Source organism: Micromonospora sp. DT178, from assembly GCF_049841695.1.
Classification (GTDB): Bacteria; Actinomycetota; Actinomycetes; order Mycobacteriales; family Micromonosporaceae; genus Micromonospora.
Window position 1 is genome coordinate 233,000 of sequence record NZ_JBNCKV010000003.1, and the last position, 55,950, is coordinate 288,949.

Below are 55,950 nucleotides of genomic sequence, written 5' to 3' on the forward strand. Positions count from 1 at the left end.
GGCGGCCTCGGCCGGGTCGAGCGCCGGCGGCGCCGGGCGGGCGGCCAGCGCCCGCAGGTCGACCCAGCGCCAGGCGGCGAGCACCACCGCGCCGCCCGCCCCGGCCATCCAGGCCGCGTCGGGCAGCCCCAGCCCGGCGTACGGGGTCAGCACGGCAGCGGCGCCGCCCAGGCCGCCGGCCGTGACGCTCCACCGGCGCGCGGACCGCCGCAACCGGCTCAGGCGCCGGAAGTACCGCGTGCGCTCGTCTGCCACCTCTGCCTCCTCGACCCGCCGCTCAGCCGGCGGCGGTGGTGTCTCCGGTGCCGCGCTCCGGGCCCATGCTGGCCCGGATCTCGTTCAGCCGGGCGGCGGCCGCCGGGTCGGCGGCCGGCGCGGCGGGCTGGGCCTGCTCCGCGGCCGGTCGTTCCTGCTTGCCGCCGAGCTGCTCGCCGGCCATGCTCGACCGGATCTGTTCCAGCCGGGAAGAGCCGGCCGAGTCGAGGGTCGACTTCTGGATCTCCAGCATGCGGCCCTCGACGGAGTTGCCGGCCAGCTCGGCGCGGCCCATCGCCGTGGCGTACCGCTGCTCGATGCGGTCGCGCACCTCGTCGAGCGAGGGCGTGTTGGCGGGGGCGGTCAGGGAGGACATCGACTCCAGCGAGCGGGCCACGCTCTCCTGCATCTTGGCCTGCTCAAGCTGGCTGAGCAGCTTGGTGCGCTCGGCGAGCTTCTGCTGGAGGATCATCGAGTTGTTCTCGACCGCCCGGCGGGCCTGGGCGGCGGCGGCAAGCGCCTGGTCGTGCAGGGTCTTCAGGTCCTCCGTGGCCTGCTCGGCCGAGACCAGCTGGGTGGCCAGCATCTGCGCGGACTGCTCGTAGCGGCCGGCCTCGGCCTCGTCGCCCCGGGCGCGGGCCTGGTCGGCGAGGACCAGGGCCTGGCGGGCGTTGGCCTGCAACCGCTCGACCTCGGTCATCTGGCGGGACAGCTTCATCTCCAGCTGCCGCTGGTTGCCGATCACGGCGGCGGCCTGCTGGACCAGCGCCTGGTGCTGACGCTGGGCCTCCTCGATGGCCTGCTGGATCTGCACCTTCGGATCGGCGTGCTCGTCGATCCTGGCGCCGAAGAGCGCCATCAGGTACTTCCACCCCTTGACGAACGGGTTAGCCATCTTTGCGTTGCCCCCTTGAGTAGCGTCGCTCCGCCTCGACCGCGCCGGGTGCTCCCGGCCGGCTCCCGCACGGCAGTGGCTCCATCGTCCCAGCCGGACGCCACCGGGGCATCCGTACCGGCGAGCGAAGCGAGCGCCGACGCCGTCCGCGATCAAGGGTACGCGGCGCCGTCGAGGCCGACCACGTGGCGCGAGAGGGGGTGGATCAGGCGGCGCAGACCACGTCGCGCTCGCTGCCGCGGACCCGGGAGCTGCGCAGGGTGGCCTTGAGCGGGGAGTCCTGGCGGACCTGGACGGCGACCGTGCCGTCGGAGCTGACCTGGTGGACGCCCCGACCCGTGCTCCTGCGCACGGCGACGGGCGCGGCCGGCTCGTCCTGCACCGGCACCAGCACGCCGGGCATCTGCTCGGCGAGGGCGACGGTGTCGCTGACCTCACGCAGCAGCTCGGACAGGCGCGCACCGAGGGCGTCGCAGATCGCGGCCAGCAGCTCGCTGGAGGGCTCCTTCTGGCCGCGCTCGATCTCGGAAAGGTAGCCGAGGCTGACGTTGGCGGCGGAGGAGACCTCGCGCAGGGTGCGGTGCTGCCCCTGCCGGCGCGCCCGCAGTGCGTCACCGATCACGCGGCGTAGCAGGACCATTCGCACCTCCCCCTGAGGGACACCACTCGTCCACGCGGCCCGTCCGGCACGTCGAGCCGGACCGGTCGTCGGAGCCTTCCCGCAACCGTACCCGTTGCGGGCCCCCACGACATCCCACCCCGCCCCTCGGATCGCGGGGAGAGCGTCAACGGCGCCCCGCGCCCGCCGCGTCGGCCCGCCCGTCGTCGGCCCCGGCCGCCGGGGTGTCGGCCTCCTCCGCCCCGGCCGCGGCCGTCTCGTGGATCCGCGCGGCGAGCAGCCGCAGCGCCTCGACGACCGCGGCGGAGCGGATGTGGTCGCGACCGCCGTCCAGGTCGAGCTGCCGGATGTGGGTGCCGGACGGCCCGGCCACGGCGACGTAGACGAGCCCGACGGGCTTGCCGTCCTGCGGTTCCGGGCCGGCCACCCCGGTGGTGGCGAGGCCCCAGTCGGCCCCGCAGCGGTGCCGCCCACCCTCCGCGAGGGCCGCCGCCACGTCCGGGTCGACCGGCCCCCGGTCGGCCAGCAGGTCCTCCGGCACGCCGGCGAGCTGCGACTTGAGCTCGGTGGCGTAGACCACCAGGCCGCCCCGGTAGATCCCGCTCACCCCCGCGATCTCCACGATCGAGGCGGCCAGCAGGCCGCCCGTCAGCGACTCGACGGTGGCGAGGGTCTCGTGCCGTTCCGAGAGGCTGTGCACCACGCCGGCCGCCGGACTCCCGACCGGCCGCGCTCCGTCAACGTCACTGTCCATGTCCCGGATCCTTTCCCCGCCCCGCCGGCCCTACTCATCCTTACCGACCGGCCCGGCGGACGGGCGCCGGGTCAGCTGGGCGGGGCGGCGGTCAGGCGGCGGGGCGGCGGAGCCGGAGGGCCTGGGCGACGTAGTCGAAGCCGGTGATCACCGTGACGCCGACCGCGGCGGCCATGATCCACGGGCCGACGGCGGCCAGCGCGTCCGGCATCGGCCACAGGTACCAGGTGATGGCCAGGATCTGGAGCGCAGTCTTGATCTTGCCGCCCCGGCTGGCCGCGATCACGCCGTGCCGGATCACCCAGAAGCGCAGCGCGGTGATGCCCAGCTCGCGGACGAGGATCACGGCGGTCACCCACCACGGCAGCTGGTCGTACCAGGAGAGCAGCAGCAGCGCCGCCCCGGTGAGGGCTTTGTCGGCGATCGGGTCGGCCACCTTGCCCACCGAGGTGACCAGGGCGAACCGGCGGGCGATCCAGCCGTCCACCAGGTCTGTCGCCGAGGCGACGGCGAAGATCAGACAGGCGACCATCCGCCAGCCGGCGTGGCTCATCGCCGAGGCGACCACGGACGCCGCGAAGACCGGCACCAGGACCAGCCGCAGCGCGGTGAGCGCGTTGGCCGCGTTCAGCACGGGCACGCCGGCCACCACCGGCGCGGGCGTCGAGTCCGTCGCCCCGGTCACCGCCGCACCCCGCCGCGGCCTCCGTGGCGCACCTGACACCCCACCACGTGGCTCCCCCGCTCCGTCCGGGCCCGCCGTCACCGTGTTGCGCCGGGCGCAGCCGAGATCATCTCATCCGGGACCGCGACCAGGTCCACCCCTTCGGTGCCGGTGACCGTCGCCCGCACCAGGTCGCCCGGGCGCAGCGCGGCCAGGTCCACCCCGCCGCCGGACGGGGCGACGAGGGTGGTCGAGCCGTCGACCTCGGGGGCCTGGTGGGCCGCCCGGCCCTCGACCACGCCGTCGTCGACCGAGTCGACGAGCACCTCGACCGTGGAGCCCAGGCGTTCCTCGGCGCGCTGCGAGCACAGCTCGTCGGCGAGCGCGCTGAGCTTGTCGTAGCGACGCTTGACCGTGGCGGCGGAGACCTTGCCGGGCAGCCCGGCGGCCTCGGTGCCGTCCTCGTCGCTGTAGTCGAACACCCCGATCGCGTCGAGCCGGGCCTCGGTCAGGAACCGGACCAGCTCCTGGTAGTCGCCGCGGGTCTCGCCGGGGAAGCCGACGATGAAGTTGCTCCGCGCGCCCGCGGCCGGGGCCAACGCGCGGGCGCCCGCCAGCAGCTCCAGGAACCGCTCGGTGGAGCCGAAGCGGCGCATCCGGCGCAGCACCGGCTCGCTGGAGTGCTGGAACGACAGGTCGAAGTAGGGCGCCACGCCGGGCGTGGTGGCGATCGCCTCGACCAGGCCGGGCCGGGTCTCGGCCGGCTGGAGGTAGCTCGCCCGCACCCGGACGATGCCGTCGATCGCGGCGAGCTGCGGCAGCAGCTTCTCCAGCGCCCGGGGGTCGCCCAGGTCCTTGCCGTAGGAGGTGGAGTTCTCGCTGACCAGCACCAGCTCGCGTACGCCGGTCTTGGCCAGCCACTCCGCCTCGGCGAGCAGCTCGTCGGGCGTACGGGAGACGAAGGCGCCGCGGAAGGCGGGGATGGCGCAGAACGCGCAGCGCCGGTCGCAGCCGCTGGCCAGCTTGAGCGAGGCGACCGGGCCGGTGTCGAGCCGGTGGCGCAGCACCTGGCGCAGGTGGGCCGGGGTGTGCTCGTCGGTCTCGGTGACGCCCCGCACCGGGGTGCCGTGGCCGGGCAGCGACACCCCGCTGTCCCGCCGGGAGACGGGGGTGAGGGGCAGCAGCTCGCGCCGGTCGCGCGGGGTGTGCGCGCCGATCCGCTCGCCGGCCACCACCGCGTCCAGCCGAGCGGCGATGTCCGGGTAGTCGTCGAAGCTCAGCACCGCCTGCGCCTCGGGGAGGCTGTCGGCCAGCTCGCGGCCGTACCGCTCGGCCATGCAGCCGGCGGCGACCACCTTGGCGCCGGTGTCGGCGGCGGCCAGCAGGGTCTGGATGGAGTCCTGCTTCGCCTTCTCCACGAAGCCGCACGTGTTGACGACCACCACGTCGGCGCCCTCGCCGTCGGTGGTGACCTGCCAGCCGTCGGCGTGCAGCCGGGCGGCCAGCTCCTCCGAGTCGACCTCGTTGCGGGCACAGCCCAGGGTCAGCAGGGCGACACGGCGGCCGTCGGTCGGGGAAGGGGAGGTGGCAGACACCATCCGAGGGTACCGGGCGGGTGGGCGGCGGCCGTCAACGGCGGGCCGCCCGCACCGGCCGGCGCACACTCCCCGCCGCCCGACCGGCTCAGACCGCCGCCGCGCCGACCCCGACCAGCCGGTCGAGCAGGAGGACCTCCGTGCCGGCCAGGCCGGTCGAGCAGAAGACCGAAACCTGGTCCGCGCCGGTCCGGCCCGCGACGGCGCCGGCCAGCACCGCGCCCAGGTCGCGCAACCGCCCGGCGTACGCGGGCAGCGTCGCCAGCATCGGCGGGTCGTACGCGGCCGCCTGCGCCAGCGAGTCGGTGACCAGCAGGTCGGCGGCGTCCAGCAGGTCGGTGCCGAACTCGTGCCGGTCGACCTGCTTGAAGCCGACCGTGTTGACGTGGGTGCCGGGGGCCAGGTCGGCGGCGTCGAGCACGGGGCCGACGGCGGTGGTGGCGAGCACCACGACGTCGCGGTCGCGGACGGCGGCCCGCGCCGAGTCCACCGCCCGCGCCGGCACGCCCAGCTCGGCGCGGACGCGGGCGGCGAACGCCTCCCGCCGGGCGGCGGAGCGGCTGTGCACGGTGACCTCGCGCAGCGGGCGGACGGCGGCGGCGGCCCAGACCTGGGTCCACGCCTGCCCGCCGGAGCCGATCACGCCCAGGGTGGCGGCGTCCGGCCGGGCCAGGGCGTCCACGGCGACCCCGCCGAGCCCGCCGGTACGCCGGGAGCCCAGCTCCTCCCCGACCGCCACCGCCCGGACCGCCCCGGTACGCCCGTCGTGCAGCACGACCACCTGCTCGCTCTCCGGGTGCCCGAACGTGTCGTACGAGCGGTAGCCGTACCACTCGCCGGTGAGGTGGCCGGCGGTGAGCACCATCCGTCCCCCGCCCAGCGGCGCGGCGGCCCGGGGCGGGGCCACCAGGCGGCCCGCGTACGCGGCGAGCAGGGCGTCCCGCATCGCGGCGACCGTGGTGGGGGCGTCCAGCGCGGCGGCGACCTCGGGATCGGAGAAGAGCAGCGGCATACCCCCGATACTGCAAGTTGAAGCGAGGTTCACGTCAACCCGTGGTGGCCCGGCTCACCCCGGGCACCGCCCGTCCGGTGCTACCGTCGGTCGTGGCGGCCCGAGGTCGCCCCGGACGAGTGGTGGGCGTACCCGGTCAGGCCAAGACGCCCCGCGTGTGTGTACCGAGCCCACTCTTCCCGGCCCGATGGTCCGGGCGCCTACGCAGAGGTGATCTTCCATGGCCTGGATCGTTCTGGTGATCTCCGGACTTCTCGAGACCGCGTGGGCGATCGCCCTCGACCGCAGCGCCGGCTTCACCCGGCTCGTCCCGTCGCTGGTCTTCGTGGTGACCCTGGTGCTCAGCATGGCCGGCCTGGCGTACGCGCTGCGCGAGATCCCGGTCGGCACCGGCTACGTCGTCTGGGTCGGCATCGGGGCGGTCGGCACCGCCCTGGTCGGGATGCTCGCGCTGAACGAGCCGGCCAGTCTGCCCCGGATCGCCTGCCTGCTGCTGGTGGTCGCCGGCGTCGTCGGCCTGAAGGTCTTCCACTGACCGGCGTCCTCCGGCGCGAGGCGTGACGGAAGACCACAGTGGGTAGAGCTGTGCCTGGCACCGGAAAGGCTCTCACCCACGGAGGCAGACATGGCCAACATGCACTCGACCGCCCGCCCGCGCACCAACGCCGCCCGCATCTGCACGATCCTGGGCTTCGTGTTCGCGGTCCTCGCGCTCCTGCTCAACCCGCTCGTCTTCGGCGTGATCGGGCTGGTCCTGGGCATCGTCGGCGCCGTGCTCGGCGACAAGCCGCTCGGCTGGTACGCCGCCGCCGCCAACGTGGCCGCCATCGTCATCAGCCTGCTGATCATCAACGCGCTCGTCAACAACTGACCCCCGCTCCCCCGGGCGAAGACCGGGCCCGCCGGCGTGCCGGCGGGCCCGTCGCCTGTGCGCCTGCCGGGCGGTTGCCCGGCTCAGCCCCCGCCGGTGACGACCGGGAACGCCCTCCGCGCCGTCAGCGGCCGGCCGGTCCTAGTCCTCGCCGCCGCGCAGGCCGACCAGGACCTCCTCCAGCTCGTCCGGCTTGACCAGCACGTCACGGGCCTTGGACCCCTCCGACGGGCCGACCACGCCCCGGGTCTCCATGAGGTCCATCAGCCGCCCCGCCTTGGCGAAGCCGACCCGCAGCTTGCGCTGGAGCATCGAGGTCGAGCCGAACTGCGAGGTGACCACCAGCTCGACCGCCTGCACCAGCAGGTCGAGGTCGTCGCCGATCTCCTCGTCGATCTTCTTCTTGCCGGCGTCCGGCGCGACGAGCACGTCCGGGCGGAACTCCGGCTCGCGCTGGTCCTTGCAGAACTTCACCACGTCGGCGATCTCGCGCTCGGTCACCCAGGCGCCCTGGATCCGGATCGGCTTCGAGGCGCCCATCGGCAGGAACAGGCCGTCGCCGCGACCCAGCAGCTTCTCCGCGCCCGGCTGGTCGAGGATGACCCGCGAGTCGGCCAGCGAGGAGGTGGCGAACGCCAGGCGCGACGGCACGTTGGCCTTGATCAGGCCGGTGACCACGTCGACCGACGGGCGCTGGGTGGCCAGCACCAGGTGGATGCCGGCCGCGCGGGCGAGCTGGGTGATCCGGACGACCGAGTCCTCCACGTCGCGCGGCGCGACCATCATCAGGTCGGCCAGCTCGTCCACGATCACCAGCAGGTACGGGTACGGGCGCATCTCCCGCTCGCTGCCCGGCGGCGCCTTGATCTCGCCGTTGCGCACCTTGCGGTTGAAGTCGTCGATGTGCCGGACCCCGTTGGCGGCGAGGTCGTCGTAGCGCATGTCCATCTCGCGGACGACCCACTCCAGCGAGTCGGCCGCCTTCTTGGCGTTGGTCACGATCGGGGTGACCAGGTGCGGGATGCCCTCGTAGCCCGTCATCTCGACCCGCTTCGGGTCGATCAGCAGCAGCCGCACCTCGTCCGGGGTGGCCCGGGTGAGGATGGACACCAGCAGCGAGTTCAGGCACGACGACTTGCCCGCGCCGGTCGCGCCGGCGATCAGGATGTGCGGCATCTTGGCGAGGTTGGCCACCACGTAGCCGCCCTCGATGTCCTTGCCGAGCGCCACCACCATCGGATGGTGGTCGCTGGAGGCGGCCCGCGACCGCAGCACGTCGCCGAGCGCCACGTTCTCCGGGTCGGTGTTCGGGATCTCCACCCCGACCGCGCTCTTGCCCGGGATCGGGCTGAGGATCCGCACGTCCGGCGACTTCACGGCGTACGCGATGTTGCGGGAGAGCTGGGTGATGCGCTCGACCTTGACGCCCGGGCCCAGCTCCACCTCGTAGCGGGTGACGGTCGGGCCGCGGGTGAACCCGGTGACGGCGGCGTCCACGCCGAACTGCTCGAAGACGCCGGTGAGCGCGACGATCACCTCGTCGTTGGCCTTGCTCCGGGACTTCGGGGCCGCGCCGCTGCCGAGGATGTTCGCCGGCGGCAGCGTGTAGTCGCCCGCCAGCCCGGTCAGCGCGAGCTGCTCGGCCCGCGTCGGCGCGGGCGAGTGCTCCGGCGGCTCCGCCGGCTTGCGGCTGGCCGGCACCCTGCCCGGGGGCTTGCGGGGCAGCACCAGGGTGTCCTGGAGGTCCACCCCGTCGAGGTCGTCGTCGAACTCCCCCGGCTCGGGCGGCGGCGGGGCCGCCCGCTTCGCCGGGCGCTTGCGGGGCGCCGGCCTGGCGGGCGCCTCGTCCGTCTCCTCCACGACCGGCGGGGCGATCCGGGTGCCGAACAGCAGGCCGAGCCGCTCCGGGACCTTGTTGATCGGGGTCGCGGTGACCACCAGCAGGCCGAAGACCAGCAGCAGGATCAGCAGCGGCACGGCCACCCAGGCGGTGACCGCCCGCTCCATCAGGCTGCCGACGCCGGCGCCGACCAGACCGCCGGCGAAGTCGCGCTGGCCCGCGTCGGCCGGGTCCTGTCCGATGTGCAGCATCGCGGCGGTGGCGACCAGCATGGACGTCCAGCCGACCAGCCCCCGGCCGCGGTGCTCGGGATCGACGGGCTCGCGCATCAGCCGCCAGGCGCCGATCATCAGCAGCACCGGCACCACGACCGAGATCGCCCCGAGGAAGAGCCGGAAGGTGTCGGCCAGCCGGGCGCCGACCGGGCCGGCGCCGGAGAACCAGAGGGCCACCGCGCTGAGCAGGGCGAGGCCGAAGACCAGCAGGCCCGCGCCGTCACGGCGCTGCTCCGGGTCGAGCCCCCGGGCGGAGCCGGCCTGCCGGAACGCCCAGCCGACGCCGTGCGCCATCCCCATCCACAGTGCGCGGACCGCCTGCCCGACCATCGGACCCGGGCCCGGCCGGGCCGCCGGCCGCCGCCGGGGCGCCGCCCGGCCGGCCTTCTTCGCCGGCTGCCGGGCACGACTGTTCGTGGTGCCACGCGGCGACGCGCCGCGCCGCCGGCTCGCCTGAGAGGTACGGCCCGCCATAGCATCAACCTAATGGCGTGACCCGGCAGATCGCCGCCTTTCCGGGTCGTGTCCGCGTGTCGCAGCGCGGGCCCCGCCGCGTCACGTGATATCTGCCTCAGAAGGGTTGCCCCCATGGCGTCGCCGGGAACCGAGGACGGCCGGGACGGCCCGCTGGCCGGGCACCCGGGGGCGCTGGAGCCGCTGACCGGCGACCTGATCGCCGCCGTGCTGGCCAGCCGGGGATACCACGTCCAGGCCGACCCCGACGGCGACCTGGTCGGCCGCTGGGACGACAGCCTGATCTGGTTCCTGCGCCCCGGATCCAACGGCGAGCTGCTCCAGGTCCGCACCCTGACCGCGCCGGCGTTCCCCATCGAGTACGTGCCGGCGCTGCACGCCTTCTGCAACGCGTGGAACCACGACCGGCTCTGGCCGAAGGCGTTCGTGCACGTCGAGGACGACGGGCGGGCCCGGATCTGCGGCGAGGTCATCACCGACCTGGAACGCGGCGTCACCGCGCACCAGCTCGACCGGCTGCTCGACTGCGGCATCGCCACCGGCTGCCAGCTCGCCACCGAGGTGGCCCGGCTGCCCGGCGGGGTGGTGGCGTGACGGGCCGCAGCGGGGACCTGGCCGGTCGAGGCCTCGACCCGTTCGGGCTGCCCGGCTGGTGGAGCGGGCTGCGGCGCGGGGGCCGGCAGCCCGACCCCGCGCTGGCCGGAGCGCTCGCCGACGCCCGCGACACCCCCGACGGCGAGGCCCGCAGCACCGAGCTGGAACGGATCGTCGCGCATGCCGACGCCACGGGCGACGACCGGACGGCGCTGGCGGCCCGGTTCGCGCTGATCGAGGCGTACCTCCTGCACGGGCAGCGGTGGCGGCTGGTCGAGCCGGTGCGCCGCTGCCTCGCCACCGCCCAACGCCGCCCCGACCTGCTCGCGGAAGACCAGGCCGAGCTGCTGCGGCGCTACCGGCGGTACGCGGTCGAGGCCCTGCTCGGCTCGCCCCGGGTCGGGCTGGACCAGGCCCGTTCCATGCTGGACGACCTCGCCGCGCGCGCCGCCGACGATCCGGCGGTGGTCGCCGAGCTGCGCTGCCGCATCGCCGACCACCTCGGCGACGAGCCCACCGCCCGGCGGTGGTACGAGCGCTGGGCGACGGCCGATCCGGGACCGGTCGGTGGCTGCCCGGACTGTGCGTCGGCCCGGCGGGCGGAACTGCTCGCCGGCTGGGGCGACCACCGGGCCGCGCTGGCCGCCCTGGATGACTCCCCGCCCGGCGGCGTCGACTGCACCGAGCAGCCGGAGCGGACGCTGGTCGCCGGGCTGCTGTCCTGGCTGCGGGCCGGGGAGCCGGAGCGGGCGGCCGAGGCGCACGTCCGGGCGTACCGGCGGCACCGGCGGGAGCAGACCGCCTTCGGGTTCCTCGCCACGCACCTGCGGTGGTGTGCGCTGGCCGGGCACCCCGCTCGGGGCCTCGACGTCCTCGCCGAGCAGCTGCCCCGGCTGGACCGGCCGCACGACGACCTGTCCGCGATGGAGTTCGCCGCCGCCGGGGCGCTGGTCTGCGCCCTCGCCGTGGAGGCGGGGCTCGGCGGGCGGACGGTGCACCGCCCGGCGTACGGGGTGCGCCCGGCCGCCGAGCTCGACGTGGCCACGCTCGGCGCCACCCTGCTCGGGGTGGCCACCGCGCTGGCCGGCAGCTTCGACGCCCGCAACGGCACCGGCCACCAGTCCGGCCGGATCGCGTCCTGGCTGGCCGGACGGCCGACCGCCGCGCCGGTGCCCCTGCCGCCCGACGACGACCCGGACGACGACGCCGACGACCCGCCCCACGAGGACCCGCCGGACGGGGAGCCGCGCCCGCTTAGCCTGGCGATGATCACCGCCGAGCTGGACCGGCGCGGGGACCCGTACGCCGTCGACGACCGTGGCGCCGTCACGGGCCGGTGGGGCGAGGCGCTGATCCAGTTCCGGCGCGCCGGTGAGCGGGGCGAGATCCTCCAGGCCCGGTCCGTGGCGAACCGCCGGCTGCCGGCCGACCGGCTCGCGGAGGCGTACGCCTTCTGCAACGCCTGGAACCACGACCGGCTGCTGCCGAAGGCGTACGTGCACGAGCGGGAGGGCGAGCTGCTGCTGGCCGGGCACGTCGCCACCGACCTGGCGCACGGGGTGGCCCCGGCCCAGCTCACGGTGCTGCTCGACGCGGCCGTGGAGACCGGCGTCGCGTACGCCCAGGCCGTGGCCGCCCTGCCCTGACCGGGCCGGGCGGCGACCCACCGGTGAGGTCCGAAACCCGCCGGACCTCACCGGCCGGCTCGCGGGCCCGCCCGGACGCGGCGACGCCCGCCGGCACACGGGGTGCGGGCGGGCGTCGCGGCGGAGCGGGTCAGACCTCGACGACGGTGGGAACGATCATGGGCCGACGCCGGTACGCGTCGTTCACCCACCGTCCCACGGTGCGCCGGACGATCTGCTGGAGCTGGTGCGGGTCGGTGATGCCGTCGGAGGCCGCCCGGTTCAGCGCCTCGGTGACCAGCGGGATCACCGGGCTGAACGCCTCCGGGTCCTCCGAGAAGCCCTTTGCCGACAGGGTCGGGCCGCCCACCACCTTGCCGGTGACCGAGTCGACCACCACGGTGGTGGCGATGAACCCGCCGTCGCCGAGGATCCGACGCTCGGTGAGCAGCGACTCGCTGACGTCGCCGACGGCGAGGCCGTCGACGTAGACGTAGCGGCTCTTCACGTGCCCGACCAGGCTGGCCCGGCCCTCGACGAGGTCGACGACGTCGCCGTCCTCGCAGAGCACCACCCGGTCGGGGGCGACGCCGGACTCGATGCCGAGCCGGGCGTGCGCGCGCAGGTGCCGCCACTCGCCGTGCACCGGCATCAGGTTGCTGGGCCGGACCACGTTGAGCAGGTAGAGCAGCTCGCCGGCGGGCGCGTGACCGGAGACGTGCACCTTGGCCACGTCCTTGTGCACCACCACGGCGCCGGCGCGGGCCAGCCGGTTGATCACCCGGTAGACCGAGGTCTCGTTGCCGGGCACCAGCGACGAGGCGAGCACCACCGTGTCGCCGGGGGCGATGGTGATGTGCCGGTGGTCGCCGCTGGCCATCCGGCCCAGGGCGCTCATCGGTTCGCCCTGCGAGCCGGTGGACATCAGCACGATCTGCTCGGGCGGCATGTTCGTCGCCTCTTCGATCCCGACGACCAGCCCGGCCGGAATGTTGAGCAGCCCCAGGTCGCGGGCGATGCCCATGTTGCGGACCATGGAGCGGCCGATGAGGGCGACCTTGCGGCCGTGCTCGGCGGCGGAGTCGAACACCTGCTGCACCCGGTGCACGTGCGAGGCGAACGACGCGACGATGATCCGCCCCTTGGCCTTCGCGAAGATCGAGTCGAGCACCGGCCCGATCTCCCGCTCGGGGGTGACGAAGCCCGGGATCTCCGCGTTGGTGGAGTCCGAGAGCAGCAGGTCCACGCCCTCGGCGCCGAGCCGGGCGAACCCGGCCAGGTCGGTGATCCGGCCGTCCAGCGGAAGCTGGTCCATCTTGAAGTCGCCGGTGTGCAGCACCAGGCCGGCCGGCGTGCGGATGGCCACCGCGAGCGCGTCGGGGATCGAGTGGTTGACCGCGAAGAACTCGCACTCGAACGGGCCGAGCCGCTCCCGGCCGCCCTCCCGCACGGTCAGCGTGTAGGGCTGGATCCGCCGCTCGGCCAGCTTCGCCTCGACCAGGGCGAGGGTGAACTGGGAGCCGACCAGCGGGATGTCGGGCTTGTGCGCGAGCAGGTACGGCACCGCGCCGATGTGGTCCTCGTGGCCGTGGGTCAGCACGATCGCCTGGACGTCGTCGAGCCGGTCCAGGATCGGACCGAAGTCGGGCAGGATCAGGTCGACCCCGGGCTGCTCCACGTCGGGGAAGAGGACCCCGCAGTCGACCACCAGCAGCTTGCCGTCGTACTCGAAGACGGTCATGTTGCGACCGATGGCGCCGAGCCCGCCGAGCGGAATGATCCGCAGCCCACCCTCCGGCAGTGGCGGGGGCAGTTCCGTCTCGAAGTGCGCCTCGGTCACGCGTCCACCTCATTCTGCGACGCCGTCACTCGGCGTCCGTCGTGTCGTTCGGTCATTCGGAAAGTTCCACGCCCGCCGCCGCGCTGTCGGCGCGGAGCTGGGCGATCTCGTCGTCGGTCGCGTCGACCAGCGGCGAACGCACCGGCCCGGCGGGCAGCCCGGCAACCGCCAGGCCCGCCTTCACCAGGATCACGCCCTGGGTACGGAAGATGCCGGTGAACAGCGGCAGCAGCCGCCGGTGCAGGCTCAGCGCGGTGGCGGTGTCCCCCGCGTCGTACGCCTCGATCATCTGCTTGGTGAGCGCGCCCGTGAAGTGGGTCGAGGTGCCGACCACACCCACGCCGCCCACGGCCAGCGAGGGCAGGGTGAGCGAGTCCTCGCCGCTGTAGAAGGCGAGGTTCGTCCGGCTGGTGACCCAGCTCGTGGCGGTCAGGTCGCCCTTGGCGTCCTTCACCGCGACGATCCGGGCGTGTTCGGCCAGGCGCACCATCGTCTCGGTGTCGATCGGCACGCCCGCCCGGTGCGGGATGTCGTAGAGCATCACCGGCAGCCCGGTGGCGTCCGCGACGGCGGTGAAGTGCCGCAGCAGGCCGCTCTGCGGCGGCTTGTTGTAGTAGGGGGTGACCACGAGCAGGCCGTGCGCGCCCGCCTTCTCGGCGGCCGTGGAGAGCTCGATGGTGTGCCGGGTGTCGTTGGTGCCGACCCCGGCCACGACCTTGGCGCGGTCACCGACGGCCTCCACCACGGCCCGGATCAGCTGTTCCTTCTCGGCCTCGGTGGTGGTCGGCGACTCGCCGGTGGTGCCGTTGACCACCAGCGCGTCGTTGCCCTGCTCGTCGACCAGGTAGCTGGCGAGCCGCGCGGCGCCGTCGAGGTCGAGCGAGCTGTCGGCGGTGAACGGGGTCACCATGGCCGTGAGCACTCGCCCGAAGGGGCGGGACACCGCCCGGGCGGGCGTGTCAGGGTGGTCGTGCGTCATGCCACCAACCTAGCGGACGACCACCGGCGCCCCGCCGGGGAAGCCCTCAGGACTCACTCGGCGTGCGGGCTCGCCGCGACCTCGGTGCCGTCGGGCAGGGCCGAGATGACGAAGTCGGCGAAGACGTTGGGGGCGACACCCTGGAGCTGCCGCAGGCACTCCACCGCCAGCTCGCGGATCTCCACGTCGGCGTGCTCGGTCGCGCGCATGGCGATGAAGTGCCGCCAGGCCCGGTAGTTGCCGGTGACCACGATGCGCGTCTCGGTGGCGTTGGGCAGCACCGCGCGGGCCGCCTGGCGGGCCTGCTTGCGCCGCAGCGTGGCGTTCTCCACGTCGGCGAAGCGCCGTTCCAACCCCTCCAGCAGCTCGTTGTACGCCCGCACGCTCGCCTCGGCGGCCTCCACGAACTTCTTGTGCAGCTCCGGGTCGTCGGCGATCACCGAGGGCTCGACCATGGCCGCGTCGCGCTCCGGCACGTACCGCTGGGAGAGCTGGGAGTACGAGAAGTGCCGGTGCCGGATCAGCTCGTGGGTGAAGGAGCGGGACACCCCGCTGAAGTAGAAGCTGACCGAGCCGTGCTCCAGCACGCTCAGGTGGCCGACCTCCAGGATGTGCGCGAGGTAGCCGGCGTTGGTGGCGGTGGCCGGGTTCGGCTTCTTCCAGCTCTGGTAGCAGGCCCGGCCGGCGAACTCCGCGAGGGCCTGGCCGCCCTCGGCGTCGGTCGACCACGGCACGTCGTCCGGCGCCTCGAAGTGGGTCCACGCGACGAGCTTGACCTGGGGCTGCACCATCTCCGGCATTCCTGGGACTGTAGTGGCGTGGCCCCGGCCCGCCCAAGCCAGGCTCGCCCGGTGCAACGTCGATCACGGTGCAATGTCGATGACGGTGCACTGTCGATCACCCGGCTGAGCTGTCGAACACGCAGCCGGGTGATCGAACACGCGGGGCGCGCGTCGTTCCGCTGTCGGACGCCGCGACTGGCGCACGGCCGGCCGGCGTCCCCTCCCGCGCGCTGTCGAGCTGAATCGTTTACGACATCGGCGAGCGGCGACGAGTCGTGGAAACGCCGGGCCGACCGCGGGCGCTCGGGAGCGACCTCGGTCGAACGCCCCGCCGCCGGCCGGCCCGACCGAGTGCAGCCTCAGCGCGCACCACGACCGGCCCCACCCGCCGCCAATCGGCCCGACCGCAGAGCGAAGGGCCTTGGCGGCGTGATGTCGTAAACGACTCAGCTCGACAGGACGCACACCCCGAGACGGCTGAGGCGTCCCGGCCTCCTACGGTGACGCCCGGCGCGGCCGGCAGGGCGAGCGGCCGGCGACGCGGGCAGGGCGGCCGGCTGGGCTCAGACGTAGAGGGAGGTGAAGGGTGCCCAGGGGAGGTTGCGCAGGATCGTGAAGGCCAGCCAGGAGGCCAGGAAGACGCCGATCACCCGGGAGCTGATCCGCAGCTCGGGCAGGCGCCAGCCGAACGCCTGCCGGCCCGCCCAGGCGACGAAGAGGTAGGCCAGGAAGGGCAGCGCGAAGACGAAGAGGAAGTGGTGCCGGGCCGCGGCCGGCAGGTCGGCGTGCAGCACGTACCAGAGCGCGCGGGTGCCGCCGCAGCCCGGGCAGTCCAGTCCCGTGGTGAGCTTGAGCAGGCAGGTCGGCGCGGCGTCGGGCGCCGATCGGGTGGGGTCGCTGATCAGCGCGTAGCCGATGCCGGCGGCGACGCAGCCGAGCGCGGCCAGGGGCACCGCCCAGCGCGGGGAACGCTCGTAGAGGCGCACGACGAAGCGGGTGAGCCGGTCCGGCTCCGCGACGGGGTAGGGCGCCGCCCCCGGATAGGGCGAACCGGGGTGGGCCGCTCCGGGGTAGGGCGACCCCGGGTGGGGCGGCGCCTGGTCCGTGGGCCATTCGCCGGCCGGTGCGGCCGGACCCGCCTGGGGCGGAGCGTCGAGCCCACCCGTCTGCGGATGCGACGCCGAGGCCGGTCCGTCAACGCTCGTCACGTCGCTCACCGTACACCGGCCACGCCCGCCAGCGCGGCGGCCAGCGGGACGGCCAGGTCGCCGGCGGCGGGCGGGGCCACCGCGTCCAGGCCCAGCCAACCGGCGAGGCGGTGCAGCTCGGCGGCGAGCGCCAGCGCGGTCTCGCCCCGGTCGACGCCCGGCTCGCCCCAGGCGGCCGGCACCAGCAGCACGCGGGCCTTCCGGTCGGCCTTCAGGTCGACCCGGGCGGTGAACCGCTCCCCCTGCAGGAACGGCAGCACGTAGTAGCCGTGCACCCGCTGTGGCGCCGGCACGTAGATCTCGATGCGGTAGCTGAAGTCGAAGAGCCGCTCGGCGCGGGCCCGCTCCCAGACCACCGGGTCGAACGGGCTGATGAGGGTGTTGCCGCGCACCCAGCGGGGCAGCCGCGCCCCGGCGTGCAGCCAGGCGGGCCGCCGCCAGCCCTGCACGGCGACCGGCAGCAGCTCGCCCGCCTCGACCAGTTCGGCGATGGCCTGCCGGGCCCCGGCCACCGGCAGCCGGAAGTAGTCGCGTAGCTCCGGCTCGGCGGCCACCCCGAGCGACCGCGCGGCGATGCCCACCAGCGTCCGGTGGGCATCGGCGTCGGTCGGCGTCGGCGCGTCGAGCACGGCTGCCGGCAGCACCCGCTCCGGCAGGTCGTAGCGGCGGGCGAACGACGTCGTGCGGTCGGCGGCCGTCACCTCCCCCGCCCAGAACAGGAACTCCAGCGCCCGCTTGACCGCCGACCAGTTCCACCCCCAGTTGCCCGTCTCCCGGGGCGCGTCGTGCTCGATCTCGGCGGCCGTGAGCGGCCCCCGGGCGGCCACCTCGTCGCGGACCCAGGCCACCAGGCCGGGCTGCTCCTGGGCGATGCGCCGCATCCCGCCCCAGGCCTCCGAGCGGGCCCGGGCCATCCGCCAGCGCAACACCGGGTGCAGCCCGACGGGCACCAGCGACGCCTCGTGCCCCCAGTATTCGAACAGCTCCCGGGGGCGGCGGTAGGCGGCGGCGTCGAGCAGCGAGGTCGGGTAGGGCCCGAGGCGGCTGTAGAGCGGCAGGTAGTGCGCCCGTTGCAGCACGTTGACCGAGTCCATCTGGATCAGCCCGACCCGGTCGAGCACCCGGCGCAGGTGCCGGCGGGTGGGCGCGCCGGTGGGCGCGGGGTCGGCGAAGCCCTGGGCGGCGAGCGCCACCCGGCGGGCCTGGGCGAGCGAGAGCGATTCCGGTGCGGCCATCGTCGGGCACCCTAATCCACCGGTACGACACCGGTGCGGACACTGGACCGATCACCCGCCGGGGCATAGAACGGACGCATGCTCACGATCCGCCGCGAGGAGCCCGACGACGCCGAGGCGGTCGCCCGGGTGCACATCCACGGTTGGCAGGCCGGCTACGCCGGGATCATGCCCGAGGAGGTGCTGCGGCGGCTCAACGTCACGGCCTGGGCGCAGCGCCGCCGGGACCTCGGCACCGCCGACCCGGAACACCCGTTCACCACCCTGCTCGCCGAGGTCGACGGGACGCTGGCCGGGTTCACCACGTTCGGCCCGTACCGCAACAACCAGGACCGTGGCGACCTCGACGCCGCGCACGGCGAGGTCGTGGCGATGTACGTCGAGCCGACCCGCTGGGGCGACGGCACGGCGCGGGCGCTGCTGGCCGCGGCGCGGGACGGGCTGGCCACCCGGGGCTGGTCGGACTACCGGCTCTGGGTCCTGGAGGCCAACCACCGGGCCCGCCGGTTCTACGAGCGGGCCGGGCTGTCACCGGACGGTGAGCGGTCGACCTATCCGGTGCCGCTGGCCGGCGGGCGCCCGCCGGTCGGGCTGGTCGAGCTGCGGTACGCCGGGCGCCTCGGCGGCTGACCCGGCCGGCGTCGCCCGACGGCGGTTGCTCCGGCCCGGGTCGCCCCAGCGGCGGATGGGCAGGAACGCCAGCAGCGCCAGGCTGATCCAGACGTAGGCGTTGCTGCCGAGGAAGCCGTCGAGCCCGGTGAAGTCCTTCTCCCAGGCCCAGACGATGCGGCTGATCAGGAAGCCGTAGCCGACGATCGCGGCGCCCAGCAGGAGGCGGCGTCGACGGCTGCCGGCGGGCGCGGCCATCCCGTTGTCGACCAGCAGGATCAGCGCGGGCAGCAGCCAGACCAGGTGGTGCACCCAGGTGACCGGGCTGACCAGGCACATCACCGCGCCCGTCAGCGCCAGGCCGGTCGCCTCGTCGCCGGCGGCCACGGCGGCGCGGGAGCGCCAGGCCCACAGCGCCAGCGTGGCGAGCACCAGCGCCAGCCAGGCCAGGGTGCTCGGGTGTTCCGGGTTCAGCCGGGCGACCACGCCGCGCAGCGACTGGTTGGAGACGAACGCCAGTTCACCGACCCGGCCGGTGTTCCACAGCGCCTCCGTCCAGAACTCCCGCGAGGCGTCGGGGAAGAGCGCGGCGGCCAGCAGCGTCGCGCCGGCCGCGGCGGCCATCGAGGTGACCGCGGCCCGCCAGCGGCGGGTCACCAGCAGGTAGACGATGAAGATGCCCGGGGTCAGCTTGATCGCGGTGGCCAGGCCGATGCCCACGCCGGCCCACCGGTTGCCGGCCGGCAGCAGCCGGAGCAGGTCGATCGCGACCAGGAAGAGCAGCAGCATGTTGACCTGGCCGAAGTTGACCGTCTCGCGCATCGGCTCGTACGCGGCGGCCAGGCAGAGCGCCACGGCGAGGGCGAACCAGCGGGTCCAGCCGGAGCGGCGGGAGACCGGGTCGATCAGCCACCAGAACAGCACGGCGGTGACCACCACGCTGGCGGCCACGCTGACCGCGATCGCCGCCCACCACGGCAGGTACGCCATCGGCAGCATGACCAGGGCGGCGAAGGGCGGGTACGTGAAGCCGTACTGGGTGCCGGGCTTCAGGAAGTCGTAGATCTCCCCGCCGTCGTGCACCCACCAGGTCAGCGCACCGTAGTAGACCTTGAGGTCGAAGAAGCCGTGCCGGACGGCCGCGACGGACAGGAAGGCGGTCACCGCGACGGCGAGCGCGACGACGCCGACGACCTGCTGGATCGTCCGTCGGGGACCCTGCGCCACCATCGCCTCCCTCGCCCTGCGTAGGCTTCCGTCCCATGGCTCTCGGGTACGTCCGCCCGGCGCGTCCGGAAGACGCCGGCGAGATCGCACACATCCAACTCGCGACCTGGCGGGTCGCCTATCGCCGGATCCTGCCCCGGCACGTGCTCGACAACCTGGACGAGGCGTGGCTCGCCAGGCGGTGGAGCGCGGCCGTGCAGGAGCCGCCCTCCGGCGCCCACCGGGTGCTGGTCGCCGTCGAACAGGCCGAGCAATCCTATCTGGTGGGGTTCGCCGCCTCCGGTCCGGCCGACGCCGAGGCGCTCGCCCCGGGTGAGCCGGCGGAAGTGCTCGGGCCGGACGTCGCCGCGGTGACGGACCTGCTGGTGGAGCCGCGCTGGGGCCGGCGGGGGCACGGCAGCCGGCTGCTCGCCGCGACCGTCGACCTGTGGCGTGCCGACGGGTTCACCCGCGCCCTGGCCTGGGCCTTCGACGGCGACGCGGCGACCCGGAAGTTCCTCACCAGCACCGGTTGGGAGCCCGACGGCGCGGCCCGCGCGCTGGACGTGGAGGACATGCTCGTCCCGCAGGTGCGCCTGCACGTGGCGGTGCCCGCGGACGCGGACCCGGCGGACGCGACGCCCACCGAGGCGACGCTGCCGGACCTGGCGCCGGGTGCGTCGGCGACGCCCGGGGACTGACCGTCCCTGGCGGCGCTCCCGCGCCCGGAGCGCGACCGGGCACGGGGGCGGACAGCACCACCGGCCGAGTTGGGCCGGGGCCGGACGTTCCCGGGTCCGAAGCGCGACCGGGCCGGGCGCTCCCGGGCCCGGAGCGCACCGACACCGACCCGCGGTCCCCGACCCGCCGGTGGCGGCGTTCCGCCGGACACTGTCGGGGGCGTCGCCTACGGTGACCTCATGGTCGCGGTGGCGGCGTCCACGAGAGGGAGGCACCGGGCATGTTCACGGACACGACGGCGTGGAGCAGTTTCTCGGTCGACGACCCCGGCCGGGCCGAGCGGTTCTACGCCGACACGCTCGGCCTGCGGGTGTCGCGGGACGACGCCATGGGCGGCCTGCTGACGCTGCACCTCGCCGGGGGCCGGGACGTGATGGTCTACCCGAAGGCGGACCACACTCCCGCGGCCTACACGGTGCTCAACTTCCCCGTCGACGACGTCGACCGGGCCGTCGACGAGCTGACCGCGCGCGGGGTGCAGTTCGCGCGCTACCCCGGGATGCCCCAGGACGACAAGGGCGTCATGCGCGGCAACGGGCCGACCATCGCGTGGTTCACCGACCCGGCCGGCAACATCCTGTCGGTGATCGAGGAGGGCTGACCCCGTCAGGGCCGGGGCGGGACCTGGGCGGGCGGAAGGAGTTCGACGACCAGTTCGTCGTCCTCCATCGCCCCGGTGGGCACGAAGCCGAGGCTCGTGTAGAGGCGGGCGGCCTGGACGTTGTCGGGGTGGTATGAGAGCCGGACGGGGTGACCGCCGTCCTGGCCGCCCAGCCACGCGGCCAGGGTGCGCACGGCCGCCCGCCCGACGCCCCGGTCCTGTTCGGCCGCGTCGACCACCATGCCGCCGATCCACCGGGACCCGTCGTCGTCGACGCCCCACATGACGTGCCCGGCGACGGTCTCGTCCGCGTACACGGCCAGTGAGGTCCACACGTCGGAGCGCATGGTCAGCAGCAGGTAGCGGGCGGCCAGCGCCGCCACCCACCCGCGCTGGTCGTCGCGCGGGGCGACGTCGGCCACCGCCCGCCAGTTGTCGTCGTCCACCGGGCGCAGGGTGACCCGGCGCCCGGCCCGGTCGGAGAGTCCAGAATCGATCACCCGGGCAGCCTAGGGGCCGCCCGGGTGCCGTCGCGACGGGTTTGCCCGTCAGTCCAGCAGGGCGTCCAGGCCGACGGTCAGCCCGGGCCGGGTGCGGACCGCGCGGACGGCCAGCAGCACGCCGGGCATGAACGAGACCCGGTCGTACGAGTCGTGCCGGATGGTCAGCGTCTCCCCCACGGTGCCGAAGAGCACCTCCTGGTGGGCGACGAGGCCGGTGGCGCGCACGGCGTGCACGCGTACCCCGTCGATGTCGGCGCCCCGGGCGCCCGCGACCTCGTCCTTCGTGGCGTCCGGGACCGGGCCGAGCCCGGCCTCGGCGCGGGCGGCCGCGACCAGCCGCGCGGTGTGCGTGGCGGTGCCGCTGGGGGCGTCCAGCTTGCGGGGATGGTGCTGCTCGACGATCTCGACCGACTCGAAGTGCCGGGCGGCGCGGGCGGCGAACTGCATCATCAGCACCGCGCCGATGCCGAAGTTGGGGGCGATCACCACGCCCACCCCGGGCTTGTGGGCCAGCCAGCCGCGCACCCGCTCCAGCCGCTGCTCCGTGAAGCCGGTGGTGCCGACGACCGCGTTGATGCCCTGGTCGATGCACCAGTGCAGATGGTCCATGACGACGTCCGGGGTGGTGAAGTCGACGACCACCTCGGCCCCGGCGTCGGACGCGGCGAACAGGCCGTCGCCCTGGTCGACCATGGCCACCAGCTCCATGTCGGCGGCGGCGTCCACGGCCCGGCACACCTCGATGCCCATGCGTCCCCGGGCGCCCAGCACGCCGACCCGGATCAGCTCGTCCAGGCTCTTCTCCTGCTCGTCAGTCACGGGGCACAACCTATCCCAATCGGGACGCGCGCATCCGGGCGGACCGGCACCGGCGGGGACGTGCGGGACAGTCCGCAGCGCCGGCGGCGACGCGATGACGTGACGGGCCGGGCCGGGCCGGCGTCGGGCGGGGGCGGGCGACCGGGACGGGTCAGCGGGCGGAGAAGTCGCCCGCGCCGAACGGGCCGACCACGGCCAGCGACATCGGCCGGCTCAGCAGCTCGGCGGCCAGGGTGTTGACGTCGGCCACCGTGACCGCGTCGACCCGGCCGAGCAGCTCGTCGACCGGCATCAGGTGGCCGTAGAGCAGCTCCCCCTTGGCCAGCCGGCTCATCCGCGAGCCGGTGTCCTCCAGCCCCAGCACGAACGCGCCCTTGCTCATCCCCTTGCCGCGGGCCACCTCGGCCTCGGTGAGGCCGTCGGCGGCCACCCGGGCGAGTTCGGCCCGGGTCAGCTCCAGCACCTCGTCGACCTTGCCCGGGGCGCAGCCGGCGTAGACGGCGAAGAGGCCGCTGTCGGCGTACTGGCTGGCGTAGGAGTAGACCGAGTAGGCGAGGCCGCGCCGCTCGCGGATCTCCTGGAACAGCCGGCTCGACATGCCGCCGCCGAGGATGTTGTTGAGCACGCCGAGGGCGAAGCGCCGCTCGTCGAGCCGGTCGATGCCGGGGCAGCCGAGGATGACGTGCGCCTGCTCGGTCTCCTTCGGCTCCACCAGGGTGGTGGCGGGCTTCGTGCGTACGGCCGGGGTGGCCGACCGGTGCGACGCGGGCGTCGCGGGGTCGGTGTCCAGCGGGGTGCCGCGCAGCGCCTGGCGGACCAGCCTGACCACCGTGGCGTGGTCCAGGTTGCCGGCGGCGGCGACGACGATCTGCGGCGCGGTGTAGCGGCGGCGGTAGAAGCCCTGGATCTGCCGCCGGGTCATCGGGGTGACGGTCTCCTCGGTGCCGGAGATCAGCCGGCCCAGCGGGTGGTCGCCGTAGACGGCCCGGGCGAAGAGGTCGTGCACCTCGTCGCCGGGCTCGTCGTCGTGCATGGCGATCTCCTCGAGGATCACGCCCCGCTCGGTCTCCACGTCGGCCGGTTCCAGCACCGAGTCGGCGACCAGGTCGCACATCACGTCGATGGCCAGCGGCAGGTCCTCGTCCAGCACGCGGGCGTAGTAGCAGGTGTATTCCTTGGTGGTGAAGGCGTTGGTCTCGCCGCCCACCGCCTCGATCTCCGAGGAGATGTCCAACGCGCTGCGCTTGTTGGTGCCCTTGAAGAGCAGGTGCTCCAGGAAGTGCGCCGCGCCGGCCTGCGGGCCGGTCTCGTCCCGCGAGCCGACCGCGACCCAGACGCCGAACGAGACGCTGCGCATCGCCGGGATCGCCTCGGTGAGCACGCGCAGCCCGCTGGGCAGCACGGTACGGCGTACCGTGCCGCCCAGCGGGTCGTCGCTGATCGTGCGGGTCACCGCCCGGGCGGCGCCGCCGGAGCGGGCCGCCGCGGTGCTCCGGTGGGAGGCCCCTGCGGGGCCCGGAACGGACGCCACCCCCCGTCGATCCGGCGGAAACGGCGCGCTGACGGCCCGACTCACGTGTTGCTCCCAGATCGACGAGGGGTGGGTGATGCGATGGTGCGGTGCGTCAGCTGCGCCGGGTGCGGCGGCGCGGACGCTCGCCGCCCTCGCCACCCTCGCCGCCGCCCTCGCCGCGCTCGCCGCCGCCCGGGCCACGACCGCCCCGGTCGCCGCCGCGCTCACGGTCGCCCCGGTCGCGCGGAGCCCGGTCGTCCCGGTCCCGGCCGGCCGGACGCTCGCCACCGGCGGCCTCGCCGGCGGCCGGCGCCTCGGCGCCCTCCGGGCGGACCTTGTCCAGGTAGATCTTGCCGCGGGCGTCGATGTCCGCGATCTCGACCTCGACCCGGTCGCCGACGTTGAGGAAGTCCTCGACCCGCTCGACCCGCTTGCCGTCGCCCACCTTGGAGATGTGCAGCAGGCCGTCCCGGCCCGGCAGCAGCGAGATGAACGCGCCGAACGCGGCGGTCTTGACCACCGTGCCGAGGAACCGCTCCCCGGCCTTCGGCAGCGTCGGGTTGGCGATCCCGTTGATCCGGTCCACCGCCGCCTGGGCCGACGGGCCGTTGGTGGCGCCGACGTAGATCGTGCCGTCGTCCTCGATGGAGATCTCGGCGCCGGTCTCGTCCTGGATCGCGTTGATGGTCTGCCCCTTCGGGCCGATCACCATGCCGATCTTGTCGACCGGGATCTTGACGGTGGTGACGCGCGGGGCGTACTCCGACATCTCGGCCGGGCCCTCGATCGCCGCCTGCATCACGCCGAGGATGGTCTGCCGGGCCTCGTACGCCTGCTGCAGCGCGGCGGCCAGCACGTCCGACGGGATGCCGTTGAGCTTGGTGTCGAGCTGGAGCGCGGTCACGAACTCCGGCGTGCCGGCGACCTTGAAGTCCATGTCACCGAACGCGTCCTCGGCGCCGAGGATGTCGGTCAGCGTCACGTACTGGGTCTTGCCGTCCACCTCGTCCGAGATGAGCCCCATGGCGATGCCGGCCACCGGCGCCTTCAGCGGCACACCGGCGGAGAGCAGGCCCAGCGTCGAGGCGCAGACCGAGCCCATCGAGGTGGAGCCATTGGAGCCGAGCGCCTCGGAGACCTGCCGGATGGCGTACGGGAACTCCTCGCGCGACGGCAGCACCGGGATCAGCGCCCGCTCGGCGAGCGCGCCGTGGCCGATCTCGCGCCGCTTCGGCGAGCCGACCCGGCCGGTCTCACCGGTCGAGTACGGCGGGAAGTTGTAGTTGTGCATGTAGCGCTTGCGGTTCTCCGGGGACAGCGTGTCCACCATCTGCTCCATGCGCAGCATGTTCAGCGTGGTGACGCCCAGGATCTGGGTCTCGCCACGCTCGAACAGCGCCGAGCCGTGCACCCGGGGCAGCACGCCGACCTCGGCGGTCAGCGGGCGGATGTCGCGCGGGCCGCGGCCGTCGATGCGGACCTGCTCGCGCAGCACCCGGTTGCGCACCTCGGACTTGGTGAGCGACCGGAAGGCGGCGCTGAGCTCCTTCTCCCGGCCCTCGAAGCGACCGCCGAGCTCCTCGGCGACCTTGGCCTTGATCCGGTCGAGGGCCTCCTCGCGGTCGGCCTTGCCGGCGATCTGGAGGGCCTCGGCGACCTCGGCGCGGGCCACACCGGCCACCGCCTCGTAGACGTCGTCCTGGTAGTCCAGGAACACCGGGAACTCGGCGACGGGCTTGGCGGCCACCTCGGCCAGCTCGGCCTGCGCGCGGCACAGCTCGCGGATCGCCGGCTTCGCGGCCTCCAGGCCGCTGGCCACGATCTCCTCGGTCGGGGCGGTCGCGCCGCCCGCGATCAGGGTCACGGCGTTCGGCGTCGCCTCGGCCTCGACCATCATGATCGCGACGTCGCCGTCCGGCAGCGAGCGGCCGGCCACGACCATGTCGAAGGTGGCCCGGGCCAGCTCCTCCAGGGTCGGGAAGGCGACCCACTGGCCGTCGATGTGCGCGACCCGGGTCGCCCCGATCGGGCCGGAGAACGGCAGGCCGGAGAGCTTGGTCGACATCGAGGCGGCGTTGATCGCCACGACGTCGTAGGGGTGCTGCGGGTCCAGCGCGAGGATGGTCTCGACGACCTGGACCTCGTTGCGCAGGCCCTTGACGAACGACGGGCGCAGCGGCCGGTCGATCAGCCGGCAGGTGAGGATCGCGTCCTCGCTGGGGCGGCCCTCGCGGCGGAAGAACGAGCCGGGGATGCGGCCCGCGGCGTACATCCGCTCCTCGACGTCGACGGTCAGCGGGAAGAAGTCGAACTGCTCCTTCGGCTGCTTGCCGGCGGTGGTGGCGGAGAGGACGACCGTCTCGCCGAGCTGGGCGACGACGGAGCCGGCGGCCTGACGGGCCAGCCGGCCGGTGGAGAAGGTGATCTCACGGGTGCCGAAGGACCCGTTGTCGATCACGGCGGTGCGGGATTCGGTGCCGAGGTTGGTCTCGGTCATGGTGCTGTCGTGCTCCTTCGCATCGGGGGCCCACGACGCGGGGAGCTGCTCAGACGGCCGGTCTTCGATCGAAGCGCCCGGGTGGCCGGCGCAATGCCGGGGTGCCCGGGGGCCACTACCGGAGACCGGTACGCTGACCGGCTCCCGTTCTCGGGTGGTCGCGCGGCCCGGTTTTCGTGTGGTGGCGAAGCGGGGGAGTGGCCCGGTCGGGCCACTCCCCCGTCACGTCACCGGCGCAGACCGAGCCGCTCGATGAGCGACCGGTAGCGGTTGATGTCCTTCTTGTGGACGTAGTTGAGCAGCCGACGGCGGCGGCCGACCAGCAGCAGCAGCCCACGGCGGCTGTGGTGGTCGTGCTTGTGCACCTTCAGGTGCTCCGTCAGCTCGGCGATCCGCTTGGTGAGGACCGCGACCTGCACCTCCGGCGAACCGGTGTCGCCGTCGGCGGTCGCGTACTCCGCGCGGATCTTGGCCTTGGCTTCCTGGTCGAGCGCCATGTTCTCCCTGTTTCGTGGGTTGTTCGATGATGTCCGTCGGATCGGTCAGTGGACCGGAAACGGACCGGTACCTCGCACCCGCGGCGTCGTGCAGGCACGCGAGGCCCCACGTCGGTCAGCCGACGTCCCCGCCAGACTACCAGCCCTGCCGGACGGCGGCCTGTCAAGGGCCGCGACGCGGTCAGCCGAGCACGCGCCGGGTCCGCTCGACGTCCTGGTTCATCTGGGCGATCAACGGCTCGATCGCGTCGTAGCGGATCTGCCCGCGCAGGTGCGCCACGAAGTCCAGCGCCAGCCGCTCGCCGTAGAGGTCGCCGGTGAAGTCGAGCACGTACGCCTCCACCCGCCGCTCCCGGCCGGAGAAGGTCGGGTTCGTGCCGACCGACACCGCCGCCGCCAGGGGCTCGGCGTGGCCCCGGCGCACCAGCCGGGCGGCGTAGACGCCGTCGGCGGGCACCGCCGCGTACCGGTGGCAGAGCAGGTTGGCGGTGGGGAAGCCCAGCTCGCGGCCGCGCTGGTCGCCGCGGACCACCACGCCCTCCACGCGGTGCGGGCGGCCGAGCGCGGCGGCCGCCGCCGTCACGTCCCCCGCGTCGACGCAGGAACGGATGTACGTGGAGGAGTAGACCGTGCCCGCCTCGGCGACCAGCGGGGCGCCCTCGACGGCGAAGCCGAAGGTGCGGCCGAGCCGCTCCAGCAGCGCCACGTCACCGGCGGCCCGGTGCCCGAAGCGGAAGTTGTCCCCCACCACGACCAGCGCGGCGTGCAGGTGCTCGACCAGGATGTCGTGCACGAACGCCTCGGCGGGCAGCCGGGAGAACTCCGGGGTGAACGGCACCACGCAGAGCACGTCCACGCCGAGCGCCTCGATCAGCTCGGCCTTGCGGGCGGTCTCGGTGAGCACCGCCGGGTGCGAGCCGGGGCGCACCACCTCGGCCGGGTGCGGGTCGAAGGTCACCACCACCGACCGCACGCCCAACTCGCGAGCCCGGGACACGGCGTGCCCGATGGTCGCCTGGTGTCCCTTGTGCACGCCGTCGAAGACGCCGATGGTGACGACCGACCGCCCCCAGCCACCGGGCGCCGCGTCGTACCCCCGCCACCGCTGCATGCCGCTCCTCCCCTGCCTCTCCGGCGGCCCGCGCCGGCCGCCGTCCCTCTCCCCCGTCAGGCGGGGGCGAGCACGATCTCCGCGCGGGCCCGGCCGTCCCGCTCGCTGACGATAGCGATCAGGCCGCCGTCCGGGCCGAAGACCGCGTAGGGGCCGGCGATTCCCACGGGGTCGAGCGGCCCGCCGTGGGAGAGGACCTTCGCCTCGTCGGCCCCGGCGTCGCGGCGCGGGAAGAACCGGTCGGCCGCCGCCGCCAGCGGCAGGTTCACCACCTCGGGGGCGCGCTCCTCCAGCTGGTCGAGGGTGGCGGCCTCCGCGAGGGGGAAGTTCCCGACGGCGGTACGGCGCAGCGCGGTCAGGTGCCCGCCCACCCCGAGCGCCAGGCCCGCGTCCCGGGCGATGGCCCGGATGTACGTCCCCGAGGAGCAGGTCACGTCGATGTCCACGTCGACGACGTCGGGCGCGTCGCGGCGCACCGCCAGCAGCTCCAGCCGGGACACGGTGACCCGACGGGCGGGCAGCTCGACGCTCTCCCCCTCGCGCACCCGCTTGTACGCCCGCTGCCCGTCGACCTTGATGGCGCTTACCGCGCTCGGCACCTGGTCGATCTCGCCGGTCAGCGCGGCCAGGGCCGCCCGGATCGCCTCGTCGGTGACCTGGCCGGCCGGGGTGGTGGCGATCACGTCGCCCTCGGCGTCGTCGGTGACGGTGGCCTGGCCGAGCCGGACGGTGGCCGTGTAGCTCTTGTGCGCGCCGATCACGTAGGTGAGCAGGCGGGTGGCCCGCCCGACCCCGATCACCAGGACGCCGGTGGCCATCGGGTCGAGGGTGCCGCCGTGCCCCACCCGGCGGGTCCGCGCCAACCGGCGGATCCGCGCCACCACGTCGTGCGACGTCATGCCGCCGGGCTTGTCGACCACGATCAGACCGTCTGTGCTCACGACACCCAAGCCTGCCAGACCGGGTCGGACGCCCCGCCGCCGCCGTACTCGGTCGGGTGGACGGCCGGCAGGTGCCGAGGCTCAGCGCACCGCGCCGGTCACGACCCAACCCCCGGAGCGCAGCCGCAGCAGCAGGGCGACCAGCCGGACCACCACGAACAGCGTCAGCCCCGCCCAGATGCCGCCGAGGCCGAGGTCGAGCCCGTAGGTCAGCCAGATCGCGGGCAGGAAGCCGCCGAGCGCGGCCACGATGGTGAGGTTGCGCAGGTAGCGGACGTCACCCGCGCCGATCAGCACGCCGTCGAGGGCGAACACGACACCGGCCAGCGGCAGCATCGCCACGAACCACGGCCAGGCGAGCATGGCCTGCTCGCGTACCTGCGGATCGGAGCTGAACCAGCCGGGGACCACGCCGGCGCCGGCGGCGACGAGCACGGCGAACGCCACGCCGCAGACGCCGCCGAGCAGCCCGATCCGGCGGGCCAGGTCCCGGGCGGCGGCGTCCTCGCCGGCCCCGAGCGCGGCGCCGATCAGGGACTGGGCGGCGATGGCGAGCGCGTCGAGCACCAGGGCGGTGAAGAACCACAGTTGCAGGGCGATCTGGTGCGCGCCCACGGCGGCGGCCCCGAAGCGGGCGGCGACGGCGGTGGCGGAGAGGAAGCTGGCCTGGAACGCGACGCCCCGGATCAGCAGGTCCCGGCTGAGCGCCAACTGCTGCCCGATCAGCCGGGGGTGGGGCCGCAGCGAGACCCGTTCGGCGATCAGCGCCCCGGCGAAGAGCGCCCCGCAGATGGTCTGGGCGACCACGTTGGCCACGGCGGAGCCGACCAGGCCCAGCCCGGCCGGATAGACCAGCAGCGGGCAGAGCACGGCGGAGAGCACGTTCGGGCCGAGCACGAACACCAGCGGGCGACGCATGTCCTGCACGCCGCGCAGCCAGCCGTTGCCGGCGGCGGCGAGCAGCAGGCCGGGCGCGCCGAGCGCCGCGACCCGCAGCCACTGCGCGGCGGCGTCGGTCACCTCGCCGGGGCCTCCGACGAGGATACGCGCCAGCGCCCCGCCGCCGACCTGCATGCCGAGCGCGACCAGCACCCCCACCCCGAGGGCCAGCCAGGACGCCTGGACGCCCTCGGCGACGGCGGACGCCCGGTCGCCCGCCCCGAACCGCCGGGCCGACCGCCCCGTGGTGCCGTACGCGACCACCGTGCCGAGCCAGGCGATGAGCGTCAGCACGGTGCCGCCGACGGCCAGGGCGGCCAGCGGCACCCGGCCGAGGTGTCCCACCACCGCCGTGTCCACGAGCACGTAGATCGGTTCGGCGGCCAGCACCACCAGCGCCGGCAGGGCCAGCGCGGCGATCCGGCGGGGCGCGACCGCTCGGGGCCCGAAGGCGACGGATTGGCTCATCGCCGCCGATCCTGGCACGGACGAGTAAGGATCGCAAGCCAGCCGATCACTTACCGGAAGCCAGCTGGACGACGCTCACGGCACCGAGCAGAAGCACTCCCCCGACGACCACCGGCACGGAGAGCGACTCGCCGACGAGCCAGACCGCGAGCAGCACGGCGGTGAGCGGCTCCGCCAGGGTGGCCAGCGCGGCGGCGCTGCCGGTGACGGCGCGCAGCCCGGCATAGAACAGGGCGTACGCCACCGCCGTGGTGACCACCCCGAGGTGGACGAGCAGGCCGATCGGCGCGAGCCGGGCCGGGACGCCGATCCCCTCGGCCAGCGCGACCGGGGCCAACGTCAACGCGCCGACCACCGCGGACACGGTGGTGAGCGTCATCGTCGCGACGCGTCGCGCGGCGTGCCGGCTCAGCACGGTGCTGGCGGCGTAGCCCACCCCCGAGCCGAACGCCGCGAGCAGACCGAGCAGCGGACGCGGCGCGGTCGCGCCCGGCTCCCCGACCGACACCGTGATCAGCACGAGGCCGGCGACGCCGGTCACCAGGGCGCCCAGCATGGTCCGCCCGGGCAGCCGCCGCGCGCGCAGCGACTCCCACCCGAAGATGAGGACGGGGGCGAGCCCCAGGCTGACCACGGTGGCCACCCCGACACCGCCCGCCGCGACCGCGAGGAAGTACAGCGCCTGGTAGCCCCCGAGCCCGACCCCGACCCCGACGAGGGCCACCGGTTGCGACCGCAGCGCCGCGAGCACCGGGCCCAGCCGGTGCGCCACCAGGGCGACCAGCACCAGCGCGCCGATGGCGAGGCGGTAGAAGCCGATGCCCGTCGGGGTGAGCGTGGTGGACTCGCGGACGAGTTGCACCGCGACACCGGTGGTGCCCCAGAGCACGGCGGCGCCGGTGACGTAGAGCAGCCCCCGGCGGGCGCCGACGCTCGGCGCGGGCCGGGGGCGGCGCGGGGTGGACGGGGACGTGGACGTGGACGTGGACGACGGCAGAGAAGACGATCGGGTCACGGGTGCGCTCCAGGCAGGATCGGGCCGCTGACAGGGTTGGCGTCAGTCGGAGCGCACGCACGACGGACAGGCGGCGGGCGTTTCCACCCGGGTCCTGCGGGGGCCGCCGTTCAGGCGGGCCGCCCGGCGAGTGGACCGGCGGCCATCCCGCAAGGGGAGGCGGGCCGGTGGCGTGGCGCTCCGGTCAGGAGCGCGGCGGGGGCAGAACGCCCTGGAAAGGCCTCATGCCCGCACCCTAGCGGAGAGCCGCCCCGGCACGCCTCGGCATTTGCGGGTGGCGGTGGCCGGGGCGCTGCCCGCGTTAGCTGCCGAAGTACTCCGCCATCAGGCGGTCGACCCATTCCGGTTGCCGGACGCGTCCCGGGAGGAACTGGCGCATCACGGGCTTGACGTCGAGGACCGGCGTGCCGTCGACCGCGTCCAGGCCCCGTACCCGCAGCTCCCGACCACGCACCGAGACCACCTCGCAGACGGTGCAGCCGATCCGGTTGGGCCGCCGCGGCCCGCGGTCGGCGAACACCCCGACCTCGGGCAGGTCGGCCCGGCCGCGGGGCCGCAACGGCGGCCGGTAGTCCTCCCGTTCCGTGAGGCGGTCGAAGAAGAAGACCACCTCCACGTGGGAGAAGTCGGCGAGCCCGGTGAGGCAGCCCTCCCCGAAGCGCGGCTCCACCAGGATGGTGCTCGGCACGTCGCCCCAGTGGTCCGAGTTCCCCGGATCCGCCCGCGCGTTGTGGACCCTCCCGATCGGCGTCACGGTGATCGCCGCCCCGGTCGTGAGTCCCTCGTCGGTTTCCCTCATGTCGGTCATCGGAGTCCTTCCGGTTCACAGCGGGCGCGCGGGCGAGGGTGCCACAGGGAGTGCGACACCCTCGCCCACGCCGGATCAACGGGTGTGGAGCAGGCGCACCGACAGGGGCGCGAAGACCGCCGTCAGGGCGACGCAGGCGACGAGGATCCACCCGATCTGTCGGCCGGGCAGGGCCCCCGCCATGAGTTCCCGGGCGGCGGTCACCAGGTGGGTGACCGGGTTGACGTCGACGAAAGCGCGCAGCGGCCCGGGCAGGGTCGCCGGGGTGATGAAGATGTTGCTGAAGAAGGACAGCGGATACAGCACCGCCTGGGTCACCCCGAGCACGGCGCCCGGCGACCGCATGAGCAGCGCCAGCGTCGTCCACACCCAGGACAGGCTCACGCTGAAGGCCACGACGAGCAGCACGGCGGCGGCCACACCGACGACGTTGCCACCCGGGCGGAAGCCAAGCGCGAGGCCGAGCCCCATGACCACCGCCGAGGCGAGCAGATATCGCACCACGTCACCGAGGAGGCCCCCGACGAGCGGGGCGACGGGCCGGATCGAGAGCGTACGGAACCGGTCGTACACGCCACTGGCGATGTCGACGCTCAGGGCGGCACCGGTGGTGGCGGTGGTCACCAGCAGCGTCATGACGAGGATCCCCGGGACCAGGTAGCCGACGTACCTGCCAGTCGAGCCGCCGACGGCGCCGCCGAACAGGTACGTGAACATCACGGTGAACACCACCGGATGGACGGCCACGTCGAAGATCTGGACAGGGGTACGCCTGATCTTCAACAGGGCCCGTCGGCCGAACGTCAGGCAGGCGCTCAGCGTGCTCGCCCGGACTGGACGTGGACGCCTGGCGAGCGCTGCGGGCGCCGTTCGGGCGGCGACGGCGTCGAGTGTGGTCATCCGGTCTTTCCCCTCGAGGTGGCGTCCACGGTGGTCGGGTGGCCCGTCAGCGCCAGGAACACCTCGTCCAGGCTCGGCTGCCCGAGATCGAACTCGGTGACCGGAACCCGGGCCCGCACCAGCTCCGCCAGCGCGCGCACCGCCGCCTCGGTGTCCGCCGGCACCTGGACGGTCAGGGCCGCGGGATCGGGGGCCAGCGTCACGGGCCCGCCGAGCGCCCTGGTCAGCACCCGGTCGGCGGTGGCCCGGTCGGCCGGGTCGGCCAGCCGGACGTGCAGCGCCCCGCCGCCGACCGACGCCTTGAGTTCGCTGCTGGCGCCCTCGGCGACGACGGCGCCGTGGTCGATGACGGCGATGCGGTCGGCCAGTTGGTCCGCCTCGTCTAGGTACTGGGTGGTCAGCAGGACCGTGGTGCCCTCGGCGACGAGCGCCCGGACTACGCCCCACACGTCGCTGCGGCTGCGCGGGTCCAGCCCGGTGGTGGGTTCGTCCAGGAACAGCAGGTCGGGCGTCACGACGAGGCCGGCGGCGATGTCCAGCCGGCGCCGCATACCGCCGGAGTACGTCCTCACCAGCCGGTCGGCCGCCTCGGTCAGGGCGAACGCGGCCAGCAGTTCCTCGACCCGGCTCGCGGCGTCCGTCGGGGGGTGACCGTGCAGCCGGCCGAGCAGGACGAGGTTCTCCCGGGCGGTGAGGCCCTCGTCGAGCGAGGCGTACTGGCCGGTCAGGCTGATCCGGTCGCGTACCGCGGCGGCGTCGCGGACCACGTCGTGGCCGAACACCGATGCGGTGCCCGCGTCGGGGCGCAGCAGCGTGGCCAGCATGCGGATGGTGGTCGTCTTGCCGGCGCCGTTGGGCCCGAGGAACCCGTACACCGAGCCGGCGGGGATGCTCAGGTCGATGCCGCCGACCGCCCGCGTCGCGCCGAACGACTTCACCAGGCCCGACGCTTCGACGGCCAGATGGCTGGAGGTTGTCATCGGGCCCAGACGTCCTCGTCGACCAGGTCGCCCTGCTCGGCGGTGACGTCGCGGGCGACGGCGAACGCCGCGGCGGCCTCCGGCAGGCCCGGGGCGCCCTCAAGCGCCGCCCGCAGGGTCTCGGGCGAGTCCCACCGCCACATGTCCACCCAGGTCCGTTCGTCGACGCGGACCAGTCGGGTCTCGGCCGGGCCGTCGTACGCCGCCCGGATCGCGTCGAGGAGCTTCGCGCGCCGCTTCAGCACGGTGTCGGCGTCGGCCGGGTCGGCCGTGAACCGGGTCGTCCGGATGAGAGTCATCTGCTTGGGCCTTCCTCTAGAGTTTATTTTTAGAGTGTGACTCTAGTGTTACAGTAAGGCCATGCAACTGGTCAAGAGCGCCGGCAAGAAGGGCGAGCGGTCGCGGCAGACCCGGCGACGGATCCTCCAGGCGGCGCACGAACTGTTCGTCGATCAGGGTTACGGGGCGACGACCCTGCAGGGCGTCGCCGAGCGCGCCGGCGTCTCCGTGCAGACCATCTACTTCGCCTTCGGCAACAAGCCCTCGCTGCTCAAGGAGCTGGTCGACGTCACCATCGCCGGCGACGACGAGCCGATCCCCACGTTGCAGCGGGCCTGGTTCCTCGATGCCGTCGCGGCCGACACCGCAGAGGCGCAGCTACGGGCGCACGTGCGAGGCACCTGCGAGGTGCTCGAGCGGGTCGCGCCGATCATGGACGTCCTGCGTGCCGCCGGCGGGCAGGACCCGAGCCTGGCCGGACTGTGGCAACAGGACAGCGATCCGCGCCTCGAGGTCCAGACCACCGCGGCCCGCAGCCTCCTGGCCAAACCCGGCGCCCGGGCACAGCTCTCCGTCGAGGACGCCGCCGACGTGCTCTTCGGGCTGCTGAGTCCCGAGCTGTATCTCCTCTTCGTCCGCGACCGGAGATGGACGCCCGAACGCTGGCAGCAGTGGGCCTACGACACGCTGCGCGCGCAACTCTGCGACTGACGCCGGCCCGGGCGGGGACACGTGAACGACCAGGCGCGACGACGCGGACGCCCAGGCCGGGAGACGTGAACGCCCAGGCGCGAACGCCCAGGCCGGGAAGACGCGGACACTCAGGCCGGGGGCAGGGAGTCGAGCCAGCGGCGCACCTCGGCGCGGCTGCGGAGCCGGACCACCGGGAGCGCCGGCGAGTGCGTGGCGACCGCGGTGAGCAGCCGGGGACGGGACCGGCGGGGATAGCGCCACACGTACCGGAGGAACTCGACGTCGATCGTCTCCGGGCAGCCGGGCGGAAGGTCGGGACGGCCCGTGGCGCGGTGCGCCCAGCGGCGGCGCAGCACCCGGCCGAGACAGAGCAGCCGGCCGAGGTCGCAGAAGACCAGCAGGTCGGTGCGGGGCAGGCGCAGGTCGAGCGTGCCGCCGTAGTTGCCGTCCATCACCCAGGCGGGCCGGTCGGCGAGTTCGGCGACCGTGGCCCGCCAGCGGGCGTCGCCCAGGGCCACCCAGCCGGGCTGCCAGTAGTGCCGGTCGAGGTGGATCAGCGGAAGGTCGAGCCGGCGGGCGACCTCGCGCGAGAGGGTGCTCTTACCGGCGCCCGCGCTGCCGACGACGAGGATCCGGCGCATGCGGGAACCGTAACGGTCCACCGGTCCGGACGATAAGTCGTTTTCCTGGCCGGGGGCGACGGACGCCCGCGACCGGAGCCCGGGGCCGGGTGGGCGGTGACGCTGTCGGCGCGGGACGCCGGCTGCGTCACCGCCGGTCGGCGTCGGTCACTGACGGGTGTCCATGGACGTCTGCAGCGCGCGGCGCATCTGCTCGCGGGCCTCGTCGGTGGTCTGCGGCTTGGGCTTGCTCGGCATGGTGGTCCCCTTCCAGGGCGTGGGCCGCCGACGGACGGCAGCCCTCACGGGCGGTCGTGCTGAGCGCCCGTCAGCGGCCCGGGGTCACCGGAGCGGCTGTGGGCAGCGGAAGCCCGGGTCGGTCCGACCCTGGAGGGAGGCGCCACCGGGTGTGGCGACACCGCCCACGGCCAGCGCCGCCACACGACGCCGGCCGATTCCCAAGCTATCGTTCAGGTCCACATACTGCCCATGGTTCCCGCGATTTGGACTCGCGTTCGCGGCCGCAGCCGCTGCGGCACGGGCCCCGGAGGATGCGGGGCGCGCGGTCAGCGAGCCAGGAAGTGCCAGCCCAGCCACCACCAGAAGCCGAACAGGCCGATCCGGCCGACCGGCACCGGGCCCACCTCGTAGCGCATCACGTAGGCGCAGACCTCGCCGAGCGTGGGGATCCGCGAGCCCTCGCGGCGGGCCGCCCACTCGACGGCCGCGAAGAACACCAGGGAGGCCAGGAAGCCCTCGATGGCCAGCATCCGCATCATCGCCGCACCAGCCCCCAGAACGCCGACAGCCAGCCCAGCCAGACCGCCGAGCGGACCAGCTGGTCCTCCAGCAGCGGATCGGCCAACCTCGAGAAGGTGGGAAAGTCGTCCCCCGCCGCCAGCACGAACGTGGTCCCCTCGAAGACCCCGAAGACCACCACCGGCAGGGCCCACCAGGCCGCCGGGGCGCCCAGCCGGCGTGGCGCGGGCCGCCGGGGCACCCGGTTGCTCAGGCCCAGCCAGATCAGCACCCCGCCGGTGCCGAGGGTCCAGAGATTGGCCTCGGTCGAGAAGGACGGGAACCGGCCGCCGACCAGCGAGAGGCAGACGAGCACCGGCACGGTGACGGCGGGACGGTCCCAGGCGCGGGGCGCCTCGACGGTGAGGTCGTGGGGCTGCTCCATCCCGCGATTCTCCCCGTACTCGGCGGAACCGGGAAGACGGACACTCCCCGAGCTCACCCTGATCTTCCTGCGCCGGGCCCTTTCCGGATCAGTGCCGGCCGGGGCCGGTCAGCGCGCCGTCGAGCTCCGCGCGGATGCGGTCGACGACCTCGTCGACAGTCCCCGAACCCGTGAAGCCGGCGGCGAAGCGGTGCCCGCCGCCGCCCAGCGCGACCGCCACCCGGCTGACGTCGACCGCGCCCTTGCTGCGCATCGACACCGCCCAGTCGCCGGTCGGCGTCTGCTTGACCACGCAGCTCACGTCGGCCTCGGCGGTGCACCGGACCGAGTCGATCAGCCCCTCCAGCACGTACGGGCGCTGGTCGTGCCGGGCCAGGTCGTCCTGTGTCGCGTACGTCCACACCAGACCATGCCCGGCGGCCCGGGCGGGTTCCAGGCGGGCCCGGCCGAGCACCTCGCCGAAGAGGCGGACGGCGCCGAACGGCCGGGTGTCGAAGATCCGGCGGGAGATGTCACCGGGCCGGATGCCGGTCGCCAGCAGGCGGGCCGCCAGCTGGTGCACCGCCGGGGTGGTCGCCTCGAACCGGAACGAGCCGGTGTCGGTGCTCAGGGCCACGTAGAGGCACTCGGCGATCCCGGCGTCCAGCCCGACGCCGAGCCGGGCGAGCAGTCCCTCGGCGACCACCGAAGTGGCCGCCGCGTGCGGGTCCACCAGATTGATCCGGCCGAAGCGGGTGTTCGACGCGTGGTGGTCGAGCACCAGCGCCTCGCCGGCGGTCTCCAGCCGGTCGACCAGATCGCCGAGGCGCGACTCGCTGGCCGCGTCGAAGCAGATCACCAGGTCCGGGTCCGGGTACGCCTCGGTCGCCGGCACCAGCAGGTCGAGCCCGGGCAGCCCACGGAACGGCTCCGGCACCTCCGGCGGGCCGGGGAAGGTCGCCTGCATCCGCCGCACACCCAGCCGACGCAGCCCGAGCCCGAAGCCGAGCATGCTGCCCAGCGCGTCCCCGTCCGGGTTGACGTGGCAGATCAGCAGCACCCGCCCGTCCGGCGGCAGGTCGCGCACGGCCGCGACGCCGGCGGCCCAGTCCGCCTCGGTCGGGCCGGAGTCGACCGGTGGCGGCGCCTCGGCGAGGACGCCACCGGTCGTGCCACCGGAGGGCTCGGTCACCGCGGGTCCCCGCCCCGGGGCGGGGTCTCGTCGGCGTCGCGTGCCTCGTCGGCGTCCTCGTCCTCGTCCAGCCGGTACGGCTGGGGCTCGCCCGCGTACTCCGCCCGGGCGGCGATGCGCTGCACCTCGGCGTCGGCGTTGCGGGCCTGGGCGAGCAGGTCGTCGATGTGCTTGACCTGGTCCTGCACGTCGTCCAGGACGAAGGTCAGCGTCGGCGAGTGCCGCAGCCCGAGCGCCTTACCGACGGTGCTGCGCAGCATGCCCTTGGCGCTCTCCAGCGCCGCCGCCGTGCCCGCCTGGGCCGCCGCGTCGCCGAGCACCGTGTAGAAGACGGTCGCGTCGCGCAGGTCGGCGGTGATCCGGGCGTCGGTGATGGTGATCATGCCGAGCCGGGGATCCTTGATCTGGCTGCGCACCACCGACGCGACCAGTTCACGCACCCGCTCCGCGTGCCGGCGTACCTTGGCCGGATCCGACATCTTCGCCACCTCCACGGCGTCCCGCTCCCGGCCGTCGTCCGGCGACGCGGAGCGCCCCGGAGCCGACGGCCCAACAACCCGAACACTACCCGCGCGGCCACCCGCGCCGCGCGGCGCCGGCTCCGTCCCGGCTTCCGACGGACAGGCGCCGCCGGGTCAGTCCTCTTCGCCGTACAGCCGCCGGCGCACCGAGAGCAACTCGGTCTCCGGCCGGCCGGCCACCAGGCGCTCGCAGGAGTCCAGCACCTCGCGGACGTGCGACGCCTCGGCGGCCACCACGGCCACGGCTATCTCGGCCCGACCGTGCAGGTCGAGCGCTCCCACTTCGGCGGCCGAGACCTCGAAGCGGCGCAGCGCCGCCACGATCGGCCGTACGTATGATCTCTTGGCCTTGAGCGACCGGGAGTCGCCCGGCAGCAGCAGGTCGAAGACCGCGGTTCCGGTGAACATCGCCCCGGACGATACCCGCACCGCCCCCCACATGATCAAGGGGTTTACGCCTTTCGGCGCAAACCCCTTGATCAGTGGTTCACCGGATCAGGCGCGAACCTTCTCGCGCATCTCGAAGGTCTCGATGATGTCGCCGACCTGGACGTTGTTGTAACCACCCAGGGTCAGACCACACTCGAAGCCCTCGCGCACCTCCGTGGCGTCGTCCTTGAACCGCTTGAGCGAGCTGACGGTGAGGTTGTCCGCCACCACCGACCCGTCCCGCAGCAGGCGCGCCTTGGCGTTGCGCCGGATGATGCCCGACCGGACGATGCAGCCGGAGATGTTGCCGATCTTGGACGAGCGGAAGACGTCGCGGATCTCCGCGGTGCCCAGCTCGACCTCCTCGTACTCCGGCTTGAGCAGGCCCTTGAGCGCCGCCTCGATCTCCTCGATGGCCTGGTAGATCACGGTGTAGTACCGGATCTCCACAGCCTCGCGGTCGGCGATCTCGCGGACCTTGTTGGCGGCCCGCACGTTGAACCCGATGATCGTGACCGGCTCGGACGACGCGCTCGCGAGCATGACGTCGCTCTCGGTGATCGCGCCCACGCCCCGGTGGATGATCCTGAGCTGGACCTCCTCCGGGATGTCGAGGTTGAACAGCGCATCCTCGAGGGCCTCCACGGAACCGGAGACGTCGCCCTTGAGCACCAGGTTGAGCGAGGTCTTCTCGCCCTCCTTGAGCTGCTCCATGAGCGTCTCGAGGGTGGCCCGGCCGCGGGAGTTGGCGAAGGACGCCGCCCGCCGCCGTGCCTGCCGCTGCTCGGCGATCTGGCGCACCGTGCGGTCGTCCTCGGCCGCCAGGAACGTGTCGCCGGCACCGGGCACCGCGGTCAGACCGAGCACCAGGACCGGACGGGCCGGACCTGCCTCGGCGACCTGGTTGCCGTTCTCGTCGAGCATCGCCCGGACCCGGCCGTGCGCCCCACCGGCGACGATGGAGTCGCCCGCCCGCAGGGTGCCCTTCTGCACCAGCACCGTCGCCACCGCACCGCGGCCCTTGTCCAGGTGCGCCTCGATGGCCACACCCTGCGCCGGCCCGTCGATCGGAGCGGTCAGCTCCAGCGACGCGTCGGCGGTCAGCAGGACCGCCTCGAGCAGCTCGTCGATGCCGATGCCCGGCTTCGCCGCCACGTTGACGAACATGGTGTCGCCGCCGTACTCCTCGGCGACCAGGCCGTACTCGGTCAGCTGCTGGCGGACCTTGTCCGGGTTCGCCTCCGGCTTGTCGACCTTGTTGACCGCCACCACGATCGGCACGTCGGCCGCCTTGGCGTGGTTCAACGCCTCGATCGTCTGCGGCATGACACCGTCGTCGGCCGCGACGACGAGCACCACGATGTCGGTGACCTGGGCACCACGGGCACGCATGGCGGTGAACGCCTCGTGACCCGGGGTGTCGATGAAGGTCACCGCGCGGTCCTCGCCCTCGTGCGGCACGTGGACCTGGTAGGCACCGATGTGCTGGGTGATGCCACCCGCCTCGCCGGCCACGACGTTCGCCTTGCGGATCGCGTCGAGCAGCTTGGTCTTACCGTGGTCGACGTGACCCATGACGGTCACCACCGGCGCACGGTCGACCAGGCGGTCCTCCGCGACCTCGGCGTCGAGGTCGATGTTGAACTGCGCGAGCAGCTCGCGGTCCTCGTCCTCCGGGCTGACGATCTGCACGTTGAAGCCGAGGTGCTCACCCAGCAGGAGCAGGGTGTCGTCGGAGCACGACTGGGTCGCCGTGACCATCTCGCCCAGGTTGAACATCTCCTGGACCAGCGAACCCGGGTTGGCGTTGATCTTGTCGGCGAAGTCCGACAGCGAGGCGCCACGGGAGAGCCTGACGACCTGACCCTGACCCCGGGGGGCACCCGAGCTCATGGTCGGGGCCGACAGGTTGTCGAACTCCTGTCTGCGCTGCTTCTTGGACTTGCGACCGCGCGTCGGCCGGCCACCCGGACGCCCGAAGGCACCCGCGGCACCGCCGCCACGGCCACGACCGCCACCACCGGGACGACCGCCGCCGCCGGCCGGAGCACCCGGACGGAAACCGCCGCCCGGCGCACCGCCGCCGCCACCGGGACCGCCACGGTAGCCACCGCCACCGCCGCCGCCACCGGGACCGCCGCGGAAGCCACCGCCACCGCCGCCGCCACCGGGACCGCCGCGGAAGCCACCGCCACCGCCGCCGCCACCGGGACGACCCGCGCCGCCACCGGGGCCGCGACCGGCGCCACCGGGGCCGGGGCGACCGGTGGCGGGACGCTGGCTCGGCATGGAGGCCGGGCTCGGACGGGGCGGCATGGAGGCCGGGCTCGGACGCGGAGGCATGCCGGCCGGGCTGGGCCGGGGACCACCCGCACCGGCGGCCGGGGGCCGCTGCTGCTGCTGGCTGCCCTGGATACCGAACGGGTTGTTACCGGCGCCGCGCGCCGGCGGACGACCGCCCGGACGACCACCCGGGCCCGGCGCCGGCGCGCCGGGACGACCGGCGGCCGGGGAACCCGGGCGGGGCGGCATGGCACCCGGACCCGGTCGGGGACCGGGACGGTTGCCACCGTCCGCCGGGGGCTCCCGGCGGACGTTCTCACGCTGCTGCTGCCGAGCGGCCTGGGCGGCCTTGACCGCCGCCTCCTGCTCGGCCTTCAGCGCGGCGGCACGCGCCTCGGCGGCCGCCACCTCGATGTCGTGGGCACTCGCCGGCTTGGCGACCGGGGCCGCGGGCTGCGGCGGACCGGGCACCGGGCCCTTGGGCTTGGGACCGGGCGTCGGCGCGGCCGGCCGCCGGGGCGGCATCGGCTTGGCCGAGACCCGGGGCCCACCGGGGGCCGGGGAGGGCGTCGGGGTCGGGGTCGGCGCCGGGGCGGCCGCCGGTGGGGCGGCCGGTGCCGGAGATCCGGCGGAGGCGACGAATGCGCTACGCAGCCGTCGGGCGACGGGCGCCTCGACGGTGCTGGACGCGGACTTCACGAACTCGCCCATCTCCTTGAGCTTGGCGAGAACGGTCTTGCTTTCGACCCCGAGCTCTTTTGCAAGCTCGTGTACGCGGGCCTTACCTGCCACTGCACTCCTCACTCCGAGGTCGTGCGGGCAGCACCCGCAGCAACCTCACTCGTGCACTTGAAGCCTGGTCATTTCAGGGACTTCATCGTGTGCTCATGTCGGTCGTCCTACCTTGCTAGCGACCCTCGCCCGGTCGGGCTGACCGGACGTAGTGGTTGGCGCATCGACGTGCTCCGCAAGCTCACCGTGGTCGGGGACCCCGGTGATGCGCAGCGCACGCCCGAAAGCGCGTCGCCGCACCGCTTGCGCGAAGCAGGCCGGATCCGGGTGCATGTTCGCTCCCCGACCCGGCAGCCTGCGGGCCGGATCGGGCCGAAGGCTGTGACCAGCCTCGTCGCCGACCGCGACGATCCGCAGCAATTCGCTGGCCGGCGCACGTCGCCGGCAACCCACACAGGTGCGTTCCGGCAGCGCGCGTCGTACCACTGGAGAAAGTCTACCCCTAGGCGCCCGAGATCGCGCCGCCCGGCTCCGGGACGTGATCAGCTCCGCCCCGGCCGGTGGCACCGGACTGCTCGGCGTCGGACCGGATGTCGATCCGCCAACCGGTCAACCGGGCAGCAAGTCGGGCGTTCTGCCCCTCCCGGCCGATGGCGAGGGAGAGCTGGAAGTCCGGCACGGTCACCCGGGCGGTGCGGGTGGCCAGGTCGACCACCTCGACCCGCAGGGCCTTGGCCGGCGACAGGGCGTTGCCGACGAACGTCGCCGGGTCGTCCGACCAGTCGATGATGTCGATCTTCTCGCCGTGCAGCTCGCTCATCACGGCGCGCACCCGCTGCCCCATCGGGCCGATGCAGGCGCCCTTGGCGTTGACGCCCTGGGTGGTGGAGCGGACCGCGATCTTCGTGCGGTGACCCGCCTCACGTGCGATCGCGCCGATCTCGACCGTGCCGTCGGCGATCTCCGGCACCTCGAGCGCGAAGAGCTTCTTGACCAGCGCCGGGTGCGACCGGGAGAGGGTGATCTGCGGCCCGCGCATCCCCTTGGCCACGTGCACCACCACGCACCGGATCCGCTCGCCGTGCGCGTAGCGCTCGCCGGGCACCTGCTCGGACTGAGGCAGGACGCCCTCCAGCTTGCCGAGGTCGACGCTGACGATGCCCTTCTCGCTGCGCGCCTCGTGCGCCTGCACCACGCCGGTGACCAGGTCACCGTCGCGGCCCACGTACTCGCCGAAGTGCACCTCGTCGGTGGCCTCCCGCAGCCGCTGGAGGATCACCTGCTTGGCGGTCATGGCGGCGATCCGGCCGAAGTCGTGCGGGGTGTCGTCCCACTCCCGTACGACGGTGCCGTCGTCGTCCAGCTCCTGCGCGTAGACCAGGGCCGCGCCGGACTTGCGGTCGATCTCCACCCGGGCGTGCGACTCCGCCCCCTCGGTGTGCCGGTAGGCGGTCAGCAGCGCGGTCTCGATCGCCGCGAGGATCGTGTCGAACGGGATCTCCCGCTCGCGCTCGAGTGCGCGCAGCGCCGCGAGGTCGATGTTCACCTCTCCTCGTCCTCCACATCATCTTCGTCATCGAAGTCGTCGGTGTCGTCCATGTCGTCGGGTTCGTCCGTCTCCTCGATCTCGTCGAGGCGGTGGAACTCGACCTGCACCCGGCCGGGGCCGAGCTCTGCGTACGTCCATGCGGCGCGGCCGGCGTCGGTCTCCAGCACCACGCGCTCGTCGTCGGCCTCGACCACCCGGCCGGTGACCTGCCGGTCGCCGGCGGGCTGCTCGGCCTGCTGGCCGGGCGGGGCGCCCGCGCCGCGGGCGGTCACCTTCACCAGCCGGCCGACGTTACGTCGCCAGTGCCGGGGCAGGGTGAGCGGCCGGTCCACGCCGGGGGAGCTGACCTCCAGCTGGTACTCGCCGGCGACGATGTCGCCCCCGGCCTCCTCGGCCGCGTCGAGGGCCGCGGAGACGGCCCGGGAGACCACGGCGACGGCATCCAGGTTGATCCCGCCGTCGGCGTCCACGATCACCCGCACCACGTGCCGCCGGCCGGCCCGGGACACGGAGAGGTCCTCCAGGTCGTAACCGGCGCCGGCGACCACCGGCTCGATCACCTCACGCAGCCGGGCCCGCCGGGCGGCGAGGTCGCCGCGCGGGCCGCCGGCACGCTCCCCGCCCCGTGGGGCGTCGGCGCGTCGGGGTCTCCCCGCCGGACCCGTCGACCTCGTGGCACGGCCACGCTGCGTCATCTCCGCACCCTCCTGCTGATCGACGGCACCCGGTCGGCCGCCATGCCGGCACGCCACCGGAGCTGACGCGCCGGTGGCTGCGCAGAGCGTAACGCGCCCGCCGCGTGCCGGGCCGGGCGGCGCACCGACGCCGGTCGCCCACGTACGGCCGGTGATGGTGTTGACTTGTCCGGTGGCGACGGGCAGAACGACACGACGCGGCGAGACGACCGGGCATTCCCGGCGCAAGGTGCTGCGCGCCGGGGCCCTCCTGGCGCTCGGCGGGGCGGCGGCGCCGCTGACCGGCTGCGGCCTCCTCGACCGCGACGACGAGCCCACCCCGGGGCCGGATCCGCTCACCCCGCTGCTCGACGAGTCGCTCCGGCTCGCCGCCGGGCACCGGGACGCCGCCGTCGCGCACCCCGCGCTCGCCGGCCTGCTCACGCCGATCGCCGAGGCGCACCGCGCGCACGCGGCCGAACTGGCCCGGGTCATCGGCGTACCGCTGCCCTCGGCGTCCGTCGCGGCCACGCCCGCCGCGCCGGGCGACCCGGCGGCGGCACGGGCCGCGCTGCGCGAGGACGAACGCGCCGCCCGGGAGGCGGCGACCAGGGCCTGCGCGGCGGCGCCGGCCGAGCGGGCCGCGCTGCTCGCCTCGATCGCCGCCGCCCGGGCCACGCACGTGGAGGCGTTGCGGTGACCGCGCCGACACCGTCGGGGCCGGCCGGGGCGCTGGGCGCGGCGCTCTCCGCCGAGTACGCCGCGATCTGGGCGTACGGGCCCATCGGGGTACGCCTCACCGGCGCCGCCCGCGACGCCGCGAAGGACGCGGAGGCCGCGCACCGGCGCCGCCGCGACGACCTGATCGTGCAGTTGAGCGCCGGCGGCGGGAACGTCCCGCCGGACCGGGCCGGTTACACGCTGCCGTTCCCGGTCACCGACCGGGCGAGCGCGCTGCGGCTGGCCGTCGAGGTGGAGGAGCGCACGGCCGCGTTCTGGCGGGCGGCGGTGCCGGCCACCAGCGGCGCCGACCGGGACAGGGCCCTGGCCGCCCTGGTCGAGTACGCCCTGCGGGCCACCCGCTGGCGGCGGACGGCCGGGATCACCCCGCTGACGGTGCCGTTCCCGGGCCGACCCGCCTGACCGGCCGACCCTCTCGGCGCCCGCTCCGGTTGCGGGTCGCATACCAGGTATGCATACTCCGTTGCCATGTCCATCCGTCACGGGCTGCTCGCCCTGCTCGAACGCGGCCAGATGTACGGCTACCAGCTCCGCGCCGCGTTCGAGGAGTCGACCGGCTCGACCTGGCCGCTCAACATCGGGCAGGTCTACACCACCCTGTCCCGCCTGGAACGGGACGGGCTGGTCCGGTCGCTGCCCGAGAGCGAGACGGGGCAGCGCCCGTACGAGATCACCGACGCCGGGCGGACGGACCTGGCCCTGTGGTTCGCCACCCCGATCAGCCGCACCGACCGGCCCCGCGACGAGCTGGCGATCAAGCTCGCCCTCGCGCTGACCACCCCCGGGGTGGACGTCCGGTCGGTGGTGCAGACCCAGCGCAGCGCGACCATGCGGACGTTGCAGGAGTTGACCCGGTTGAAGTACGCCAGCGACCGCCCCGAGGACCTGCCGTGGCGGCTGGTGCTGGACGCCATGGTCTTCCAGGCCGAGGCCGAGGTGCGCTGGCTGGACCACTGCGAGAGCAGCCTCGTGCGCTACCGTCCGGCGGAGCCCGGCCGCGTCCCGACGACGCCTGACGAGGCGGTGGACCGGGCGGACGAGGAGGCACGACGGTGAGCACGGGGAACCGGCCGGCCGACGGGAGCCCGGGCACGCCCGTGCTGGACGTGCGTGACGTGCACCGCACCCACGGCGCCGGCGCGGCGGCCGTGCACGCGCTGCGCGGGGTGAGCCTCGCCGTGCACGCGGGGGAACTCGTCGCCGTGATGGGACCGTCCGGCTCGGGGAAGTCGACGCTGCTCGCCCTGGCCGGCGGGCTGGACGGCCCGACTGCGGGCGAGGTGTACGTGGAGGGCGAGCCGCTCGGCGCCCTGGACCGGCGGCGGCTGGCCCAGGTGCGGCGCCGCCGGATCGGCTACGTCTTCCAGGACCTCAACCTGCTCGGCAGCCTCAGCGCCGTGGAGAACGTCGCCCTCCCCCTCGAACTCGACGGCACGGGCGTGCGGCGGGCCCGCCGCCTGGCGCTGGACGCGCTGGCCGAGGTGGGCCTGACCGAGCTGGGCGACCGGTTCCCCGACCAGCTCTCCGGCGGGCAGCAGCAGCGGGTGGCCATCGCCCGTGCGCTCGTCGGGGAGCGCCGGCTGGTGCTCGCCGACGAACCGACCGGCGCGCTGGACTCGCAGACCGGCGAGGCGGTGCTGCACCTGCTGCGCCGGCGGGTCGACGCCGGGGCCGCCGCCGTGCTGGTCACCCACGAGGCGCGGCACGCCGCCTGGGCCGACCGGGTGGTCTTCCTCCGCGACGGGGTCCTGGTCGACACGACGGCCCCGCTGGGCAGCGTTGAGCAGCTGCTGAGCGGCAGCGGTCGGTGAGCCCGGGCCGGGGCGGCCGACTCGCCCGGGCGGCCGGCTCCTGGTGGGCCGCGCTGCGCATCGCCCGGCGGGAGGCCCGGCGGGCCCGGGGACGCACGGCGCTGGTGCTGGCGATGATCACGCTTCCGGTGCTGGTGCTGACCTTCACCGCGGTGAGCTGGCGGATGTCCGAGCTGACTCCCGCCGAGCGGACCGACCGCCAGCTCGGCGCGGCCGACGCGGAGCTGGGCTGGATGGTGCGGCAGCCGATCGTGCAGAGCGCCTGGGGCGACGCCTGGCAGGCCGACCGGGAGGACGCGCCCCCGGCCGGGATCGTCACCGCCGAGCAGGTCACCGCCCTGCTGCCGGCCGGGAGCCGGGTGGTCCCGCTGCGCCGCTGGGTGTCGTTCGACGCCCGGGTCGGCGAGCGGATCGACGACACGATCGCGGGACGCGCCGTGGATCTCATCGATCCGCTCGGGCGAGGGCTGGTCCGGTTCCACTCGGGGCGGGCGCCGGCCGGGCCGGACGAGATCGCGGTCAGCCCGGCGGCGCTGCGCCGCCTCGACGCCCACCTCGGCGGCACCGTCACCTCCGGCGACGGCGCCCGCTCCTGGCGGGTGGTCGGGGTGGCCGAGTACCCCGACGACCTGGGCGCGGTGGTGACGCTGCACCCGTCGGAAGGGCGGATGGAGACCGAGCCGGACACGAGCTGGCTGGTCGACCTGCCCGGGCCCCCCGACGAGGGACTGTTCCGCCGGCTCAACGGGCACGGCATCCTGGTCCGCGCCCGCACCCCCGCCCCCGCCTCGGACATCGTCGCGTTCGGACCGGACGTCCGCCTTCCGATGGACGTGGAGGGGATGAGCGTCTCGGTGCTCGTCGGCGGGCTGGGGCTGCTGGAGGTGGTGCTGCTCGTCGGGCCGGCGTTCGCGGTCGGCGTACGGCGGCGACGGCGGGACCTCGCGCTGGTGGCGGTGGCCGGCGGGGATGACGCTCACCTGCGCCGGATCGTGCTGGCCGACGGCGTGGTGCTGGGCGCTCTCGGCGCCGCCATCGGGGTCGCGCTGGGCGTCGCCGCCGCGTTCGCCGGCCGCCCGCTGGTGGAGCAGCACCTCTACGGCGCGCGCTTCGGCGCGTACCGCTGCTGGCCGGAGGCCCTCGCGGCGATCGCGGCCGTCGCGGTGCTGGCCGGGGTGCTGGCCGCGCTGGCCCCGGCCTGGACGGCCGCCCGGCAGGACGTGGTGGCGGGGCTCGCCGGCCGGCGCACCCCGCCCGCGCACCGGCGACGCTGGCTCACCGCCGGGGTGGCCCTGGCCGTCGGCGGGGCCGCGGTGGCCGCGTTCGGGGCGGCCCGGACCGCGCCGGCGGTGATCCTCGCCGGCCTGGTCCTCGGCGAACTGGGGCTGGTCTTCGCCACCCCGACCCTGGTCGGGCTGCTCGCCCGCCTCGGACGGTCGCTGCCGCTGGCACCCCGGATCGCGCTGCGCGACGCCAGCCGCAACCGGTCGTCCACCGCCCCGGCGATCTCCGCGGTGATGGCGGCCGTCGCCGGGAGCGTCGCCATCGGCGTGTACCTGGCCAGCGACGACGCCCGGTCGGCCACGATGTACCGGCCCGCCCTGCCGGCCGGCACCGTGCTGGTGACCAGCCACGGCCCGAACGAGCCGCCCGCCCTGCCCCGGGTCGCCGAGGCGGCCCGCGCCCACCTGGGGGTGCGGGCCGTGGCGCCGCTCGCGGAACCCGGGTGCGGTGGCCCCGACACCGACCCGTGTGTGGTCTCGCCGGTGCTGCCGGCCGAGCGCGCCTGCCCGTGGACGCCCGGCGACCGGCTGAGCCCGGCACAGCAGCGCCGGGCCCGCGCGGACGCCCGCTGCACGGTCCCGGAGGACCACCTCGGCGGGTACTTCCACGTGGTGGTGGACGACGGCACGGCGCTGCCGGTGCTCACCGGCGCCGCCCCCGCCGAGGTCGCCGCCGCTACCGCCGTGCTGCGGGCCGGCGGCGCGGTGGTGACCGATCCGCGCTACGTGCGCGACGGGCGGGTCGACGTCAGGGTGACCCGCCCCGGGCAGGCCCGGCCCGACACCGCGACCAGCACCACCGTCGCCGGCTACCCGCTGCCGACCGGGCTGGGCGCGCACCGGCTGCTGCTCTCCCGGCCCGCCGCCGAGCGCCTCGGGCTGACCGTCCGCCCGCTCGGCTGGGCGATCACCGCCGACGGCGTACCCGACGAGGACCGGCAGAACCGGTTCGTCGCCGCCGTACGCCCGCTCGGCGCACAGGTGGAGATCGAGCGGGGCGCCCTGGCGGACACGGGACGGCCGCTGCTGCTCCTGCTGGCCGCCGCGGCCGGGGTGATCACCGTGGGCGCCGCCGGCATCGCCACCGGGCTGGCCGCGGCCGAGGGGCGGGCGGACCTGTCCACCCTCGCGGCGGTCGGCGCCGGCCCGGGGCTGCGCCGGCTGCTCTCGCTCTGCCAGTCCGGGGTCATCGCCGTGCTGGGCTCCGCGCTCGGCATCGTCGCCGGCCTCGGCTCCGCGTCGATCATCCTGACCGCCCTCAACCGCCGCTACGCCGGCCTGTGGCCGGTCGCGGAGCCGTACCCGGTGGTGGTCCCCTGGACCACGCTCGGCGTCCTGGTGGTGGTGCCGCTGGTCGCGATGCTCGGCGCGGGCCTCTTCACCCGGTCCCGGCTGCCGGTCGAGCGACGTCTCGACTGACGGGCCGCAAGCGGGCACACTGGTCGCCGTGCCCGTACTGGGAGCCCTGACCCGCCGTGTCGGTCACCACCGCTGGTTCGGCGCCGCCGTCCGCCTGCTCGTCCCCGCCGACCGGATGGTGGGGCGGCTCACCCGGGGGCGGGTGGTCGCGCTCGGGCTCATCCCGTCGCTGGTCATCACGACCACCGGCCGCCGCTCCGGCAAGCCGCGCAGCAATCCGCTGCTCTACGTGCCCGACGGCGACGCGTACGTGGTGGTCGGCTCCAACTTCGGCCAGACCCACCAGCCCGGCTGGGCGATGAACCTGCGCGCCGATCCCGCCGCCGAGGTGGCCGTCAAGGGCCGCCGCGTCCCGGTGCGCGCCCAGGTCGCCACCGGCGCCGAACGGGACCGCCTCTGGACGCTGCTGGTCACCGAGTGGCCCGCCTACCGGGCGTACGCCCAGCGGGCCGGCGACCGGGAGATCCTCGTCTTCCGGCTGGTGCCCACCGGGCGCGGCGTGCCGGGCGGGCAGACCGGGCGCGAATAGGCTGGTGCGGTGACCGGCGCCGACGGCGAACCCCACTCCGACGATCCACGGTGGGCGGTGGCCGAGCGGGTCGCCGACGCCGTGCGCCGGCGGTTCCCGGCCGACGTGCTGGCGGTCGCGGTGCACGGGCCGCTCGCCCACGGCGACGACGACGGCGGCGGGGACGGCGAGGTCGGGCTGCTGGTCGTGACGTACCGGCCCGGTGGCGGACCGTCCCCGGCGACCCGGCGGGTCGACGGCGTGCTGGTCGACCTGACCGTGGCCGGCACGGACGACTACCTGCGCCAGGCCCGGGTGATCTCCCCGCTCTGGCCGTTGACCGCCGACCGCTACGTCAGCACCCGGGCGCTGCACGACCCCACCGGCTAGCTGCGCACGCTGCGCGACGAGCACCTGGGCCGGCTGGCCCGGGCCCGGCCGGCCGAGTTCAGCACGGCGGCCCGCCGGGCCTGGTACCGGGGCGGCGCGGCGCACGCCCGGGCCGCCCGGCTGGCCGAGTGGTACGAGACCGACCAGGCGCTGCTGATGCTCGGCGAGGCACGGCTGGCGGCGGCCACGGTCACCGGCCTGCTCAGCCGCACCTACTTCCGCGACCCGGGCGACGCGGTGCGCCGGACCGGCCTGGCGGGCGCGGACATGACCGAGGTGGGCGTCGTCCTGGCCCGTCAGGCGGACGAGCTGGCGGCCCGGGGCCGCCCCGTCGACGGCACGGTCGACGACCTGCTCGACGGCTGAGGAGGCCCCGCGCTCAGCCGAGCCCGCCCTGCACCCCGATGAGGGTGCCGACGAGGTACGTGGCGCCGGCCGCCGCCGCGCCGAGCAGGAGCTGACGCAGACCGCCGGACCACCAGGACCGGGCGGTGAACCGGGCGACCACCGCCCCGGCCACGAAGAGCCCGAGCCCGCCGACCGCGAGCGCCAGCCACAGGCTCGTCGCGCCGAACAGGTACGTCAGCAGCGGCACCAGCGCCCCGACCGAGAAGAACAGGAACGACGAGATCGCGGCCGCCCAGGGGCTGGGCTGCTCGTCGGGGTCGACGCCGAGCTCCTCCCGTACGTGCACCCGCAGGGCCTCGTCCGGGTTGCGCCGGACGGCCTGGGCGACCTCCATGGCCAGGTCGCGAGGCAGCCCCCGGGCGACCCACGCCTCGGCCAACTCGCGCGCCTCGGCCTCGGGGTGCCGCTCCAGCTCGCGACGCTCCTTGGCGACCTCGGCGGCGACCTGTTCGTTCGCCGAGCGGACGCTGGTGTACTCCCCCAGCCCCATCGAGATGGCGCCGGCCACCAGGCCGGCCACGCCGGTGAGCACGACGCTGCGGGGCGAGACGCCGCCGCCCGCCACCCCGGCGATCAGGGCGATGTTGGTGACCAGCCCGTCCATCGCCCCGAAGACGGCGGGGCGCAGCCAGCCACCGGAGACGTCCGCGTGGTGCGCCTCACGCAGCGCCGCCGGGGTGTCCGTCACGGCAGCGTCAGGATCTCGTGCCCGTCCTCGGTCACCACGATGGTGTGCTCGAACTGGGCCGTCCACCTGCGGTCCTTCGTCACCACGGTCCAGCCGTCGTCCCACATGTCGTACTGGTGGGTGCCGAGGGTGATCATCGGCTCGATGGTGAAGGTCATTCCCGGCTCCATCACGTCCGTGGGGCGAGGGCTGTCGTAGTGCGGCACGTAGAGTCCGCTGTGGAACGCCTCGCCGATCCCGTGGCCGGTGAAGTCGCGGACGACGCCGTAGCCGAAGCGCTTCGCGTACGACTCGATGACCCGACCGATCACGTTGATCTGGCGGCCCGGGGCGACGGCGCGGATGCCGCGCATCATCGCCTCGTGGGTCCGCTCGACCAGCAGCCGGGCCTCCTCGCTGACCTCGCCCACGCAGAAGGTGGCGTCCGTGTCGCCGTGCACCCCGTCGAGGTACGCGGTCACGTCGACGTTGATGATGTCGCCGTCGGCGAGCACGGTGGAGTCGGGGATGCCGTGGCAGATCACCTCGTTGAGGCTGGTGCAGCACGACTTCGGGAAGCCCCGGTAGCCCAGCGTCGACGGGTACGCGCCGTGGTCGCAGAGGAACTCGTGCACGACCCGGTCGATCTCGTCGGTGGTCACGCCGGGCTTGCAGTGCTCGCCGGCGAGCTGGGTGGCCTGCGCCGCGAGCCGACCGGCGACCCGCATCTTCTCGATGGTCTCCGGCGTCTGCACGTGCGAGCCGCGCCACTCCTGCGGACGCTTCTTGCCCACGTACTCCGGGCGGACGATGTGGGCGGGCACGGGCCGCAACGGGGTGAGCGTGCCGGGGGTCAGCGGCGCACGGACGGTCATGACGCAAGTTTATCGCCGCGCGCAGTGGTGACCCCCGCCACCGCCCGCCCGGAGCGGTTGTTGCCGTGCCCGGTCCGCTGTGCAATTGTGGCTCCGTGGATCAAGGGGATGGCACGTCTCCCGTCTTCTCCGCCCAGACGGAGATCGACGGCGGCCACCTCCGCGTCCTGGTCACCGGCGAGGTCGACATGGCCACCGCCGACGTCATGTTCCAGACCGCGCTGCGGGAGTCGGCCGAGCGGGTGACGCTCGATCTCCGGGCAGTCACCTTCTTCGACTCGGCGGCGATCCACGCCGTGGTCCGGCTGGCCCAGCACCTTCCCGGCGCGCTCACCGTGCTGCCGTCGCGGCAGGTCCACCGGGTGCTGGACATCTCCGGCCTGGGCGACCAGGCCTGGCTCCGCCCGGCCTGAGCCCTCCCACCCCCGGGCCCGCCGCCACACCGCCGGCCGCGCGCTCAGTCCGCCAGCCGCCGGCGCAGCGTCACCTCGGTCCCCTCGGCGGTACGGTTCACCGACAGCTCCCCGAGCGCCTCGATCAGCGACAGCCCCCGCCCCCGGAAGCCCGATCCGGTCGACTCCCGCCACCGGCCGCTGTCGCGCACCGTGGCGACCACCGTGCGGTCGGAGACGGTCACCTCCACGCTGATCGTCGGCTCGGCCGGCTCGACCGGGTGCTCGATGGCGTTGGCGGCGGCCTCGGAGACGGCGACCGTCAGGTCGAACAGGTCCGTCTCGCTGACCTTGTGCGCGACGAGGAAGTCCTCCAGCCGCTTGCGCAGCACGCTGAGCCGGGTGGGATCGGCCGGCAGCCGCAGCGCGAACCGGTTGAGTTCCGCCGCCTCCAGGGCGAGCACCGCGACGTCGTCACGCAACGGTCGCCCGGCGACCCGCTCCACCACGGCGTCGATCAGGTCGGTCACGTGCTCGCCGGGGGTGGCCGCGTCCTGCCGCAGCGTGGCCAGCGCGGCGTCGATGCCCTGCTGCCGGTCCTCGATCAGCCCGTCGGTGTAGAGCAGCAGCCGGCTCCCGGCGGCCAGCTCCCCCTCGACCGTCCGGTAGGCCGTGTCGGGAATCGCCCCGACCGGCGGCCCGAGCGCCCGGTCGTGCAGGAACGCCACGTCGTCTCCTCGGATCAGCAGGGGGGACGGGTGACCGGCGCTGGCGTAGCGCATCCGGCCGGTACGAGGGCTGAACCACAGGCAGAACACCGTCGCGAAGGAGCGCCCCTCGTTGGTGCCGACGAGCCGGTTGAGCCGGGTCAGCGACTCGCCGGGATCGAAGCCCTCCAGGACGTACGCCCGCAGCGCGTTGCGGAGCTGGCCCATCGCGGCGGCCGCCCGTACGCCCTTGCCGACGACGTCGCCGATCGCCAGCACCAGCTCGTCGTCGCCGAGCGCGACGACGTCGTACCAGTCCCCGCCGACCTCCACGTCGGCGCTGCCCGGCAGGTAGCGGCTGGCCACCAGGGCGCCCGGCAGCTGCGGCAGCGACCGGGGCAGCAGGCTGTGCTGGAGCGTGGTGGCGATGCGGTGCTCGGCCTCGTAGAGCTGGGCGTTCTCCAACCGCACCCCGACCAGCCGGGCGAGCTGGGTGAGCGCGGCCTCGTCGGTGTGGGCCCCGTCACCGTCCGGGCGCCAGACCCGCAGCTCGCCGAGCCGTTCGCCGGTGGTGCCGGTCAGCGGCAGCACGAAGGACGGCTCGATCGAGGCCAGCCCGCCGCCGTCGGCCTCGAAGCGCATCCCGGTGGCCGAGACCACCACCCGGGCGGCCTCGGCGAGGCTCAGGGCGTGCCGCGCGGCGACCTGGAGCACGTCGGCCGTGGAGCGGGCGGTGTTGACCGCGACCGCCGCGTCGGCCAGGGCCCGCAGCCCACGGATGATCTGCCCGCGGAGCTGGCCCAGCTCGACGTTGGCCCGTACCCGGGCGGTCAACTCCTGGCCGGAGAAGGGCTTCGTGAGGTAGTCGTCGGCGCCGACCGCGAGCCCGGCGACCTCCTCGGCGGAGCCGGCCCGGGCGGAGAGCAGCACGATCGGCACGTGCCGGGTACGCGGATCCGCGCGCAACGCGGCGACCAGCCCGAACCCGTCGAGCCGGGGCATCATCACGTCGGTCAGCACCAGATCGAACGAGCCGTCGACGGCGTGCCGCAGCGCCTCCACGCCATCGGTGACCGCGACCACCTCCCAGGACGGGGCGAGCAGCCGGGTGACGTGCTCGCGCAGGTCGGCGTTGTCGTCGGCGACCAGGATCCGGCCGGCGGCGCCGCTCCCCCGCGTCGACCCGGCACCGTCGGCCGGCCCGGTGGCGCCGGTCCAGAGCGCCGCCTCCGCGACGTACAGGTCGACCTGCGCCAGCTCGACCTGCTCCGGGGGGCCGGCGCCGACGACCCGCTCGGCCGGCAGGTGCCCGGCGCCGAACGGGACGGTCACCGTGAACGTGCTGCCCTCGTCGACGCCGCTGCGCACGGCCACCTCGCCGCCGTGCATCTCGACCAGCTCGCGGACCAGCGCCAGGCCGATCCCGGTGCCCTCGTGGCTGCGCGAACGCACCCCGGGCACCCGGTGGAAGCGCTCGAAGATCTGCAGCAGCTCCTCCGGCACGATGCCGACGCCGGTGTCGGTGACCTCCAGCCGGGCGGCCCCGTCGACCGCGCGGATCCGCACCCGGATCTCGCCGTCGAAGGTGAACTTCACCGCGTTCGAGACCAGGTTGAGGACGACCTTCTCCCACATGTCCCGGTCCACGAAGACCGGCGCCGGCAGCGGCGGGCAGTCCACGACCAGGCGCAGCCCGGTCCGCTGGGTGGCCGACCGGAACGTGCTGGCCAGGCGGGCGGTGTAGTCGGCGAGGTCGGTGGGCTGGTAGCGGGCGGACAGCCGCCCGGACTCCAGCCGGGAGAAGTCGAGCACCGTGTTGACCAGCTTGAGCAGCCGCAGCGCGTTGCGGTGCATGGTGGTGAGGCGGTCGGTGTACGCCTCGGGCAGCGCCGGGTCGGCCAGCAGGTCCTCCAGCGGGCCGAGCACCAGGGTCAGCGGGGTGCGGAACTCGTGGCTGACGTTGGCGAAGAAGCTGGTCTTGGCCCGGTCCAGGGCGGCCAGCTCGGCGGCGCGGGTGCGTTCCTGCTCGTACGCCTGCTGCCGCCCGACGGCCCGGGAGATCTGCGCGGCGACCAGGTCGAAGAAGTCCTGGTACTCGTCGGTGAGCGGCAGCCGGCGGGCGACGCCGACGGCCAGCGTGCCCACGGTCTCGTTCCCGGCGGTGACCGGCAGCACCAGCGCCTCGCCGGTCGCGTCGGCCGGCGCCTCGGTGAGCAGGTCCGTCACGGCGACGGTGGCGGCGGTGCCGGCGGCCGTGACCTCGACGAGCCGCGCCGACGGGGGCGTGGCGACCGCCCGGGGGCCGACGCCGCCGCACCCGGTCAGGGCCAGCTCGCCGGCCTCGTCGAGCAGGTACACCAGCGAGAACGGCACGTCCGACCGGTGCCGGTCGAGCACCGCCGCGGCGGCCCGGCCCAGCTCGGGCCTGCTGTCCACCTCGGCCAGTTCGGTGCCCAGCTCGGCCAGCAGCCGCAGCCGGCGCTCCCCGACCACCCGGCCGGTGGTCTCGTTGACGATGCAGAAGACACCGTCGACGGCGCCGTCGGCGCCCAGGATCGGGTCGTAGGAGACGTCGAAGTAGGTCTCCTCCAGGAAACCGCGGCGGTCGAGCGGGAAGGGGTGGTCCTGCGCGCGGTACGACCGGCTGTCCCGCCGGACGCCCTCCAGCAGCGGCCCGAGCACGCTCCAGGTCTCCGCCCAGTGCTCGCGGGCCGGCTGGCCCAGCACGTCCGGGTGCTTGCCACCGATCGTGGGGCGGTAGGCGTCGTTGTAGAAGGCGAGCTCGTCCTCGCCCCAGAACATGACGATCTGCGAGCTGGAGGCGAGCATCAGGCCGAGCGCCGAGCAGAGCGTCGCCGGCCAGCGGTCGGGGGTGCCGAGCGGATGGGCGGACCAGTCGAGGCGGCCCATCAGCTCGCCCATCTCACCGCCGCCGGCGAAGGCGGCGGCC

General features: G+C 74.5%; 55 protein-coding genes, 1 pseudogene and 1 riboswitch (2 of these 57 only partly in view). Of the genes and pseudogenes, 16 read left to right on the forward strand and 40 right to left on the reverse strand.

Features of this window, described 5'->3' with window-relative positions; translation table 11 throughout:
• From pspM to ACLQ22_RS07680, 7 genes are all read right to left on the reverse strand, one after another.
• Positions 1-255, reverse strand: the 5' end (the start) of a protein-coding gene (gene pspM / locus ACLQ22_RS07650; RefSeq protein WP_425691631.1) for a phage shock envelope stress response protein PspM. It extends 525 nt beyond the left edge of the window; the window shows 255 of its 780 coding nt (coding positions 1-255); the start codon lies at positions 253-255; its stop codon lies beyond the left edge, outside the window.
• Positions 256-277: 22 nt separating this feature from the next.
• Entirely contained in the window at positions 278-1,150 is an 873-nt protein-coding gene (locus ACLQ22_RS07655) for a PspA/IM30 family protein (RefSeq protein ID WP_425691632.1), read from the reverse strand.
• Between the two features lie 205 nt (positions 1,151-1,355).
• On the reverse strand, positions 1,356-1,790 hold the full coding sequence (locus tag ACLQ22_RS07660) for a helix-turn-helix domain-containing protein (protein ID WP_121396018.1): 435 nt from the start codon (positions 1,788-1,790) through the stop codon (positions 1,356-1,358).
• A 145-nt stretch (positions 1,791-1,935) separates the two neighbouring features.
• Positions 1,936-2,523, reverse strand: a complete 588-nt coding sequence (locus tag ACLQ22_RS07665) for a CinA family protein (protein WP_425691633.1) — start codon at positions 2,521-2,523, stop codon at positions 1,936-1,938.
• Between the two features lie 91 nt (positions 2,524-2,614).
• Positions 2,615-3,208, reverse strand: a complete 594-nt coding sequence (pgsA, locus tag ACLQ22_RS07670; RefSeq protein ID WP_425691634.1) for a CDP-diacylglycerol--glycerol-3-phosphate 3-phosphatidyltransferase — start codon at positions 3,206-3,208, stop codon at positions 2,615-2,617.
• A 77-nt stretch (positions 3,209-3,285) separates the two neighbouring features.
• Positions 3,286-4,785: a 30S ribosomal protein S12 methylthiotransferase RimO gene (gene rimO / locus ACLQ22_RS07675; protein ID WP_425691635.1), complete on the reverse strand. Its 1,500-nt coding sequence runs from the start codon at positions 4,783-4,785 to the stop codon at positions 3,286-3,288.
• An 85-nt stretch (positions 4,786-4,870) separates the two neighbouring features.
• Positions 4,871-5,794, reverse strand: a complete 924-nt coding sequence (locus tag ACLQ22_RS07680) for an ornithine cyclodeaminase family protein (RefSeq protein WP_425691636.1) — start codon at positions 5,792-5,794, stop codon at positions 4,871-4,873.
• Between the two features lie 90 nt (positions 5,795-5,884).
• Positions 5,885-5,950, forward strand: a riboswitch (guanidine-III (ykkC-III) riboswitch).
• A gap of 64 nt (positions 5,951-6,014) precedes the next feature.
• Here ACLQ22_RS07680 and ACLQ22_RS07685 point away from each other — a divergent pair.
• Together ACLQ22_RS07685 and ACLQ22_RS07690 are read left to right on the forward strand one after the other, a co-directional pair.
• Positions 6,015-6,329 (forward strand): DMT family transporter, encoded by a 315-nt coding sequence (locus tag ACLQ22_RS07685; RefSeq protein ID WP_121396023.1) that lies wholly within the window; start codon positions 6,015-6,017, stop codon positions 6,327-6,329.
• Positions 6,330-6,419: 90 nt separating this feature from the next.
• Positions 6,420-6,665: a hypothetical protein gene (locus ACLQ22_RS07690; RefSeq protein ID WP_121396024.1), complete on the forward strand. Its 246-nt coding sequence runs from the start codon at positions 6,420-6,422 to the stop codon at positions 6,663-6,665.
• A 141-nt stretch (positions 6,666-6,806) separates the two neighbouring features.
• Here the strand turns inward: ACLQ22_RS07690 and ACLQ22_RS07695 are convergent, their stop codons facing one another.
• Positions 6,807-9,254, reverse strand: coding sequence for a DNA translocase FtsK 4TM domain-containing protein (locus ACLQ22_RS07695; RefSeq protein WP_425691637.1), 2,448 nt, complete (start codon positions 9,252-9,254; stop codon positions 6,807-6,809).
• Positions 9,255-9,368: 114 nt separating this feature from the next.
• Between ACLQ22_RS07695 and ACLQ22_RS07700 the strand changes: the two genes are divergently transcribed.
• Positions 9,369-9,848, forward strand: coding sequence for a YbjN domain-containing protein (locus ACLQ22_RS07700; protein WP_425691638.1), 480 nt, complete (start codon positions 9,369-9,371; stop codon positions 9,846-9,848).
• The gene (locus ACLQ22_RS07705; RefSeq protein ID WP_425691639.1) at positions 9,845-11,494 is read left to right on the forward strand and encodes a YbjN domain-containing protein; all 1,650 of its coding nucleotides are present in this window, start codon (positions 9,845-9,847) and stop codon (positions 11,492-11,494) included. The genes ACLQ22_RS07700 and ACLQ22_RS07705 overlap by 4 nt, the downstream gene beginning before the upstream one ends.
• A gap of 130 nt (positions 11,495-11,624) precedes the next feature.
• Here the strand turns inward: ACLQ22_RS07705 and ACLQ22_RS07710 are convergent, their stop codons facing one another.
• From ACLQ22_RS07710 to ACLQ22_RS07730, 5 genes are all read right to left on the reverse strand, one after another.
• Positions 11,625-13,313 carry a ribonuclease J gene (locus ACLQ22_RS07710; RefSeq protein ID WP_425691640.1) on the reverse strand — a complete coding sequence of 563 codons (1,689 nt, stop codon included), beginning with the start codon at positions 13,311-13,313 and terminating at the stop codon, positions 11,625-11,627.
• 52 nt (positions 13,314-13,365) lie between these two features.
• Complete coding sequence (dapA, locus tag ACLQ22_RS07715) at positions 13,366-14,292, reverse strand: 4-hydroxy-tetrahydrodipicolinate synthase (protein ID WP_425691641.1); 927 nt, start codon at positions 14,290-14,292, stop codon at positions 13,366-13,368.
• Between the two features lie 53 nt (positions 14,293-14,345).
• Complete coding sequence (thyX, locus tag ACLQ22_RS07720) at positions 14,346-15,083, reverse strand: FAD-dependent thymidylate synthase (RefSeq protein ID WP_121396030.1); 738 nt, start codon at positions 15,081-15,083, stop codon at positions 14,346-14,348.
• Positions 15,084-15,637: 554 nt separating this feature from the next.
• Positions 15,638-16,291 carry a DUF2752 domain-containing protein gene (locus ACLQ22_RS07725; RefSeq protein ID WP_425691642.1) on the reverse strand — a complete coding sequence of 218 codons (654 nt, stop codon included), beginning with the start codon at positions 16,289-16,291 and terminating at the stop codon, positions 15,638-15,640.
• Positions 16,288-17,517, reverse strand: a complete 1,230-nt coding sequence (locus ACLQ22_RS07730) for a winged helix-turn-helix domain-containing protein (protein WP_425691643.1) — start codon at positions 17,515-17,517, stop codon at positions 16,288-16,290. Before ACLQ22_RS07730 ends, ACLQ22_RS07725 begins: the two co-directional genes overlap by 4 nt.
• Positions 17,518-17,595: 78 nt before the next feature.
• Between ACLQ22_RS07730 and ACLQ22_RS07735 the strand changes: the two genes are divergently transcribed.
• A complete protein-coding gene (locus ACLQ22_RS07735) occupies positions 17,596-18,147 on the forward strand; it encodes a GNAT family N-acetyltransferase (RefSeq protein WP_425691644.1) in 552 nt (183 codons plus the stop codon).
• Here ACLQ22_RS07735 and ACLQ22_RS07740 read toward each other — a convergent pair.
• Positions 18,046-19,353 carry a glycosyltransferase 87 family protein gene (locus tag ACLQ22_RS07740; RefSeq protein ID WP_425691645.1) on the reverse strand — a complete coding sequence of 436 codons (1,308 nt, stop codon included), beginning with the start codon at positions 19,351-19,353 and terminating at the stop codon, positions 18,046-18,048. The genes ACLQ22_RS07735 and ACLQ22_RS07740 overlap by 102 nt on opposite strands.
• A gap of 35 nt (positions 19,354-19,388) precedes the next feature.
• On the opposite strand from ACLQ22_RS07740, the gene ACLQ22_RS07745 reads away from it, so the two are divergent.
• Positions 19,389-20,033: a GNAT family N-acetyltransferase gene (locus ACLQ22_RS07745; protein ID WP_425691646.1), complete on the forward strand. Its 645-nt coding sequence runs from the start codon at positions 19,389-19,391 to the stop codon at positions 20,031-20,033.
• Positions 20,034-20,293: 260 nt separating this feature from the next.
• Positions 20,294-20,674, forward strand: a complete 381-nt coding sequence (locus tag ACLQ22_RS07750; RefSeq protein ID WP_425691647.1) for a VOC family protein — start codon at positions 20,294-20,296, stop codon at positions 20,672-20,674.
• Between the two features lie 5 nt (positions 20,675-20,679).
• On the opposite strand, the gene ACLQ22_RS07755 is transcribed toward ACLQ22_RS07750, so the two are convergent.
• The 13 genes from ACLQ22_RS07755 to ACLQ22_RS07815 form a co-directional block, all read right to left on the reverse strand.
• Entirely contained in the window at positions 20,680-21,174 is a 495-nt protein-coding gene (locus tag ACLQ22_RS07755) for a GNAT family N-acetyltransferase (protein ID WP_121396035.1), read from the reverse strand.
• Positions 21,175-21,222: 48 nt separating this feature from the next.
• Positions 21,223-21,996 (reverse strand): 4-hydroxy-tetrahydrodipicolinate reductase, encoded by a 774-nt coding sequence (gene dapB, locus ACLQ22_RS07760; protein WP_425691648.1) that lies wholly within the window; start codon positions 21,994-21,996, stop codon positions 21,223-21,225.
• Positions 21,997-22,147: 151 nt separating this feature from the next.
• On the reverse strand, positions 22,148-23,572 hold the full coding sequence (locus tag ACLQ22_RS07765; RefSeq protein ID WP_425691649.1) for a M16 family metallopeptidase: 1,425 nt from the start codon (positions 23,570-23,572) through the stop codon (positions 22,148-22,150).
• Between the two features lie 49 nt (positions 23,573-23,621).
• Entirely contained in the window at positions 23,622-26,006 is a 2,385-nt protein-coding gene (locus tag ACLQ22_RS07770) for a polyribonucleotide nucleotidyltransferase (RefSeq protein ID WP_121396037.1), read from the reverse strand.
• A 227-nt stretch (positions 26,007-26,233) separates the two neighbouring features.
• Positions 26,234-26,503 carry a 30S ribosomal protein S15 gene (gene rpsO / locus ACLQ22_RS07775; protein WP_357577390.1) on the reverse strand — a complete coding sequence of 90 codons (270 nt, stop codon included), beginning with the start codon at positions 26,501-26,503 and terminating at the stop codon, positions 26,234-26,236.
• Between the two features lie 181 nt (positions 26,504-26,684).
• Complete coding sequence (locus tag ACLQ22_RS07780; protein WP_366638469.1) at positions 26,685-27,614, reverse strand: bifunctional riboflavin kinase/FAD synthetase; 930 nt, start codon at positions 27,612-27,614, stop codon at positions 26,685-26,687.
• Between the two features lie 56 nt (positions 27,615-27,670).
• Positions 27,671-28,555: a tRNA pseudouridine(55) synthase TruB gene (gene truB / locus ACLQ22_RS07785; protein WP_121396040.1), complete on the reverse strand. Its 885-nt coding sequence runs from the start codon at positions 28,553-28,555 to the stop codon at positions 27,671-27,673.
• Between the two features lie 81 nt (positions 28,556-28,636).
• On the reverse strand, positions 28,637-29,962 hold the full coding sequence (locus ACLQ22_RS07790; protein ID WP_425691650.1) for an MATE family efflux transporter: 1,326 nt from the start codon (positions 29,960-29,962) through the stop codon (positions 28,637-28,639).
• A gap of 46 nt (positions 29,963-30,008) precedes the next feature.
• Positions 30,009-30,977, reverse strand: a complete 969-nt coding sequence (locus ACLQ22_RS07795) for a DMT family transporter (RefSeq protein ID WP_425691651.1) — start codon at positions 30,975-30,977, stop codon at positions 30,009-30,011.
• Between the two features lie 301 nt (positions 30,978-31,278).
• Complete coding sequence (locus ACLQ22_RS07800) at positions 31,279-31,785, reverse strand: SAM-dependent methyltransferase (RefSeq protein ID WP_425691652.1); 507 nt, start codon at positions 31,783-31,785, stop codon at positions 31,279-31,281.
• Between the two features lie 75 nt (positions 31,786-31,860).
• On the reverse strand, positions 31,861-32,685 hold the full coding sequence (locus tag ACLQ22_RS07805; RefSeq protein WP_425691653.1) for an ABC transporter permease: 825 nt from the start codon (positions 32,683-32,685) through the stop codon (positions 31,861-31,863).
• The gene (locus ACLQ22_RS07810) at positions 32,682-33,665 is read right to left on the reverse strand and encodes an ATP-binding cassette domain-containing protein (RefSeq protein WP_425691654.1); all 984 of its coding nucleotides are present in this window, start codon (positions 33,663-33,665) and stop codon (positions 32,682-32,684) included. The genes ACLQ22_RS07805 and ACLQ22_RS07810 overlap by 4 nt, the downstream gene beginning before the upstream one ends.
• Complete coding sequence (locus ACLQ22_RS07815; protein WP_425691655.1) at positions 33,662-33,964, reverse strand: hypothetical protein; 303 nt, start codon at positions 33,962-33,964, stop codon at positions 33,662-33,664. The genes ACLQ22_RS07810 and ACLQ22_RS07815 overlap by 4 nt, the downstream gene beginning before the upstream one ends.
• 61 nt (positions 33,965-34,025) lie before the next feature.
• Between ACLQ22_RS07815 and ACLQ22_RS07820 the strand changes: the two genes are divergently transcribed.
• Complete coding sequence (locus ACLQ22_RS07820; RefSeq protein ID WP_425691656.1) at positions 34,026-34,655, forward strand: TetR/AcrR family transcriptional regulator; 630 nt, start codon at positions 34,026-34,028, stop codon at positions 34,653-34,655.
• Between the two features lie 110 nt (positions 34,656-34,765).
• Here ACLQ22_RS07820 and ACLQ22_RS07825 read toward each other — a convergent pair whose 3' ends face one another.
• The 10 genes from ACLQ22_RS07825 to rimP all read right to left on the reverse strand — a co-directional run bounded on the left by ACLQ22_RS07825 (position 34,766) and on the right by rimP (position 43,820).
• Positions 34,766-35,278: an adenylate kinase gene (locus tag ACLQ22_RS07825; protein ID WP_425691657.1), complete on the reverse strand. Its 513-nt coding sequence runs from the start codon at positions 35,276-35,278 to the stop codon at positions 34,766-34,768.
• Positions 35,279-35,823: 545 nt separating this feature from the next.
• Positions 35,824-36,033, reverse strand: a complete 210-nt coding sequence (locus tag ACLQ22_RS07830; RefSeq protein WP_425691792.1) for a DUF6186 family protein — start codon at positions 36,031-36,033, stop codon at positions 35,824-35,826.
• Positions 36,033-36,440, reverse strand: coding sequence for a hypothetical protein (locus ACLQ22_RS07835; RefSeq protein ID WP_121396043.1), 408 nt, complete (start codon positions 36,438-36,440; stop codon positions 36,033-36,035). Before ACLQ22_RS07835 ends, ACLQ22_RS07830 begins: the two co-directional genes overlap by 1 nt.
• Before the next feature lie 88 nt (positions 36,441-36,528).
• Positions 36,529-37,506, reverse strand: a complete 978-nt coding sequence (locus tag ACLQ22_RS07840) for a DHH family phosphoesterase (RefSeq protein WP_425691793.1) — start codon at positions 37,504-37,506, stop codon at positions 36,529-36,531.
• A 101-nt stretch (positions 37,507-37,607) separates the two neighbouring features.
• A complete protein-coding gene (gene rbfA / locus ACLQ22_RS07845; protein WP_425691658.1) occupies positions 37,608-38,090 on the reverse strand; it encodes a 30S ribosome-binding factor RbfA in 483 nt (160 codons plus the stop codon).
• A 156-nt stretch (positions 38,091-38,246) separates the two neighbouring features.
• Positions 38,247-38,540: a DUF503 domain-containing protein gene (locus ACLQ22_RS07850; protein WP_101414636.1), complete on the reverse strand. Its 294-nt coding sequence runs from the start codon at positions 38,538-38,540 to the stop codon at positions 38,247-38,249.
• An 87-nt stretch (positions 38,541-38,627) separates the two neighbouring features.
• A complete protein-coding gene (gene infB, locus ACLQ22_RS07855; RefSeq protein ID WP_425691659.1) occupies positions 38,628-41,636 on the reverse strand; it encodes a translation initiation factor IF-2 in 3,009 nt (1,002 codons plus the stop codon).
• 93 nt (positions 41,637-41,729) lie between these two features.
• The gene (locus ACLQ22_RS07860; protein ID WP_121396046.1) at positions 41,730-42,062 is read right to left on the reverse strand and encodes a YlxR family protein; all 333 of its coding nucleotides are present in this window, start codon (positions 42,060-42,062) and stop codon (positions 41,730-41,732) included.
• Positions 42,063-42,078: 16 nt separating this feature from the next.
• Positions 42,079-43,122, reverse strand: a complete 1,044-nt coding sequence (gene nusA, locus ACLQ22_RS07865) for a transcription termination factor NusA (protein WP_416605479.1) — start codon at positions 43,120-43,122, stop codon at positions 42,079-42,081.
• Positions 43,119-43,820, reverse strand: a complete 702-nt coding sequence (gene rimP, locus ACLQ22_RS07870; protein ID WP_416605481.1) for a ribosome maturation factor RimP — start codon at positions 43,818-43,820, stop codon at positions 43,119-43,121. Before rimP ends, nusA begins: the two co-directional genes overlap by 4 nt.
• Positions 43,821-44,049: 229 nt before the next feature.
• Here rimP and ACLQ22_RS07875 point away from each other — a divergent pair, with 229 nt between their 5' ends.
• The 7 genes and pseudogenes from ACLQ22_RS07875 to ACLQ22_RS07905 all read left to right on the forward strand — a co-directional run bounded on the left by ACLQ22_RS07875 (position 44,050) and on the right by ACLQ22_RS07905 (position 50,317).
• Entirely contained in the window at positions 44,050-44,499 is a 450-nt protein-coding gene (locus tag ACLQ22_RS07875; RefSeq protein ID WP_425691794.1) for a hypothetical protein, read from the forward strand.
• The gene (locus ACLQ22_RS07880; RefSeq protein WP_425691660.1) at positions 44,496-44,942 is read left to right on the forward strand and encodes a ferritin-like domain-containing protein; all 447 of its coding nucleotides are present in this window, start codon (positions 44,496-44,498) and stop codon (positions 44,940-44,942) included. Before ACLQ22_RS07875 ends, ACLQ22_RS07880 begins: the two co-directional genes overlap by 4 nt.
• A gap of 66 nt (positions 44,943-45,008) precedes the next feature.
• Positions 45,009-45,596: a PadR family transcriptional regulator gene (locus ACLQ22_RS07885; protein WP_121396051.1), complete on the forward strand. Its 588-nt coding sequence runs from the start codon at positions 45,009-45,011 to the stop codon at positions 45,594-45,596.
• Positions 45,593-46,351: an ABC transporter ATP-binding protein gene (locus ACLQ22_RS07890; protein WP_425691661.1), complete on the forward strand. Its 759-nt coding sequence runs from the start codon at positions 45,593-45,595 to the stop codon at positions 46,349-46,351. Before ACLQ22_RS07885 ends, ACLQ22_RS07890 begins: the two co-directional genes overlap by 4 nt.
• Positions 46,348-49,053 (forward strand): FtsX-like permease family protein, encoded by a 2,706-nt coding sequence (locus ACLQ22_RS07895; protein ID WP_425691662.1) that lies wholly within the window; start codon positions 46,348-46,350, stop codon positions 49,051-49,053. The genes ACLQ22_RS07890 and ACLQ22_RS07895 overlap by 4 nt, the downstream gene beginning before the upstream one ends.
• 28 nt (positions 49,054-49,081) lie before the next feature.
• Entirely contained in the window at positions 49,082-49,582 is a 501-nt protein-coding gene (locus tag ACLQ22_RS07900; RefSeq protein WP_425691663.1) for a nitroreductase/quinone reductase family protein, read from the forward strand.
• 9 nt (positions 49,583-49,591) lie between these two features.
• A pseudogene (locus ACLQ22_RS07905) lies at positions 49,592-50,317 on the forward strand (nucleotidyltransferase domain-containing protein).
• A gap of 13 nt (positions 50,318-50,330) precedes the next feature.
• Here the strand turns inward: ACLQ22_RS07905 and ACLQ22_RS07910 are convergent.
• Both ACLQ22_RS07910 and map read right to left on the reverse strand, forming a co-directional pair.
• Positions 50,331-51,047, reverse strand: coding sequence for a VIT1/CCC1 transporter family protein (locus ACLQ22_RS07910; RefSeq protein WP_121396055.1), 717 nt, complete (start codon positions 51,045-51,047; stop codon positions 50,331-50,333).
• Complete coding sequence (map, locus tag ACLQ22_RS07915) at positions 51,044-51,901, reverse strand: type I methionyl aminopeptidase (protein WP_425691664.1); 858 nt, start codon at positions 51,899-51,901, stop codon at positions 51,044-51,046. Before map ends, ACLQ22_RS07910 begins: the two co-directional genes overlap by 4 nt.
• A 95-nt stretch (positions 51,902-51,996) precedes the next feature.
• Between map and ACLQ22_RS07920 the strand changes: the two genes are divergently transcribed.
• Entirely contained in the window at positions 51,997-52,314 is a 318-nt protein-coding gene (locus ACLQ22_RS07920; RefSeq protein ID WP_425691665.1) for an STAS domain-containing protein, read from the forward strand.
• Positions 52,315-52,358: 44 nt separating this feature from the next.
• Here ACLQ22_RS07920 and ACLQ22_RS07925 read toward each other — a convergent pair whose 3' ends face one another.
• Positions 52,359-55,950, reverse strand: the 3' portion of a protein-coding gene (locus ACLQ22_RS07925; RefSeq protein ID WP_425691666.1) for a SpoIIE family protein phosphatase. The gene runs 77 nt beyond the window's last position; the window shows 3,592 of its 3,669 coding nt (coding positions 78-3,669); its start codon lies off the right edge, out of view; it ends in the stop codon at positions 52,359-52,361.

What these genes read in the sequence shown, in the direction of transcription:
- ACLQ22_RS07835 (WP_121396043.1), bottom strand. Translation starts at nt 36,440, where the DNA reads ATGGAGCAGCCCCACGACCTCACCGTCGAGGCGCCCCGCGCCTGGGAC.
- ACLQ22_RS07655 (WP_425691632.1), bottom strand. Translation starts at nt 1,150, where the DNA reads ATGGCTAACCCGTTCGTCAAGGGGTGGAAGTACCTGATGGCGCTCTTC.
- ACLQ22_RS07690 (WP_121396024.1), top strand. Translation starts at nt 6,420, where the DNA reads ATGGCCAACATGCACTCGACCGCCCGCCCGCGCACCAACGCCGCCCGC.
- thyX (WP_121396030.1), bottom strand. Translation starts at nt 15,083, where the DNA reads ATGGTGCAGCCCCAGGTCAAGCTCGTCGCGTGGACCCACTTCGAGGCG.
- ACLQ22_RS07805 (WP_425691653.1), bottom strand. Translation starts at nt 32,685, where the DNA reads ATGACCACACTCGACGCCGTCGCCGCCCGAACGGCGCCCGCAGCGCTC.
- ACLQ22_RS07770 (WP_121396037.1), bottom strand. Translation starts at nt 26,006, where the DNA reads ATGACCGAGACCAACCTCGGCACCGAATCCCGCACCGCCGTGATCGAC.
- ACLQ22_RS07680 (WP_425691636.1), bottom strand. Translation starts at nt 5,794, where the DNA reads ATGCCGCTGCTCTTCTCCGATCCCGAGGTCGCCGCCGCGCTGGACGCC.
- ACLQ22_RS07685 (WP_121396023.1), top strand. Translation starts at nt 6,015, where the DNA reads ATGGCCTGGATCGTTCTGGTGATCTCCGGACTTCTCGAGACCGCGTGG.
- rimP (WP_416605481.1), bottom strand. Translation starts at nt 43,820, where the DNA reads ATGACGCAGCGTGGCCGTGCCACGAGGTCGACGGGTCCGGCGGGGAGA.
- ACLQ22_RS07745 (WP_425691646.1), top strand. Translation starts at nt 19,389, where the DNA reads ATGGCTCTCGGGTACGTCCGCCCGGCGCGTCCGGAAGACGCCGGCGAG.
- ACLQ22_RS07700 (WP_425691638.1), top strand. Translation starts at nt 9,369, where the DNA reads ATGGCGTCGCCGGGAACCGAGGACGGCCGGGACGGCCCGCTGGCCGGG.
- ACLQ22_RS07815 (WP_425691655.1), bottom strand. Translation starts at nt 33,964, where the DNA reads ATGACTCTCATCCGGACGACCCGGTTCACGGCCGACCCGGCCGACGCC.
- ACLQ22_RS07790 (WP_425691650.1), bottom strand. Translation starts at nt 29,962, where the DNA reads ATGAGCCAATCCGTCGCCTTCGGGCCCCGAGCGGTCGCGCCCCGCCGG.
- rimO (WP_425691635.1), bottom strand. Translation starts at nt 4,785, where the DNA reads ATGGTGTCTGCCACCTCCCCTTCCCCGACCGACGGCCGCCGTGTCGCC.
- ACLQ22_RS07665 (WP_425691633.1), bottom strand. Translation starts at nt 2,523, where the DNA reads ATGGACAGTGACGTTGACGGAGCGCGGCCGGTCGGGAGTCCGGCGGCC.
- map (WP_425691664.1), bottom strand. Translation starts at nt 51,901, where the DNA reads ATGACCGTCCGTGCGCCGCTGACCCCCGGCACGCTCACCCCGTTGCGG.
- ACLQ22_RS07850 (WP_101414636.1), bottom strand. Translation starts at nt 38,540, where the DNA reads ATGTTCACCGGAACCGCGGTCTTCGACCTGCTGCTGCCGGGCGACTCC.
- rpsO (WP_357577390.1), bottom strand. Translation starts at nt 26,503, where the DNA reads ATGGCGCTCGACCAGGAAGCCAAGGCCAAGATCCGCGCGGAGTACGCG.
- ACLQ22_RS07695 (WP_425691637.1), bottom strand. Translation starts at nt 9,254, where the DNA reads ATGGCGGGCCGTACCTCTCAGGCGAGCCGGCGGCGCGGCGCGTCGCCG.
- ACLQ22_RS07780 (WP_366638469.1), bottom strand. Translation starts at nt 27,614, where the DNA reads ATGCAGCGGTGGCGGGGGTACGACGCGGCGCCCGGTGGCTGGGGGCGG.
- ACLQ22_RS07810 (WP_425691654.1), bottom strand. Translation starts at nt 33,665, where the DNA reads ATGACAACCTCCAGCCATCTGGCCGTCGAAGCGTCGGGCCTGGTGAAG.
- ACLQ22_RS07800 (WP_425691652.1), bottom strand. Translation starts at nt 31,785, where the DNA reads ATGACCGACATGAGGGAAACCGACGAGGGACTCACGACCGGGGCGGCG.
- ACLQ22_RS07820 (WP_425691656.1), top strand. Translation starts at nt 34,026, where the DNA reads ATGCAACTGGTCAAGAGCGCCGGCAAGAAGGGCGAGCGGTCGCGGCAG.
- ACLQ22_RS07660 (WP_121396018.1), bottom strand. Translation starts at nt 1,790, where the DNA reads ATGGTCCTGCTACGCCGCGTGATCGGTGACGCACTGCGGGCGCGCCGG.
- ACLQ22_RS07825 (WP_425691657.1), bottom strand. Translation starts at nt 35,278, where the DNA reads ATGCGCCGGATCCTCGTCGTCGGCAGCGCGGGCGCCGGTAAGAGCACC.
- ACLQ22_RS07750 (WP_425691647.1), top strand. Translation starts at nt 20,294, where the DNA reads ATGTTCACGGACACGACGGCGTGGAGCAGTTTCTCGGTCGACGACCCC.
- dapA (WP_425691641.1), bottom strand. Translation starts at nt 14,292, where the DNA reads ATGACGCACGACCACCCTGACACGCCCGCCCGGGCGGTGTCCCGCCCC.
- rbfA (WP_425691658.1), bottom strand. Translation starts at nt 38,090, where the DNA reads ATGTCGGATCCGGCCAAGGTACGCCGGCACGCGGAGCGGGTGCGTGAA.
- ACLQ22_RS07730 (WP_425691643.1), bottom strand. Translation starts at nt 17,517, where the DNA reads ATGGCCGCACCGGAATCGCTCTCGCTCGCCCAGGCCCGCCGGGTGGCG.
- ACLQ22_RS07885 (WP_121396051.1), top strand. Translation starts at nt 45,009, where the DNA reads ATGTCCATCCGTCACGGGCTGCTCGCCCTGCTCGAACGCGGCCAGATG.
- ACLQ22_RS07830 (WP_425691792.1), bottom strand. Translation starts at nt 36,033, where the DNA reads ATGCGGATGCTGGCCATCGAGGGCTTCCTGGCCTCCCTGGTGTTCTTC.
- ACLQ22_RS07735 (WP_425691644.1), top strand. Translation starts at nt 17,596, where the DNA reads ATGCTCACGATCCGCCGCGAGGAGCCCGACGACGCCGAGGCGGTCGCC.